Origin of the sequence: Bradyrhizobium sp., from assembly GCF_047605465.1 — a bacterium.
Classification (GTDB): domain Bacteria; phylum Pseudomonadota; class Alphaproteobacteria; order Rhizobiales; family Xanthobacteraceae; genus Bradyrhizobium.
This window is the reverse complement of record NZ_JASGFS010000059.1, coordinates 1-42,629: the sequence shown is the minus strand read 5'-3', so window position 1 is coordinate 42,629 and position 42,629 is coordinate 1. Positions and strand designations below refer to the sequence as shown.

At 61.8% G+C, this 42,629-nt stretch carries 34 protein-coding genes, 1 other RNA gene and 7 pseudogenes; 10 read left to right on the top strand and 32 right to left on the bottom strand.

The annotated features are described in order from the left end of the window. The 10 genes and pseudogenes from QM712_RS29505 to QM712_RS29460 form a co-directional block, all read right to left on the bottom strand. A pseudogene (locus QM712_RS29505) lies at positions 1–607 on the bottom strand (type IV secretory system conjugative DNA transfer family protein); the annotation flags it as partial. Positions 608–671: 64 nt separating this feature from the next. Then, a pseudogene (locus tag QM712_RS29500) lies at positions 672–2,424 on the bottom strand (relaxase/mobilization nuclease domain-containing protein). 250 nt (positions 2,425–2,674) lie between these two features. Further along, complete coding sequence (locus QM712_RS29495) at positions 2,675–3,400, bottom strand: lytic transglycosylase domain-containing protein (protein WP_415026665.1); 726 nt, start codon at positions 3,398–3,400, stop codon at positions 2,675–2,677. 165 nt (positions 3,401–3,565) lie between these two features. Then, entirely contained in the window at positions 3,566–4,078 is a 513-nt protein-coding gene (locus QM712_RS29490) for a S26 family signal peptidase (RefSeq protein WP_415026664.1), read from the bottom strand. Next, the gene (locus tag QM712_RS29485) at positions 4,075–4,539 is read right to left on the bottom strand and encodes a DUF2840 domain-containing protein (RefSeq protein WP_415026663.1); all 465 of its coding nucleotides are present in this window, start codon (positions 4,537–4,539) and stop codon (positions 4,075–4,077) included. Before QM712_RS29485 ends, QM712_RS29490 begins: the two co-directional genes overlap by 4 nt. Positions 4,540–4,840: 301 nt before the next feature. Then, positions 4,841–5,723: pseudogene (locus QM712_RS29480) on the bottom strand (replication initiator protein A). Beyond that, entirely contained in the window at positions 5,686–6,027 is a 342-nt protein-coding gene (locus QM712_RS29475) for a helix-turn-helix transcriptional regulator (RefSeq protein WP_415026662.1), read from the bottom strand. Before QM712_RS29475 ends, QM712_RS29480 begins: the two are co-directional and overlap by 38 nt. 133 nt (positions 6,028–6,160) lie before the next feature. Beyond that, positions 6,161–6,685 carry a DUF2285 domain-containing protein gene (locus QM712_RS29470; RefSeq protein ID WP_415026661.1) on the bottom strand — a complete coding sequence of 175 codons (525 nt, stop codon included), beginning with the start codon at positions 6,683–6,685 and terminating at the stop codon, positions 6,161–6,163. Between the two features lie 52 nt (positions 6,686–6,737). Next, positions 6,738–6,932 carry a transcriptional regulator domain-containing protein gene (locus tag QM712_RS29465; RefSeq protein ID WP_415026660.1) on the bottom strand — a complete coding sequence of 65 codons (195 nt, stop codon included), beginning with the start codon at positions 6,930–6,932 and terminating at the stop codon, positions 6,738–6,740. A gap of 166 nt (positions 6,933–7,098) precedes the next feature. Continuing rightward, complete coding sequence (locus QM712_RS29460; RefSeq protein ID WP_415026668.1) at positions 7,099–7,371, bottom strand: DUF2285 domain-containing protein; 273 nt, start codon at positions 7,369–7,371, stop codon at positions 7,099–7,101. 22 nt (positions 7,372–7,393) lie between these two features. Here QM712_RS29460 and QM712_RS29455 point away from each other — a divergent pair, with 22 nt between their 5' ends. After that, complete coding sequence (locus tag QM712_RS29455; RefSeq protein WP_415026667.1) at positions 7,394–7,576, top strand: helix-turn-helix domain-containing protein; 183 nt, start codon at positions 7,394–7,396, stop codon at positions 7,574–7,576. 154 nt (positions 7,577–7,730) lie between these two features. On the opposite strand, the pseudogene QM712_RS29450 reads toward QM712_RS29455, so the two are convergent. Beyond that, positions 7,731–8,921 (bottom strand): annotated as a pseudogene (locus tag QM712_RS29450) (DUF932 domain-containing protein). Positions 8,922–9,607: 686 nt separating this feature from the next. On the opposite strand from QM712_RS29450, the gene QM712_RS29445 reads away from it, so the two are divergent. Beyond that, a complete protein-coding gene (locus QM712_RS29445) occupies positions 9,608–10,747 on the top strand; it encodes a hypothetical protein (RefSeq protein WP_415026659.1) in 1,140 nt (379 codons plus the stop codon). On the opposite strand, the pseudogene QM712_RS29440 reads toward QM712_RS29445, so the two are convergent. The 8 genes and pseudogenes from QM712_RS29440 to QM712_RS29405 form a co-directional block, all read right to left on the bottom strand. After that, a pseudogene (locus QM712_RS29440) lies at positions 10,737–11,713 on the bottom strand (pyridoxal-phosphate-dependent aminotransferase family protein); the annotation flags it as partial. The gene QM712_RS29445 and the pseudogene QM712_RS29440 sit on opposite strands and share 11 nt — an antisense overlap. A gap of 591 nt (positions 11,714–12,304) precedes the next feature. Continuing rightward, on the bottom strand, positions 12,305–13,348 hold the full coding sequence (locus QM712_RS29435) for a hypothetical protein (RefSeq protein WP_415026658.1): 1,044 nt from the start codon (positions 13,346–13,348) through the stop codon (positions 12,305–12,307). Positions 13,349–14,000: 652 nt separating this feature from the next. Further along, on the bottom strand, positions 14,001–15,524 hold the full coding sequence (locus QM712_RS29430) for a malonate--CoA ligase (RefSeq protein ID WP_415026657.1): 1,524 nt from the start codon (positions 15,522–15,524) through the stop codon (positions 14,001–14,003). Next, positions 15,521–16,912, bottom strand: a complete 1,392-nt coding sequence (locus QM712_RS29425; protein ID WP_415026656.1) for a malonyl-CoA decarboxylase — start codon at positions 16,910–16,912, stop codon at positions 15,521–15,523. The genes QM712_RS29430 and QM712_RS29425 overlap by 4 nt, the downstream gene beginning before the upstream one ends. 25 nt (positions 16,913–16,937) lie before the next feature. After that, positions 16,938–18,410, bottom strand: coding sequence for an amidase (locus QM712_RS29420; protein WP_415026655.1), 1,473 nt, complete (start codon positions 18,408–18,410; stop codon positions 16,938–16,940). A 3-nt stretch (positions 18,411–18,413) separates the two neighbouring features. Next, on the bottom strand, positions 18,414–19,505 hold the full coding sequence (locus QM712_RS29415; RefSeq protein WP_415026654.1) for a ring-opening amidohydrolase: 1,092 nt from the start codon (positions 19,503–19,505) through the stop codon (positions 18,414–18,416). A 103-nt stretch (positions 19,506–19,608) separates the two neighbouring features. Then, positions 19,609–20,898 (bottom strand): amidohydrolase family protein, encoded by a 1,290-nt coding sequence (locus QM712_RS29410; protein WP_415026653.1) that lies wholly within the window; start codon positions 20,896–20,898, stop codon positions 19,609–19,611. 15 nt (positions 20,899–20,913) lie between these two features. Continuing rightward, a complete protein-coding gene (locus QM712_RS29405) occupies positions 20,914–22,263 on the bottom strand; it encodes a solute carrier family 23 protein (protein ID WP_415026652.1) in 1,350 nt (449 codons plus the stop codon). A gap of 336 nt (positions 22,264–22,599) precedes the next feature. Between QM712_RS29405 and QM712_RS29400 the strand changes: the two genes are divergently transcribed. The 4 genes from QM712_RS29400 to QM712_RS29385 all read left to right on the top strand — a co-directional run bounded on the left by QM712_RS29400 (position 22,600) and on the right by QM712_RS29385 (position 26,249). After that, positions 22,600–23,514 carry a LysR family transcriptional regulator gene (locus QM712_RS29400; protein WP_415026651.1) on the top strand — a complete coding sequence of 305 codons (915 nt, stop codon included), beginning with the start codon at positions 22,600–22,602 and terminating at the stop codon, positions 23,512–23,514. Between the two features lie 243 nt (positions 23,515–23,757). Continuing rightward, a complete protein-coding gene (locus QM712_RS29395; protein WP_415026666.1) occupies positions 23,758–24,486 on the top strand; it encodes a helix-turn-helix transcriptional regulator in 729 nt (242 codons plus the stop codon). An 86-nt stretch (positions 24,487–24,572) separates the two neighbouring features. Next, positions 24,573–25,205 (top strand): acyl-homoserine-lactone synthase, encoded by a 633-nt coding sequence (locus QM712_RS29390; RefSeq protein WP_415026650.1) that lies wholly within the window; start codon positions 24,573–24,575, stop codon positions 25,203–25,205. Between the two features lie 84 nt (positions 25,206–25,289). Beyond that, positions 25,290–26,249, top strand: coding sequence for a LysR family transcriptional regulator (locus QM712_RS29385; protein ID WP_415026649.1), 960 nt, complete (start codon positions 25,290–25,292; stop codon positions 26,247–26,249). Here QM712_RS29385 and QM712_RS29380 read toward each other — a convergent pair. After that, on the bottom strand, positions 26,216–26,461 hold the full coding sequence (locus QM712_RS29380) for a DUF2274 domain-containing protein (protein ID WP_415026648.1): 246 nt from the start codon (positions 26,459–26,461) through the stop codon (positions 26,216–26,218). The genes QM712_RS29385 and QM712_RS29380 overlap by 34 nt on opposite strands. A 3-nt stretch (positions 26,462–26,464) precedes the next feature. Next, positions 26,465–26,845 (bottom strand): annotated as a pseudogene (locus tag QM712_RS29375) (TrbI/VirB10 family protein); the annotation flags it as partial. A 2,053-nt stretch (positions 26,846–28,898) separates the two neighbouring features. Between QM712_RS29375 and QM712_RS29370 the strand changes: the two are divergent. Beyond that, positions 28,899–30,680 (top strand): recombinase family protein, encoded by a 1,782-nt coding sequence (locus QM712_RS29370; protein ID WP_415026647.1) that lies wholly within the window; start codon positions 28,899–28,901, stop codon positions 30,678–30,680. Here the strand turns inward: QM712_RS29370 and QM712_RS29365 are convergent. From QM712_RS29365 to QM712_RS29340, 6 genes and pseudogenes are all read right to left on the bottom strand, one after another. Next, positions 30,653–30,742: pseudogene (locus QM712_RS29365) on the bottom strand (acyl-CoA thioester hydrolase); the annotation flags it as partial. The gene QM712_RS29370 and the pseudogene QM712_RS29365 sit on opposite strands and share 28 nt — an antisense overlap. Before the next feature lie 69 nt (positions 30,743–30,811). Further along, on the bottom strand, positions 30,812–31,729 hold the full coding sequence (locus tag QM712_RS29360) for a metallophosphoesterase (protein WP_415026646.1): 918 nt from the start codon (positions 31,727–31,729) through the stop codon (positions 30,812–30,814). A 121-nt stretch (positions 31,730–31,850) separates the two neighbouring features. Further along, positions 31,851–32,909, bottom strand: coding sequence for a Holliday junction branch migration DNA helicase RuvB (gene ruvB, locus QM712_RS29355; protein WP_415026645.1), 1,059 nt, complete (start codon positions 32,907–32,909; stop codon positions 31,851–31,853). After that, positions 32,906–33,523, bottom strand: coding sequence for a Holliday junction branch migration protein RuvA (gene ruvA / locus QM712_RS29350; protein WP_254125428.1), 618 nt, complete (start codon positions 33,521–33,523; stop codon positions 32,906–32,908). Before ruvA ends, ruvB begins: the two co-directional genes overlap by 4 nt. Beyond that, positions 33,520–34,047, bottom strand: coding sequence for a crossover junction endodeoxyribonuclease RuvC (gene ruvC, locus QM712_RS29345; protein ID WP_415026644.1), 528 nt, complete (start codon positions 34,045–34,047; stop codon positions 33,520–33,522). Before ruvC ends, ruvA begins: the two co-directional genes overlap by 4 nt. 239 nt (positions 34,048–34,286) lie before the next feature. Further along, a complete protein-coding gene (locus QM712_RS29340) occupies positions 34,287–35,033 on the bottom strand; it encodes a YebC/PmpR family DNA-binding transcriptional regulator (RefSeq protein ID WP_415026643.1) in 747 nt (248 codons plus the stop codon). Between the two features lie 203 nt (positions 35,034–35,236). Between QM712_RS29340 and QM712_RS29335 the strand changes: the two genes are divergently transcribed. Then, entirely contained in the window at positions 35,237–36,985 is a 1,749-nt protein-coding gene (locus QM712_RS29335) for a methyl-accepting chemotaxis protein (protein ID WP_415026642.1), read from the top strand. 97 nt (positions 36,986–37,082) lie between these two features. On the opposite strand, the gene QM712_RS29330 is transcribed toward QM712_RS29335, so the two are convergent. The 5 genes from QM712_RS29330 to QM712_RS29310 all read right to left on the bottom strand — a co-directional run bounded on the left by QM712_RS29330 (position 37,083) and on the right by QM712_RS29310 (position 39,614). Further along, entirely contained in the window at positions 37,083–37,907 is an 825-nt protein-coding gene (locus QM712_RS29330; RefSeq protein ID WP_415026641.1) for a TIGR00282 family metallophosphoesterase, read from the bottom strand. Continuing rightward, a complete protein-coding gene (locus tag QM712_RS29325; protein ID WP_415026640.1) occupies positions 37,885–38,481 on the bottom strand; it encodes a 5-formyltetrahydrofolate cyclo-ligase in 597 nt (198 codons plus the stop codon). The genes QM712_RS29330 and QM712_RS29325 overlap by 23 nt, the downstream gene beginning before the upstream one ends. Positions 38,482–38,723: 242 nt before the next feature. Next, positions 38,724–38,884, bottom strand: a non-coding RNA gene (gene ssrS / locus QM712_RS29320) — 6S RNA. Positions 38,885–38,943: 59 nt separating this feature from the next. Next, a complete protein-coding gene (locus tag QM712_RS29315; protein ID WP_148738730.1) occupies positions 38,944–39,327 on the bottom strand; it encodes a cell division protein ZapA in 384 nt (127 codons plus the stop codon). After that, positions 39,324–39,614 carry a DUF4164 domain-containing protein gene (locus QM712_RS29310; RefSeq protein WP_008546526.1) on the bottom strand — a complete coding sequence of 97 codons (291 nt, stop codon included), beginning with the start codon at positions 39,612–39,614 and terminating at the stop codon, positions 39,324–39,326. The genes QM712_RS29315 and QM712_RS29310 overlap by 4 nt, the downstream gene beginning before the upstream one ends. Before the next feature lie 315 nt (positions 39,615–39,929). On the opposite strand from QM712_RS29310, the gene tkt reads away from it, so the two are divergent. Both tkt and QM712_RS29300 read left to right on the top strand, forming a co-directional pair. Then, positions 39,930–41,915, top strand: a complete 1,986-nt coding sequence (tkt, locus tag QM712_RS29305) for a transketolase (RefSeq protein WP_415026639.1) — start codon at positions 39,930–39,932, stop codon at positions 41,913–41,915. A gap of 157 nt (positions 41,916–42,072) precedes the next feature. Continuing rightward, the coding region (locus tag QM712_RS29300) for a type I glyceraldehyde-3-phosphate dehydrogenase (protein ID WP_415026638.1) at positions 42,073–42,629 on the top strand (557 nt) is incomplete at its 3' end.

Genomic DNA, 42,629 nt, shown 5'->3' with positions numbered 1-42,629 from the left:
CATTCCCCGCGGCGGACCTCAAGGAGCGGATTGTAAGCTGAGGATTTTGGGTTGGGCCATGCCGCGAACGAAAGCCGGCGGTCAATTGCCAGTTCTCACCCTTGATGTCGTGCACGATGGCCGAGCCCGGCCAGGCCAGTAACGAAGGAATCACGAGCCCCACACCTTTGCCCGACCGGGTGGGTGCAAAACATAATACATGCTCCGGCCCGTCATGGCGGAGGTAGTCGCGATCGAGCTTACCGAGCACCATACCATCCGGGCTGAGAAGTCCAGCCACCCTCACCTCCTCCAGACCAGCCCAGCGCGCCGAACCATAGGTCTCGACATTCTTGGCTTCACGTGCCCGCCAGACCGACATGCCGATCGCCACAGCGATCGAAACGAAACTCCCCGACGCTGCAATTAAGACTCCCTCGACGAAAACCTGAGGTGCATAGGCGTCAAAGACAAACCACCACCAGAAAAAGATCGGCGGGTAATAGATCTTGAAGCCCAATAGTTCGAACCAGGGCCGCCCAAGTTCCGGCTGGTACGCGAGCCGCTACGCCGTCCACTCCGTTGCCCCCCAGATGGCGAGCAGAACGATCAAGCCGACGACGATCACCTGTCCCTACAGAATTTTGGTCCCAGACATCCGAGACCCTTTCCACCACTGCATTGGCAAGTCGCTAGAGGCCGAGGTCGCGTTTCCGACCAAAACCCCATTCGATGCCGCCGCCGTCCTTCATGACGCCGGTGACGTGTTGGCCGAGCCTCTTTTCGAGTTCGCGGGACCAGGGCACGAGCTGAAACCCACGACCGTTGTCGATCATGGCAAAGCGTCCCGAGGCGAGCGTCAGCCGCTGTCGGTACGTGCCCGCCACGTGCTCCCCGGAGGCGGCGTTCATCTGAGGCAGTCCGGTATTGGCCGAGACTTTTGCTGCCACCTCGTCCAGTTCGCGTCGGCGCAACGTGTCGAGGAGGTCGCGCTGCAGGATGACACGCTGGCCCTGCCGCCGTGCCAAGCCTTCCTGAACCAGATGCTCGGCACGGGCTTCTATGGCGTCGCGGGTCTCGCGACCGAACCCGCCCATGGCAAGCGGCATGGGGTCGCGTTCGACCAGCCGGTGGTCGAGCCAGGTCGCTCCTCTTGCGGTGACCTGCCTGCTAAGATCGAGATCTGAGCGGGTCGCGAGCACCAGGGTGGAGCGCGGATCGCCGGCTTCGCCGAAGCGCCGGACTTCGACGATGCCGCCGATTGGCGGCGCCTGTTCGAAGGCCTCGACGCCACGGAAGCGAACGTGGTGCCCGCGTCCATCTGTTCCGTCGATCAGGGCGTAGGCTTCGCCCGTCTGTTCGTCATGCAATCCCCGATCGATCAGTCGTCCGGTGATCTGGGTCGAGGCTGTCCACCTTCGATGACGTAGTCGGCAACGACGCGCGATTCTCACCGCTCGGTAAAGGCGCGGTGCATGGTCTTGATGATGTCGCCGCGCATGCCGAGATTGCGCAAGCTGCGCTCGGCCTCGAGTCCAACCATCCATTCCCCTGGTGCGGCGGACGCCGCAAGGCTTATCTTTTCCAGGTGCTGAAGGCGACCAACCATCAGGCGCCGGATTTCAGGATCAAGAGGTCCGGGATCCTGAGGCCGTAGGTCGATGGCGCCCGTTTCGTCGGCTGCCAGCCGGATCTCCTGATCGAGCCGCGTCCATCGCTCTGCCGTGACTTCCCTCTTCAGCGAACTGCGGATTTCGTGCTCCGGCTTCGGACCGAGTTCGATGGCGACGAGTTCCTCGGCGCGTGAGCGCAGGCCTCGGCTCACGTAGTCGCGGGAGATCACGAGATCGGCCCCATCCTCATCGACGCCCCGAACGAGAAGATGGACGTGAGGGTTGTCCGTGTTCCAGTGATCGACGGCCACCCAATCAAGCCGCGTGCCGAGATCGGTCTCCATCTGCCTGGCCAGGTCGCGGGTGAAAGCCTTGAGGTCGGTCGCATGTCGCCGGCATCCTCAGGCGAGACGATGAACCGGAAACGATGGCGGTCGTCCTTGCAACGTTCCGCGAAAGCCGTGCCGTCAGCACTGTCGCTGCCGGCATCAAACATCTCGGCCCTCTCGCCGCTCCGAGTGACGCCGTCGCGCTTCAGATATGAAAGATGGGCAGTCAGTGGTGCGGATCGGAAGGCTCGGACAACACGCGCCTTCACAACGACGCGGCGTGTCGGGCTAAACAACCGGCTGCGACTGAAGGCTAGACGGCCGCGGCCAAACGTTGAGCGCCCATAAGCCGCAGAACGCCTGCAAGCCGCGGCCTGACCCGAAGTGTGTCCGACTTTCTTCGCGGCGCGTAGCACCTGGTTGATGAAGCTCTTCGCCTTCGGCGCGCGGGTGCCGCGGATGCGCCCGGGCCGAATACGCAGATCGCTATCGCCTACGGTCATGGTCGGCCCTCGAAAACCGTAACGGCGCCTCCAGTGCCGAAAACAAGATTGAATAACCTGAAGAAAATCTTGGGCGCAGCACGCGCCCCGACCGACCGGCACGCCGAAACCCAAGCCATGCCAATGGCTTGCGGTTTGACCGGCGAGCCCCTTTTATCTCGCCGTCCTGCTGTCGTGCCTGCCCTCTCCCCTCGTCCTTCCGCCGACTGTTCGCTGAGATACGCCATTGCCTGCCAACCCGCGCACCTGGTCATCGCGATGCTTCCGAATCTGATCGAGCGACAAAGACGCCAGTGGACTTGGGGACCATGTCCGAAAGATCGCGCGATGAGATTGCAGCCCTTGTGCCTCTCGAAGGCGCGAACGCCGGCAGCCGATCGCCCGTTTTCATCAGGTCACCTCGCTCAGCGAACAGCGTCTCGGCTGGCGATGCCTGCCGGTCGGCAGTCCATGTCGGTGGCAATTCGTCTCCGAGCAGATTTGCAAGCCTTGTCACGTAAACTCGCGTTTCGTCCGGCAAGGGACGGCCGGCGAGATGCTCCTCGTAGCGAGACGGACCAGCGTTGTACGCGGCAAGCATGCCTGGCGAGCCGTAGCGGTCGAGCAATTCGCGCAGGTATGCCGTACCTGCCAGAATGTTGTCGCGCGGATCGAAGGCATCGTTTCCCAGATCGTATCGTTGGCGCTGTTCGGCCCAGGTCGCTGGCATGATTTGCATCAGGCCGATTGCCCCCTTGGGCGATCTGGCGTGTACGTCACCGGCGCTTTCGATGTTGATGACTGAGCCGATCCAGTTCACCGGAACTGCAAAGCGCTTTGAGGCTTCGTCGACGAAAGCTGCAAATGGATTGCTCGCCTGAGAGACCGCTCGAACCGCACCCAATCTACTCTCGGCCAGAGCGGCACCATGCGACGCGGTCAAAATGAGCAGCAGCGATACGACGCCCAAGCACGCACGCCCGACCGAACCAAGCATGCCGTCGTGCTCGCAGCCGTCCAGGGTAAAGCCGCTTCGCGCCGGCCGTTCGGCCGCCCTGGACCGCCGCTGCGCGCGTCGGCCCTGCAAGCGTTGGTCGGGACGGATGGTCCCGCAATAGATCGAACAGAGGAATAGCGAAGAAGAAACGCAAAGCGCGCACGATTACTCCTCCCATGTCCACACCGGGAGCGCACGGCCGATCACGGCCGACGCCGGCAGGAACCCAAAGTACCGACCGTCCAGCGAATCGCTCGACTGCCAGTTCATGAGGAAGAGTTCGCCCTCCCCGACGACGCGGCAGCCCTGCCATTTCGGCAGCGGCCGGCCACGTCCGTCGCGATCCTGCGCCTCGCCCACCGCGATGTTGTCGACCGAGATCGTGAGCCCGCTTCTGCAGACGTTCTCCCCCGGCAGCGCCAGAACGCGCTTAAGCATGGGGACGCCTATGGGCAGATAGCCGTTCAGGTCGAGGAAGGTCGCGAGCGGCTCCGGCGGCCGAACGGCGACCAACTCGGTGACATGGAAGCGTTCCGCCGGTCGCAATCGATAGAGACCGATCGGCACGCTCGGCGATGTATTCCAAATGTAGAGTGGAAGTGGCTCCAGCGCGATTGTCGCAACTAGCGCGGTGACAGCCCCGCACGTCGCGGTCAGTGTCTTAAGACGGCTCGTCATCGCGTTACTCTCTGACGATGGAGCCAAGCCTGGTGGCGCGCCTTCGTGTAGGGACGCGGGCTTTCATTCACGGAAAGACGGTTATGGACGTGATGCCAATGATCCGGTGCGACATCGGCCGGATCGATGCCGAGCGCTTCAACGGCATCGATCATCTGCAGCACCCGTTCGACCTTCGGCCAACCGGACAGCCGTAGCAAAATTTCCCCACCGGGCCTCACATATGGCACGGTCGAGCAGCGCTGTCCTGGCGTGACAGCCCGCAAGATGTCGATCCGCGAAACGACCGTTCCAAAATCGTTGGATGTCCAGCGCACAAACCCAAAGATGCTGCCGGGAGCGAATGAAAGGACACGGCGATGACGATCGACCTTCCTCTCCGCGACGGCGCGACCGAACCGAATGCGGTTTTCGATGCGCTTCTCAAGCCACAGGACTTCGACTTCGGTGAGTTCGCTCATGCCCCCGCTCCCTGAAGTTGGGATTGGGAGCAGTGCGGTTGAAGTTCGGCAAAGAACGCGTGAGATCGCGGAGCGGGATTGTGGAGGCAGGCAGTACCCATGGACCGCCATTGCCGGTCGGCCGCAATGCGCCCTGCGGCGGGCTCCGTTAGAAGAAATCCAAAGGATTTCTGGTTAGTAGAGTTACGGCGGCTGGAAACTGCGGAGAAACAAGGGCTTGAGCCCGATCTCGGTCCCCGATAGCACGAGGATCCGGTCCCTGATGGCACGAGGGTTGCGGTCCCCGATAGCACGAGCTGATTCACAGGTTGTCCTCCGAGCTTTTAATGAGACCGCGCCTGCGAAGTCTGGCAGTGAGCGGGTCGACAGGAGTGGGTGTGAAGTTCAGTCGCTCGACGCCGTTCGGATCGCGGGTAAGCACTAGCTCGTAGCCTGGCAGTGTCTGCCGGCTGACAATTTGGCGTACGTCGTAGGCAAAGTGCTTCAGCGGCGAGAGGCTGCCGGACTTGGCATGGGAGGTGCACAAGGTCAAAGCTCCAGCCGCCATCCTGGCGGCCGCCGTGCTTGCGCATGAGACGGTAAAGCCACCGCTCAAGGCCGCCAGTCAGACCGAAATAGGCGCGATCGATCGTGAGCACGAGCGCGTCCTCGATGACGCCCGCATAGAACCAATCCGGCAGGATCAGCTCGAGCCCGAATGGACGGCCGTTTGCATCGGCCGTCTCTTTCCACTCGTTGATCCAGGAGAAGCGATGCCGTCGCCGCTCTGTCGACTGGCGGATCGACGTCAGCACTGTCGTTGACTGCAGCCTGTCGAGACCAGCCTTGAGCCGGTCATAATCACGCGCGCTGGTGCCACGGCCGACAAACGTGAGAATCTCGTAAGGCGTCGCTGCCATCAGGCGCGACGTCTTCAAACCCGCGTCACGCGCTTGGACGATTTGGGAAGCCGCCCAGATCAGAACGTCCGCATCCCAGATGGTCGCCATGCCGTGTTCCGGCACCGCTTCGACACGAATTGCGATTGCACTCGCACGGAAATCGATCGGCACGATCCGCCTTGTTTTTGCGAGCGAGAAGAACGGATAAGCCATCAGATCCTGCGCGTCGCGGGGTGCGAGATCACCGAATAGCGCCCGAAAGAGCTCAAGCTGGTCGCGCTCGGAATGATGTCTGCGCCGCATGGTCACTGTCCTCGCACCGTGATCGGCGACGTTCCTGGCCCGCATAGGGGCGCAGCGCCGGTTGCTTCCTGGCCGGCAGCACGGTCCCCTTGCCGGGATCAGAAGTTGACGTCTTGGTGCCGAGGTCGGCCCACGCTTTCAGGTCATCTACGGCGTAGACAACACGTCCGCCAATCTTCCGATACGTCGGCCCGGTGCCGTACGTCCGGTGCTTCTCCAGCGTGCGACCGGAGAGGCCAAGGTACCGCGCAGCCTCCGGCGGGCGCAGGAAACGCGGTGGCAGGCCGGCCATCGGATCGGGCATTTGAGAACTCCAGGGTGACAGCGCACTGCGCATGGCGGCGCCGGCGTGTGTGCGGTCATCATGGAGAAGCGCGATGTCGGAGGGGGATGCCGAATATTGAGGGGACGATTTTCGATACCCCTGAGCGGAGGAGCTATTCGCCCCTGCGCTCGGGACGTAGAAGCTTGCGGTAGCCGCCGCGCATCAGCGCAAGGCCGCTTTGCACCAGGCGGATCGTTCGATTGCGCAGATCGTGCGTCTTCCAGGCACGATCGGGGATGCGCCTCTTACCAAACAGCGCTTCGGCGATGATACGATAGCTGCCGCCGGCACTATGCGCGTCGAGCGCGCGGATCGCGGCGCTCAGGCGTTCGCGCCGCTGTTTTGACAATTGATGAAAGGCAGGTCCTGGCGCGCGTCCATTCATCGCGCGCCAGAGCCGTCGGGCTGCATACGCGCGCTCGTCGAAATCGCCGTCGAACGGTAATTCGGCTGCGTATGACGCGCCGAACAATGGCGGCTCTTTGGACCAGATACGGTGATCGACCGCACCGATACGCAGCACGGCATGCCAGCCGTCGGCGGCGCGCCGCACCTGGCCGGCAAAAAGATCGAGCGGTGGCAGAGACGCCGACCTGCGATCCGCGACCGAGGCAACCTTGACCGGAACGACCTCCACCAGGACCTCTGGCGCCCAAAAGATCGTCTGCTCGTCGGAGGAATTCTGCGGGTCATGGGCGAAAGCAGATGCCCCACCTCCTCCTGAATTCGGCGGTCACTTCGCCGTCTGGACTGTTGGCGATCTTCACTTCGTATTCGCGTCGATAGTCCGCGTTGCGGCGAAGACATTCCCAGGCGATGTCGGTGATCTCGGCATCTTGTAGGCTCTTATACGAATCCGGCGACCGCCAGTCGAACTCAGGCATTACTTCCGCCCCTTTTGCACGCAGCTAACAAGGATTGCGGCGCAATAACTATGAACGAGAGGGTTGCAGGAAGCCCCTGGTTTGGCACCACGTGGTGCTCCCGGATGACCACGTGTAGGCTGGAGAAGACGATTCCTCGAGAGACGCTTCGGACGCCGAATTTCTTCTAATTCGACCCAGTGCCACGCAACAGACGGCCTTGTTCGGTCATCCACTTCGCGCGCGCGAGGTGACTCTGGTACGCGTCGCGTGCGCGGTCCGGTTGACGCTCCGGATCAATATGCAGGACAAGTCGAGCGACTTCGCGCCAATCCGCCCCCTCGCCCTCGGCTTGTAGAAGGCGAATGTAGGTTACAACGTGCTCCTCATCGTAAGCTGTCAGCACTGGCCCGGCGGGGGCCTTGTCAGCCACATTAGGATCGAGCGGCGGGGTCTGCATCATCTGACGGTCGCGGAGTTTACTGTCCAACGTTTCATGGGCCACACTTGCTTTGGAGGCTGAGATAAGCCGGAGCTATCTGAGCCAGCTCGAGAAGGGCGTATACCACGTCAGCATAAAGGTCATTGGCCGCCTTGCCGATAAGCTCGACGTCGAGCCTGATGAATTCCTAAAACGGACGGCAAAGAGATGTCGCGCCAAATAGGCGCGGCCCAATCCGCGAGCCGGGTCAACGGGGGCCCGGGTCGCGCCTGACGCGGATACGCGTCGCCGCCGCCGATCCGGCCTGCCGGATCGGCGGCGGCGCATCAGGCATCGAGCGAAGCCGCGCGACCGTTCCGATTGCGCGGCTCACAGTGTCAGATTGCACGCTCCATCAAACGCTTGGCTTTGCCCTCCAGTTCAAGGCGTGTGTCCTGATGGGCTTTGCCACGGGCAAATGCCGTGATGCCCTGCACGAAATCAAAGATGCTTTCCGGCTTGCGATCCTCCTCACCGAGAACGGTCTCGATAATTTTCACGGTCTCGGATTTGGAAAACCCGCCTTTGCGGCGGAAGGTCTCCCGATCCTCGTCAGTGCGGGCAACGATCCGCTCCCGAGCCGCGTTGATGCCGGCGATGAATGGCGCAGGAGAGGAATTGGCGAAGTTCGTCAACGCTGGGGCGGCTTCATGCGCGAACCGCTGAGCAGCAAATTTAGGATGCCGGATCGTGATCTCCTCGAAATTCTCCACGCCCCATAGATTGCGGTTCATGCAGACAGCGCGGAGATAAAAGCTGGCAATTCCCAGCGTCTTGCTCCCGACTTCACTGTTCCAGCGGTAAAATCCCCGGCAATACAAATCCGGCGAGCCATCCGGTAACCTGCCCGCCTCGATCGGGTTGGTGTCGTCGACCAGAAGCAGAAACACGTCGCGGTCACTGGCGTAGAGTGTCGTCGTGTCCCTGGTCACGTACACAAAGGGATTGTGGGTCATGGTTGACCAGTCCATCACGCCCGGCACCTTCCACCGCGTGTCACCCGTACCATTGCCCGCGATCCTCATGACCGCCGCGGCAAGCTCATGGTCCCAGGATGCGGCCATAGTCCGGCCCGGTGACCGCACGGAGCTCAACCCGCCCGTTATCGGCCTCCAGGGTTTTGACGAGTTCGGCGCGGTGCGACAGCAAGCCGTGTTGCAGATTCATGGCCGACAGGGCCGCGGGAAGCTGTCGCAGGTAGGGAGTCGGCGCACCGACCAGCGTGCACAACTGGCCAAAGCTCCAATGGGTTGGCTCCGCCGGCGCGTCGCGTCCCGGCACGGTCAAGGCCAGCCGCTCCGAATTATCGCGGTTCGCCTCCACCCGGATAGCCCGGCTTTCCACCGCCCGCGCCTGCGCGCGTTCGGCACGGCCCCGCACCGCCTCATAGAGGTCAGGCAGGTTCAGGTACGCTCGTCATCGGGCCGCGCAAACCACTCTGACGACACGCGGCCAATTCGCTGGCCACGCGATACATCCACGCGAAAGCCGCCGGACACAGGCTGTTCGTGCCGGGAAAGGGTCATCATGTTCATGGTCATTCTCCTATGGGCTGAGGTTGAAGCGCAGCGCTGCGCTGCAACCCTGCCCGTCGGCGAGACCAGGGGTAGCAAGTGCCTGGGCGACCCGCGCGGTGGGGATCACCCGCCCGGAAGGGCCGCTCGAGGAGCGGGTCTGCACAAGCGCGTGCCAGCGGATTTGAAAGATTGCCCGATCCAACAAAGCGCGGAAGACCGGGGAGACCGGCCGGGTCGGCGCCGGCACGAGCCGGCGCTTCACCCTGGTGCGCGCGAGGGCGGAGCTCTTAGCCTCCGAAACACCCGTTCGTGCAGCGCCAGCGGTTTGCCAGACGATGATAAAGCCAAAAAGAGGCACCCGCAGGAGGGTCAGCATAGCGCCGACGCGCAGCGGCGGGACCCGGGACCGAGTGCAGTCGCGAGACCGGTTAACAAGGCACCCGCGCGATGGGCAGTGATAGCGACGCCGGCATGAAATGACGGCGGGCCCCTCGCGCGAGTGCCTCCGGCGACCGACACCGAATGGCGAGCGGCAGTCACTCCCGTCGGATGGACTCGACGGGAGACCAGATCATCGGCAATGATCGGCCATGAATCGCCTCAGCCTTCCTGTGATCCTGTTGACGAACTTCACCTGCGCATTGAGCGCGGAGAACCTGACTTGCCGGGCCAGCCCCGATTCAGGATGTCTGTGACCCATGTCCGATGACATGAAAACGCGAACGGAAACAGCGAACTCGCTGACTGCGCTTGCCCGCGCCGAGATTGAACGGCAGCTGGATCAGGTCGCCGAGCTCCCTGCCGAGGCCCGGGCGGGGCTTCTTGTTGAGGCGTGTCGCGTGATTGATTTCCACCACGTTATTCACTTCATGTCGAGCAACCCGGAACTGGGTCTGACGGAATTCGAATTTGCGACCATGCTGCGAGGCTGGAATCCTCTCGCCTCCCTGCTGCTGCCTCACGTCGGAAAGCTGCGGGGCATTCCATTCCGTGAAAGCACGCCCGAGTTGAGGAACCAGGTTCTCGGCATTCTGATGAATCTCGGAAGAGCGTCTCTAATGCGAGAAAATGCCGAAATGCTCCGGCACGGAATGAACGAATGCACGCTGGATGGAAATACCATCACTTTTCGTATGACCGACCGCTGCGCGATCGATCACTTTCTCGATCGGCTGGAAGCCGACAAGCTCAAAGACGGGATGCCGACCGAGAGCGTGTTCAAGGAAGCAATCTGGAAAACGGAAATTGAGAATCTTGACGAAAGAATTCGCAAGCTCGTGCATCCGTGGCGGCCGACCAAGAATGTCACGATGGTCAGCTACGACAGCTCACCCGACATTGAGCAGCACTACTTCGCGCTGGTAGCGCAAGATACTCATGAGAGTGTCGACGAAGCCGGAATTCATGATGACACGGTTCTCGGAACCATAACAGGTAAGGATCTCCGCGCCGTCTTTTTCCTGATCACCAGTTTCTATTTGAAGCATATTCGCTCTGTCGATGTCGCGAAGAAGGCATTCCCGGAAGTGAATTCTCCGATGAGTCTGACGGTCTGGACACCGCCAGACCAGCTGATCCAGACGATTGCCTCGTTCACTGGCATCGACGAAAGTACAGTCTCAAGCGCTGTGGACATGATCACCGTGAGATCGAGTCACGCTTCATACTTCGAACAGGAGGTCACCCCTCTCCTGCCCATGCTGATCAAAGTGTCCGACGACTACGTCCTTCAACCAGTCAGCAGCGTCTTCCGAAACCCGTTTCACGGGATCCGGATGCTTCATGAAGCTTTTGACAAGCGCGCCTCGGACAATTTGCGAGAGCACCGTAGCGCTTGAGAATGATCTGGCGAAGGCGATCGGCATCATGTCCGGACGGCAGCAGCACACCGGTGAGAACCGGCGAATACTCGGACGGTTCGGCGCACAGCACTTCGAGGACCCATGCTTGCACGGCGGCGGGGGCCGCCGAGGCAAGACGCTGATGTCTCCGAAAAACGTTGTCGAGGCCCTCCTCGAGAAGCATCTTGATCGCCTCCCGCAACCCCTGAATAAGACTGGTTGCCGGAGTGTACGGGAAGAAACCATTCGCGTTCGGACCCAACATATCTTCCCAGTCCCAGTACGAGCGCGGCATCTTGTTGGTCTTCGAGGCGCGCAACGCCTTGTCCGAGATCGCGGTGAATCCCAACCCCGGTGGCAACATCAAACCCTTCTGGGAGCAGCTCACGGTGACGTCGCCCCCCCCTTCGTCATGTCGATAGTCGACTGATCCAAGCGACGAGATGGTGTCGACCAGCAGCAGCGCCGGGTGACCGGCCCTGTCGATGGCCGCCCGGATATCGGCAATCCGGCTGGTAACACCGGTCGATGTTTCGTTGTGCACGACCATGACCGCCTTGATGGCGCGACGTTTGTCGTCCTTCAGCGCCGCTTCGACCTGCGCGGGATCTGCTCCGCGCCGCCAATCGGTCGCAATGAAATAGGGTTCGATCCCCCAACGCTTCGCCATGCGCTGCCATAGCGTGGCGAAGTGCCCCGTCTCGAACATGACAACACGGTCCCCGGGAGAGAGGGTATTCACGATCGCTGCTTCCCACGCACCCGTTCCTGACGAAGGATAGATCACAACGGGCCCCCTGGTCTGGAACACCGTCCGGCAGCCTCCAGTACATCCTGCCCGAGGCGGCGGAATTCCGGGCCTCGATGGTCAATCACCTGCTGGTCCATTGCGCGCATTACGCGTTCAGGAACGGGACTTGGCCCAGGAATCTGGAGGAAGTGCAACCCTTGGGATTCTATCATTGGCAACCTCAATGTTGGTTTCGGCCGCATGATACCTACAAAACACATGCACTTACGCGTACATTCCCGCGATATGGAAACATTCCCCAGATGGTCTGGAAAGTCGTCCGAACGACGGCCGTCTCCCGGGCAACGGGCACATCGGCTCTGACCCTGGGCCAGCGCCACAATCCCTCCGGATGCATGCCGGCGCAGATCGCTGCCACGAGGCCGCAAAGACCGTTTCTCGAACTGCACGCGGGCGAAGCCTTTCACTGGTTGACCAGAACGATGCCACGCTGCGTACGGAAATATCGCAAGTCGTTGCGCGCTCGTGAGTCCGTGCATTGACGTCGTTTTTCTCCGTCTCGTTTGTGCAGCTCCAGTCGCTCCGCCGAGGTTGCCGTTACGCCCCGACCAAACAAGGCTGCGCACTCCGTTGGAGGCGCCCTCCACCGTCCGTACAAGTCAGTCTTGATTGTTCGGGCACTTCTTCGTGTTCGACTTCCACCATGCGAGCGAACTGGCGACCCACTTGCTTTACGCGGACGAGGACAGCGCCCCGAAGGTCATCGCGGCGCTATCCTCTCAACGAGACGGCGATTGTTCAGATCAGAACTTGACCGACACGCCTGTAGACAGTGACCGCTCGGTGCAGCTGTGATTATTGACACCGGCGGTAAAGCAAGTGCTGTTGGCTGGATTGTTGTCGTCCAGACCGAACTTGTTCTGCCAATAACGATAGGCCACCCAGACATCGACAAAGTGGGTGTACTTCGGTCCCCATATCAATTTGCTGGCATCGAAAGTCAGGCGGATCGGCTCGCTGTTGATTTCGGTTTTTGCATTGTTGGCCGGAGAAACGACTCCGGCGGCCGCTCCCGTCCCTTTCGGGCCATAGAAGCCCGCGCGGCCGCTGAGGGCGAAGTATCGCAGGGTCTCGGGGAGAAAGCCCAGAGCCATGTAGTAATTGATTTCGACCGCCCACGTGCCGTTGAAGCGAGTGTTGCCGTCAACGATGCCGGGATATGGCGCGGTGAACCCTGGCGTCAGGAATGAGTTGTGGTTCCATTCCTGATAATAGAGCGGCGCTACATTGAAATAGCCCTTGTACGGAAGGTCAAAACCAAACTGAAGGCCTGCAACGATGGCACGCTTGGATGGCGCCAGGAAGGTGTTCTCCGTGTTGACGTCGGCGCCAATCTCGAACGACACGTTATGCAGCGGCCCAAACGTGAACGCCCTGGTGTTGAAGACTTCGTTGAACCCGAAGGTGCTGCGAAACAGGCCATAGAACTCTGTCGCGCCCGCGCAGCCCTGGTTCTGGGCAAGGCATGGATTTGCGGGATCACTCTGGCTTGACTTCAGCAGTTCCAGATTGATGAAGTTGGTGCCATAGGCCCAGATGTCGAAGTGAGTGAAGGCGAACACCTGTTTGGCCGTCGTCCCCGGAAAGCCGGGATCGGTTGCCGTGAACTGATATGAGTAGGTCAGCCGATTATCGTTGACCAGGAAGAACGGCGCATCGGCAACCGGCGCTGGTGCTTTGGCGGGCAAGTCGGCCGCGGATGAATGGGCCACTGTCAGTGTCGTCATCACAAGGACGACTCTAAGCGCCCTGGCAGTTGAAGCAATCGAAATTCTGTCTGATTTCATTTCCCCCTCCACATTTGTGAATGCGCAACCTGCGGCCCTCATGGCCGAGGCAGATGCAGCACTGCATCGCGAATGCTTGCAGGCAGTGAGGGGAGTACGACCGTCTTTACTCGAAAACGCAAACTAATGATTCAACGATTACTACGTTTTATGCTCCGTGTTACTACAGTAAGACACTGATACTACTTCTGATGCAAAAGATACTACTTAACGACATTCGTATTCGTCGCCTGCGCTCCCGGCGTTTTAGGACTCCGCGTTCTGGTCGCTGGGCGTTCCAGCGGCTGTTAGTCGAACGCCTGGACCTGGATTGCCGATAAACTCGATACCGGCTCTCTCGAAAGTGCATCTCAAGCGATCGATCGTTTCAAAGTGGGCGCGTATTGAAGTGTCCTTCGATCCCTCCAGTCTGCGAATGGTCGAAATTCCAATTCCCGAGTGACGCGCAAGTTGATGCTGCTCCCATCCGAGCAATGACCGGGCAGCCTTGATCTGGCGCGTCATGACAAGCATTGGCTTTTCTCAGCGAACACCCCGGACATCATTGCATCCGGCCATCCGTTTCACTCCCAGCTTGGACATTCTCAAGCTCCTCTCGGCCTGGCGTGCTGGTGATCCCTTTTGAACACCGAACACCTCGCAGGCCTGGATATCACTCCCCCGAATAGAGTGCTCTCAGCTCATCGCGAAGTGACGCCTTTTGTACTTTGCCCATCGCGTTACGGGGAAGTTGATCGACGATGATGACGCGCTTGGGCTGCTTGTAGCGCGCAAGCCTCGATTTGAGCGCCGCCAGGACATCCTTCTCGGACAGATCCGCGCCGGCCGACCTGGCAACGACGGCGGTGACCCCTTCGCCGAAGTCACGATGAGGCAGGCCGATGACCGCGCTTTCGACCACGCCGTCCATGGCATCGATTTCAGCCTCCACCTCGACCGGATAGACGTTGAAGCCACCGGAGATGATGAGGTCCTTGGCGCGGCCAACAATATGGACGTAGCCGGATCGATCGATCTTTCCGAGATCGCCGGTGATAAAATAACCGTCGGCACGAAAATCCTCGCGCGTCTTGTCCGGCATGCGCCAGTATCCCTGAAATACGCTTGGGCCGCGTACCTCGATCATTCCGGTGGCGCCCTGCTCCAGCGCGGCGCCAGTCTCCGGATCGGTGATCCGCAACTCAACGTCCGGCAATGGAAACCCGACCGTGCCGGGACGGCGCTCGCCCTCAAACGGATTGGACGTGATCATGTTGGTCTCTGTCATACCGTAGCGCTCGAGGATCGCGTGACCGGTCCTGGCCCGCCAGGCCTCGTGGGTCTCTGGCAGAAGCGGGGCCGATCCGGAGACAAACAGCCGCATATGCGCCGTCGAGGCCTGCGTGATGCCGGCATGCGCCAGAAGCCGGACATAGAAGGTCGGAACGCCCATCAGGACCGTAGCTCCCGATAACGCCGCGACGATCGCATCTGCGTCGAAGTTCGCCTGGAAAATCAGCGTTGCATTGCTGAAGAGCGCGACGTTGGTCGCCACGAACAGGCCGTGGGTATGGAACACGGGTAACGCATGGATCAGCACATCGCTCGCGGTAAAGCGCCACGTTTCCGCAAGCGCTGTAGCATTTGACGCAAGATTGGCATGGGTGAGCATCGCCCCCTTCGAACGGCCGGTCGTCCCTGAGGTATAGAGAATGGCGGCAAGATCGGAGCCTGCCCGCGGCACAGGCTCGAAGTCAGCTGGCGCCCGTGCCAGCAGCGTAGCGAAGCTGCCATCGCGGTGAACGCCGAGGCTCTCGACACTCGCAAGACCAAGCCGGCGCCCGAGGTCCCGCGTTGCGTCGAAGGCCGACGGCCGGCAGATGGTGACACGCGGCGTCGCGTCGGACAGGAAGTATTCAAGCTCCGCCAGCGTGTACGCGGTGTTTAGCGGGAGCAGAACGGCACCTGCGCGCCAGCACGCCAGATACAGAACGACCACATCGGGCGACTTGTCGACCTGCACCGCCACGCGATCACCGGGCACCACACCCAGCGCGAGCAGCGCGTTCGCCGCCTGCCCGGCGCGATCGAACAGGGCCCGATAGCTCATCGACAACCCATCGGATGTCTCGATCGCAGGCTTGTCGAAATCGAGCGCTCCGGCGCGGATGAGGTCGAACAGATTGGCTGAGGTCACGACTTCGGGCTCCCCTTTGCTGACGGTTCGCGGGCAAACTGGCGAACTATGCTGCGCGCGTGTCTGCGGACTTCCGCAGAAGTGACGACCTCATCGTAGCCAACGAACGCTTCGTGGTTCGCGGCAACCTGATTGAGGTCATAAAGGTAGTTCACCATCAGACCGTGGGACTGACGCATGCCGGCGGCGGACAGATCCCCGATCGGGTTGATGCGCTCGAGTCGTGCGCCGTTGCCGAGGTGAAAGCGGGCGACCGGATCAATGACCCGTCCCGACGAACTACGGGCATGCAGAAAATAGTGTGCGGCCAGGGGCAACAGGGCGCGCTGCAGGATATCCCGCGCCGCTGCCCTCCGCGGCCAGTTCGCGTGCGCCAACAGCGCAAGCCGGCGCCGCGCCTGCGGCGCTATCACGCGCGACGCAGGATTGGCGCATTCGTCCCGTAGCCACGCCGCGAATCCCGGTACCGGCGACAGAGTCGTGAACTGGGTCAATCGCGGCAGCTCGCGCCGCAGCTCCTCCACCACCTGTTTGATCAGGAGGTTTCCGAACGCGACGCCACTCAAGCCGCGCTGCGCGTTGGAGATCGAGTAGAATACCGCCGTCGTCGCCGCCGCGGCATCTATTGGAGATCGATCAGCAGCAAGGAGGGGCCCGATCGCCGACGGCATTTCCGTTGTCAACGCGACCTCAACGAAGATCAGCGGTTCGTCGCCCAGCGCCGGATGCAGGAAAGCGTAGAGCCGGCGATCGGGAGGGTCGATACGCCGCCGCAACTCGTCCCAGCCGTCGATGGCGTGAACCGCTTCATAGCGAATGATCTTCTCGAGAATCGTCGCCGGAGTGGTCCAGTCGATGCGGCGGAGCTGGAGGAAGCCGCGATTGAACCACGAAGTGAACAGGTGCACGAAATCACCTTCGAATGCGGCGAGGGCCGGATCGCAGGCGACCGCCCCCATGATGTCTTCCCGCATGCGCACCAGGGCGTGAGTTCCGCCTGGAGCATGATTGAAGCGACGCAACAGCTCCTGCCGCCGCGGCTCCGCTACCTTTAAAAGCCGTGTTGCGGCATCCTCATCGGACCGCTGGAGGAAGATCTGTGCCGTCTCTTTCAGTGCAGCAAGATCCGGACCGAAGCGCACGGCAAGCCGGCTCAACCATCCGCGTCGCGCGGGAAGATCGAGCGCATCGTAACCCCGCAGGATCGAGAGTGAGAGTGCTATGCTTGTCGCCTCGCCGCGCTCGCTCAGCAGCTGCTCCGCCAGTTCCAAAAGGTGATCGCCACCCGTCCCTGCCGTTGCGGAATGCCATGCCAACGCTCGCCCGCGATCGGCCACTGCCCGCAATACCTCGGAAATTGTCGGGATGGCGGCTTCAGTCAAGCGCATTGATCTCTCCTGTGACAAACATGTCCTAGAGCTTCTGGCTCACTGGCTCAGCGGTGTCCTTTCGTGTGTCCGACGGCGCAATTACCTGCCGCAGTGGCGGCCAGCCGATTGCACTCGCCTGCTCCACGGCCTTCATGAGAGCGAAAATGTCGGGCTCCGCAAAGCGCCGTCCGATGATCTGAAGGCCGACCGGAAGTCCGTTTGCGGTTTTGCCAGCCGGAACGGAGCCCGCCGGAAGCCCGACCATGGTCACCAGGAAGGCCGGCGCGATCCAGTCGACGTAGTTTTCGAGCCTGCGTCCGCCGATCGTATCCGGGAAATTTTGCTCAACCGGGAACGGCGGGACCGGCGCTGCCGGCGTGATCAGGAAGTCGAAGCGACGGAGCTCCGTGGCGAAGCGTGCCACCAGGCGTCCACGGACGTGTTCAGCACGCGCAATGTCCAGCGAGGAGAGCTTCAGGCCATCGCGCACGTTGCCCGCGAGATTTGCCCCCAGCTTGTCAAGGTGTTCGACCCTCTCGAGTTGCTGACCGACCATCCAGGCGCCGCGCAGTATCTTGTAGGCACCGATACCCTCGGAAGCATCGAATGACAGCTCCTCTACTTCGACACCCGCCGATGAAAGATCGATAACCGCCTTTCGGCAGACCGCGTCGATCTCAACGTCGACGCCGATGCGGGCCATGTCCGAAATGTAGGCGACGCGCAGTCCGCGCAAGCTGGACCTCGCCCGCATGGCGTCACGAGCGCTCGACCACGGCGGCGCCGCCGACATCGGCCACAACGGATCGAGCCCGATCATGGCGTCCAGCAACAGTGCGGCGTCCTCTGCGTCGCGGGCGAGCGGACCATGAACCTGCCCGGCGTCGCCAGGCAGGTGCATCGGCCGGTTCGGGATCAGCCCCGGCGTCGTGCGCATGCCGGCGATCCCGCAGAATGCCGCTGGAATTCGGATAGAGCAGCCGAAATCCGTTCCTTGCGCGAGCGGTGTCATGCCACTGGCGACCGCAACAGCAGAGCCGCCGGACGACCCGGCAGGGCTCAGCGCTGTATTCCAGGGGTTGCGGGTAGCGCCGAACACCTCATTCGTCGTATTGGCGCCGGCGGCAAACTCGGGCGTATTGGTCTTGCCGATCACAATGGCGCCTGCACTGCGCAGCCGCGTCACCACCTCGGCGTCTACCGCAGGCACGTTATCTCTGAACAACGGCGATCCGAATGTCGTCCGCAATCCGGCTGTCAATGTTACATCCTTGATCGCGACCGGCAGGCCGTGCAGCGGACCGAGCGCCTCACCTGCCATCACCGCCGTTTCCGCCAGCCGTGCCGCAGCGCGAGCCTCCTCTGTGGCCAGAGTCACGATCGCATTGAGCGACGGATTAAGCCGCGCGATGACCGCAAGGTGAGCCTCCAGAACCTCGACCGGGCTGACTCGCCGCGAACGAATGTTCGCGGCGAGCTCGCGCGCCGACCATCTGGTGAGATCGTCGCTTGACATGGCTCAAGCCACGTCCACGATGGCGATCACCGGCCCGCCGCCATGCGGCCCCTGATGCATGGCATCGACCGAGACGAACACCGCCGGATCGCCGATCGCGGCTGCTGCAACGCCTCCGACCGCGGCCTTCGCATGGCGGTGATGATGCACGTCAGAGTCGTCCAGCATGATCTGGCGCCGGCCGCGCAACTGTCCGGACCTGTCCGCCTCGCACTTCATGAAGCAGTTGACGACCTTACCCTTCAGGTCGTCCGCCCGCGCGCGCTCGGGCAGTTCGAGACCGGCGTTGCGGATCGCCTGGTAGATGCCGTCGACATCGAGCGCATCCTTCATCACGCTGTGGCCGATGCGGAAGCATCCGCCGGCGCCCGCCCTGTTGCCGAGCAGAACGATCTGCGCCCGATCGAGCTCGACGCCCGATGAGCAGGACGCAACCGACGAATAGAGGCCGAGGTCATGGCAGATCGCATTCGCAGCTGGCATGTCGATCTCGCCAAGCGCCACCGCAATCCCGAGCCCGGTAGTGCCGTTCGACACGCCCATCGATTCGTGCAACTCACATGCGACGTCGTGGCCGCGCGCACGGGCATCGCGGATGCTATCGATCGTTAGTAGCGGCGTCTTGGTCTGGACGTAGTGAACGTCTCTCGGATCGCTGATGCCGGCGTTGCGCATCGCAAGACGAACGCCTTCGGCGACCTTCTCCACCATCGCCGGCCGACCGATGTCCTCAGGCAGGATCTGCGGACTGAGTGCGGTGCCGAGCGTCAACCGCATCTCCTCCGCCGGACCAACGTCGGACGTCCGCACGAAGACGGTTGCGTGCGGTGTAATCACGCCATCGCAACCGCCCGACCAGATCATCGGGATGTCGCGGATTTCAGCTTCCGTGCGGGTGCCGTACTTCATCAAGACACCGCGGAACGCCTGGTCAGACAGGATGCGGGTGAAGTCGTTGACGCCGCCATTACCCTCTGTCTTGCCGATCACGGCCACGACCTCGTCGGCCTTGAATCGTCCGCTCTCGATATGTTGCGCGAGGCCGGAGGCATCCGCCACGCTCTTGATCTGCACTTTCACGACATCGATAGCCATCTGGTAAACTCCCTTGGTTTGGATAGATTCAGAATGCACGTAGCCGTTGCACGCCGCGGCGCGCGCAAGGCGAACAAAATGTTGGTGTGGCTGCTACGCGGGCCTAGCGCCCGCCCGCCTCCGCCCGGCAGCTCGCGCTTGCCGGTATTTCGTCCACGCCGCTTGCCAATGCCTGCATGCGCGAACGATCGACACGTCGCCCCTGGCCAATGACCTCGCGAGGGGGCGCATGAAAGCGCAGTGTTTCGATGATGTCGGGCTGGCCGAGTACAACGAGGTTGGCGTGGTCGCCGACCGAGAGACCAAAGTCGGAAATGTTCATGGCCTTCGCCGGCGAAACCGTCACCATGTCATAGAGCCGTTCGATATCCTCCCGGCCTGTCATCCAGAGCATATGCGAAGCCAGGAACGCGACCTCCAGCATGTTGTTCCGGCCAAAAGGATAATAGGCATCCGAGATGTCATCCTGGCCCAGACAAACATTGATTCCTTCACCGAGCAGGTCCTTCACCCGGGCATGCAGCGGACCGGTATGGGGATCGCTGACAACCGATACCTCGGCCCTGCGCAATGTCCCGGAAAGCCGCTGGAAATACGGCTCCGCATACAGCGCCATGGCGCGGCAATGATGAGCCAGCGCTCGCCCGTTCCAGTCACGACGGATGGTCTCCGTTGCCATCATCTCCAGTGTGCGCAGGCTGGCGTCGCCGGCATCGTCAAGCAGCATTGAGATGTCCGCGTCGTGCGCACGCGCAAGATCGAAGCAGAATTCGATATGCTTCCGGGCGTCGGCATCCGTAAACTCGATCCACGGAATTCCGCCCACCACGTCAGCGCCAAGCGCCATGGCATCTTGCATCAAACGCTCGGTGCCGGGATCCTTGATGATGCCATCCTGGGCGAAGGCGACGACCTGCAGATCGACGATGCCGCGAAATTCCTCGCGCACCGCGATAAGGGCCTTCACGCCTTCAAGGCGCGCCTTGCTGTCGACATCGGCAAAAGCGCGGATATGCAGATTGCCGTGCAACGCAGCCAGCGCCACCGCGCGGCGGGCATTCCGCGCGATCCAGGAGGCATCGTAACTGGCCTTGACCGAACTTGCGAGATCAATCGCAGCCAGCGCCTTCCCCATGTCCGCCCCGTGATAGGCGGCAAGCGCCGACTCGCTCATCATCGGCAGGGTCCACACCTTGCATAGATGCAGATGGGGGTTGGCGAACGATTCGGTGACCAGGCTGCCTTCGGCATAGATCTCATCCTGCGCCAGCACGCCCAGGCTCTTGCCGATGTTGGCGATGCGCCCGTCGGTCACCGCGATATCGAAGAGTTCATCGCCCTTGTGCCGTAGACGGCCGTTTCGAATGCAGAGGTCGACCATATCAAGTACCACTATATTCTTCCTTCTTCAGAAATCGCCGACGCCGATTGACTGCGCCTTGACCTTCATCCCGTCAGCATCCGACACCTGCTCCTTGTGTCCGAGCAGGTAGTAGAGAATGATCGCACCGAACGTCGCGCTGCCTATTCCTCCGAGAGTGAAACCAGCGAATCTCAGGGTCAGGTCGCCCGCCCCCGCGATCAGCACCACCGCCACCGTGATAAGGTTCCTCGCATCCGAGAAGTCGACCTTGCTTTCCACCCAGATCCGTCCAGCGGTCGCGGTGATCATGCCGTAGACGACAATCGACAGGCCACCGATCACCGGCCCCGGAATGGTAAGGATCACCGCACCGAACTTCGGAGACAACCCCAACAGGATTGCGAACACGCCGGCGATGACGAAAACCAGAGTGGAATAGATCCGGTTCACCGCCATCACGCCCATGTTCTCGGCATACGTGGTAACACCGGTGCCACCTCCGCTCGCCGACACCACGGTGGCGACGGCGTCGCCGAGAAAGGCCCGGCCGATATCGGCATCGAGATTGCGCCCGGTCATGATGGCAATCGCCTTGATGTGACCAAGGTTCTCCGCCGCAAGGATCAGCGCTACCGGCGCAATAACGCCTATGGCATGCGTGGAGAACGTCGGCCCCATAAAGTTCGGGAAGCCAAACCACGCAGCATTCTCGATCCCGTCGAACACGATAGGCTTGGTAACGCCCAGGATGTTGGCACCAACAAAGTACACAAGATACCCGGCGATTCCGCCCAGCAGGATCGGCAGACGACGCACCAGCCCCTCGGCATAGACGGCGATCAGACCAACCGTTACGATCGTCACCAGGCCAACGATGGTGTCAAAGCCGGACGCGCTGATGCTCTTTACCGCGAGGCCGGCAAGGTTGAGCCCGATCACAGCGACCACCGCCCCGGTGATTACAGGGGGCATCAGGACGCCAATCCAACGTGAGCCTGCGAAGATCACCAGGATGCCAATCATCGCATAGATGATGCCGGCGACAATAATGCCGCCGAGTGCATCGGAGATGTGGGGATTGGGTCCGGAACCGGAATAGGCGGTCGCGGCGATGACCACGGCGATGAAGGAAAAGCTCGACCCGAGATAACTTGGGACCCGGCCACCAACCGCCAGAAAGAAGATCAGCGTGCCGATCCCCGAAAAGAAGATCGCGACATTGGGATCGAATCCCATAATGATCGGAGCGAGCGCGGTGGCGCCGAACATGGCGCCGACATGCTGAACGCCGACCAGGATTGTCTGTCCCCACGGCAGCCGCTCGTCCGGCGCGATGACGCCGTGGCGTTTCAGTGACCAACTCGGTAGCCACGACCTTTGTCGAACCCGCTCCATCGTCTCCTCCTTTTGCGTCTTGTTAAATCAACCATGAAGGTCCCTGCGCAAACTTCGTCCTTCAGGGAGCGCGCCGGTCTCCGCCAGCTGTCGCGTTACCATGGACAAGAATGAATGCGCCGGACGTCGAGGTCCAATAGATCTTCCCAAAGAATCCATCGGCGTATCCGATAGCTCGCCGCGGAGTGGGGTCACATCGGCCATTTTGAGCTATTTTCGGCGCAAAACTCGCGGGATTCCGCACCCATGATTGCCGGGTATCGAAATCTCGAATAAGATCGAAACCTGATTTCCGATCGGAATTGGCGCGGGCGTAAGGCCCGATGGGGCGCTCGGATGGAGTTTCGGCAGATAAGGTACGCGCTGTCAGTCGCGAGAGAGCGCAGCTTCACAAAAGCGGCGCTGCGCCTGAACGTCTCGCAGTCCTCGGTTTCCGAACAGGTCAGGCAGCTTGAAGAACGGATTGGTTTTAGTCTCTTCCGACGTGTCGGACGAGGAGTTGAGTTAACTGAACGCGGCCGAACATTTTTGCACGAAGCGGAGCGGGTCGCCAATGACCTGATGAGCCTTGATGACGTTGCCCGCCGCCTGAGTGGAGTCGGTGGAGAAACGATCAGCGTTGGGATCGCGTCCGGACTGGCGACTTCGCTTCTGCCATGCTTTCTGCATTCCGAGGTCATCCCGGACAGCTTCCACCTTGAAATCAAAACTGCGCCCCCACGCCTGCTGTTCGAGGAACTCTATTTCGATCGTCTCGACCTGGGCATTGCTGTCGAAGTCGGCGCAGATCGGATACCGGCCGGGCTGTTGCCGGAGCGTCTTTTCGAGACGCAAATGGTCATCATCATGCCCCCATCGCACCGGCTTGCCGATGGGCGCTCGTCAATCGATCTTGCACTCCTCGCCAACGAACCCTTTGTCGTGAATGAGCCTTCGTTGGGTTACGGCCAGATCGTCAGTCAAATGTTCGAGGACTTCGGCATGCGCCCTCGCATTCGGGCGACAGTCGACAACGTCGAAACCATCAAAGTGGTGGTGCTAACGGGTGCGGGGATCGCCGCGATTCCGGCCGGCAGCGCGGAAAACGAGGTGCGCCTTGGTCAGCTCGTTACGATTCCAGTCGCACCATCGCGCGATCTTACAATCAGCGCTTACCGGAGCAAGCGGGCAATGTCTCGTCGAAAGGAAGCCGTTCTGCAAGACATTATTCGCGTGCTTCGCCAATCGCGAGGTCCAGTATCCTCAACATGAAATCCACGCACAGCTATGGCAACATTTGTTCGGACTGCCGCAACTGAATAACGGCCCGAAGCGATCGCAATAACCGATAGTTGTATCGCATTTCCGGCATTTACCGACGAGACGACGGGTGACAGAGTTGTTCATCCTGCGGCGATCAGTACTCTAAGAATTCATCGTGACCACGATTTTCAGTTCGTGAGCCTCACCTCGCGGTCGTCGTGCAGCAGGTTTGTCGAAGCCGCTGGGATGACGATGTATCGTATCTTTCAAACTTTTATTGATCGCCTGGCGAGCGCACAAACACCTCAAGACTTCTCCGACGCAATGGCCACTACCGCCGGGGCCCTCGACCTGTCCTGCTTTGCCTATCTTGCTCTGCCGCACAAATTCGACGAAAGACCCCGACTTATTTCGACTTACCCCTCAACCTGGACCTCGAAATATCTCAGCCGCAAATACGAGCGCGTCGACCCTGTCATCAAAACAGCTCTACAGAAACCCGAGCCGTTTGAGTGGGGCATTGATCTTCTGGCAACAAATTGTTCGCTTAAAGAGCAGCAACTGCTCGAAGAAGCCGCACAATTCGGAATTCGCTTCGGCTTTACTGTTCCGATTCATGACGGGCATGGCCCGGTTGCAGCGGTAACTTTCGCTGCCGATCAACGAAGAGAACCGTTCGATCATTGTATCAAATCAAACGCGCGGGCACTTCAGCTAATGGCGATGTACTTCCATGCCCACGTGCGTCGCAAGCTTGTAACCGAAACGATGGTCGACGGGATAGCTTTGTCCCGCCGCGAACTCGAATGCCTGGAGTGGGCCTCGCAAGGAAAAAGCGCCTGGGAGATTGGATGCATCCTCGGCATCTCGCGTAATACAGTGGCCTACTACCTGGAGAATGCAAAGCAGAAGCTGGGAGTCCGGACGCTTGTGCAGGCGGTGATGCGCGTGGCCGCTGCGAGTAAAGAGAAGCGAAATTAGGGCGCGTCCCCCCCTACAAATACAGGTAATGCAATCGATCAACAATCCCGCTTCAAAGGTGTTGAGAAACGCCATCGGGAGGGACCATGATCCAGTTGATAGCGCCACCTGCATACGGGGATTTTTCCGGCACGCTCGTTGAAATGTATCGGATGAGGCACCGCGTATTTAAACTTCGCATGGCGTGGGACGTTCAAACGAGCGGCGACATGGAGGTGGATCACTTCGACGCCCTGCATCCCGTCTACCTGACGCAAGTCTCTGAAAGCGGCCTGGTGGAAGGCTCCGTTCGTCTCTTGCCCTCTCTCGGGCCGACCATGCTTCGCGACACCTTCTCTGTGCTTCTTGAGGGCCACACCGCACCTTCGACGTCACGTGTCTGGGAGAGCAGCAGGTTCGCGATCGACGTCGCAGCCGACGCTCCCAAAGGAGATTATGGCATAACTCGTGCCGCATACGAGCTGTTCGCCGGGATGGTCGAATTCGGGCTATCACGACAGCTCACTGACATCGTTACTGTCACCGATGCCCGAATGGAAAGGATTCTTCGACGAGCCGGTTGGCCGTTGCGACGCATAGGCAATCCTGCCCCAATTGGCAGCACCGTGGCCGTGGCAGGTTACCTTGAGATTTCAAGCGAGATTCTTGCAAACCTTCGTCGAGCCGGCGGTCTTTCGGCACCCGTTCTTTGGGCGCCGGTAATCTTTGCTGCCGCCTAGGGCCATCCATGCCACCGAACGACACAAGGGTCCCCGTCTGGAGCGGGGACGCCGTGTCGTGCGGTTTGCTATCGAGCTACGAAAATGACAGAAACCGGGGCCAGAAATGATCGGCGGAACGCGGCGTGGGCTATCGACCTGCAGCAGCTTCGATTAGCTGTTGTCGCCTGCGATTGCGGAAGCTTTCGTCGCGCAGCCGACGTGCTTTCAATCAAGCATACGGTCCTCAGCCGCTCGATCAGTCAACTTGAGTATCTTATCGGCACCTCACTGTTTGAGCGCTCAAGCGGAGGTATCAAACCTACGCCGGCTGGCCAAGCCGTTTTGCGCATTGCACAATTGATCCTGGAACAAGTCGACATGCTTGTCGACACCGGGAGGTCCCGCGGCCGCGGCGATACTGGCCGTCTGGTCATTGGCTTCTATACGTCCATGTCCACCGGGAATTTGCGTGCGACGATAGGTGAACTGAAGAAGCTGCTCCCGCGGCTCGAATTGGCAACGATGGAACGCTCTCGCTTTCGTCTGATGACGGCCCTCCGTAACGGGACCGCCGATGTCGTCATTAGCCCTGGACGTCTGCCTTCAAAGGACACCAGATCGCTATTGCTGTGGAGCGAGCGCATCCTGATCTCGCTGCCCGAGGATCACTGCCTGGCAGCACGCCAGATAATCTACTGGACCGATTTGCGTAACGAGAAGATCCTCCTGAGCGAGTATGATCCTGGACGAGAACTCGAGGATCTCCTGATCTCGAAGCTCGTACGATCCGACGACCGCCCCAGGGTGGAGCGCCACGATGTTAGCCAGGGCATTATCAAGAGTCTGACAAGTATGGGCATGGGGCTCAGTCTGGTAATGGAATCGGATATCGGTGCAAGCTTCGCTGGTCTCTTGTACCGGGAGTTGCAGGACGGGTCGGGACCGAGCCGGGTCGATTTTTATGCGCACTGGCGCGAAGAAAATGAAAACCCGGCTCTGAAGCGTTTTCTCGGTTTGCTGGCTGAGCGCTATCCCTCCCCCTCGCCCGCTCTCGGGGAATGACCGGTTCGCCTAGCCTTTGCAAATCCGCGATCCGTAGCCATGAAGCGCGCCAACATCGGCGCGATCAGCTTCGCCGGATCGATCCGCTGCCCGCTTTCGCGCGCCATGGCCTCTGCATAGGCGACAAGATCCCGATGCACTGATGCCGGAAGCTCAGTGGTGACCTTGACCGGCTTGTCGTCGGGCAGCGTTCCTATTCTAAGCTTTGGCATCTCCTACCCTCCGTAAGGCGCAAGTATAAGGTCACGATTGACGACAACGCGCACAGGGAATCCGGGTCGCACAGTGAGAGTGGGCTGGATGTTGAGGCTGCGCCGAACTACCTGCTGTCCGGTTTGGTTCAGTGAATCGGAGGCGCCGTGTCGCAATGCCTGGATAATTGCGCTGTCGTTGCTGTTGGTGTCCGAACCAGCCCCCAGTTCGGTCCCAACCGCCAGAAACGTTGATAGGGCCGCAGCCTTGAACAATTCGCCCCAGTGATTGTCGACCTGGTCCTCAAGGCCCGCGTAGCCTGCGGTGTCCGCGCCAGGCTGGCGCTCGAGCACCACAGAACGTCCATTCGGCATGATCAGCCGCGTCCAGACCAGCAGGAGGCGTACCAGGTTCTACCGTCTGTCGAACGTCTGAAGCGAGTCCAGACCCAAGCTTTGGATCAGATGGGGGCCGAAGGCTGGCCAGCAACCGTCCTCATCGTAGCAGCCAGTTCGATCCTCTGCCACGTAAACCAGCATGAAGCGGTTTGCTGGCGCGGTGCGCACGCCTCATGATTGCACGTCAGACTGCGCATGATCGCTTCAAATTTTGCTTTCGACCAATGGCTGGGGACAGGCGATGTGGAAGCTCAGCTGCATCGTTTTGGTGAACGACAACTGCTCAATATTTCGCCGCCACGCGCCGCCCAGGGGTTAAACTTGTAACTGATGCGCCCCATTATGGCATCCATCTTGGCAAGTCGATCGATCTGATGGTCACCGGCGTGCAGGCCCATGGATAGCAGACATGTTGCGCGGAATCGAACTCTTAGTGCTTGTAGTCAACACCTAAGGTGAGATTATCAAGAATAGCATAGTCGACTCCGCTGCCCGCATACCATCCATTGTGGTTCGCCGCCCCCGGCGCCAGGGAGTTGAACGGCGCGAAATGGCCAAGCATAGCCGACGCGCCCGCCGATATAGCCGACGTCTGGTTATTCGGCCTTGGCACACGCTACTGGCGCGGAACAAAGAGGTGAACCGGCAAAGCCGCCGCCGACAGTCGCCCCCCTAGCCCCGCCTAGGCCGTTCCAGCCTCCATCGAAACCGACGATAACAGCGCCCCACTGTTTCTGTATTCCCGCAAACCCGCCGGCGATCCAGTCTGTTTTGGAATCGCTAGGGAAAAGAAAGCCGGGAATTGCGGAAGAAGCACTTGTCTCACTCGCCTCTCCGCCGGCGGCCTCCGACTTAGAGGCCAGACCAGTCGTAGACAACGGCAGGCGGGGCCATTGGCGCCTTTGTATGGGCGTGATGCAAGGTCGGCTGCGACCGCATGGTCAGCAAGAAGCGTGAACCTTGTTGGCCGAAGCCGGTGCGGCCAAGAACGCCGAAGCAACAAGGCACGCGCTGAGATGGTCAAAGCTCTGCATCTGCAAATCAGCCGATGAACGGGTTTCATCATACTGACGTCGGCAATGGTGTCGCGCGGGCCGATTACGCCGCGATAGGGCAAATCCAGGCGAACCAGAACCTTATTCTGAGATATGACTACAACAACAATTGTTGGGACCTATCGTACCCCAGCAATATTGCAACGTCGCAGGAAGTCTTTACGACCGCTGACGCTAAGCCGACATTATGACATCAGCCGATTCAGGCTGGTTAATGCTTGACGATACGACAATGGGGGCAGCGGTTCAGGAGCGGCATGGACCTCTGCGGCAAACCAAGCTCTTTTCATGAAATTATTCAACAACACTCGGCAGCCTATCCGCTGATTACAGCGACAGGCTCCGCGACGACGCGCGCCGCATCGTGCGTGCGACCACGGCCATCGCCTCTCTTTTGGAGTTATTCGGCCCCGGTGGCGGCTCTGGCGAAATCGGCGACTTGCCGGATCACCTCTTCATCAAAGGGCGCTTGATGCCGCAAGACAACGACGATGGGTCGCACTAAGCCAACCTGCTGTAACCATGCGCATCGGAGCGTGCAGATGCTCGAGCCGAATGACTCAGACATAAGCGCTTCGGACTTTCGTCGCCGCTAGGCGCAAGTTTTTTTACTTCGCATTCTTCGGCAAATTTACTATCGCCTACGACCGCTCTCGCCGTACTGCGCTGGCACCCGATGCGCATCATCGCGGCCGCAGCAAACTTTCATTTTCATTTACGGCTGTAGCGTTCAACATCATTGGACACGACCGATCAGATTGAGACCCGCGAGACTTTTGGAGGTCTCGGCCGACAAGATCAGTGCTCGGAATGACTGAAGCAAGCACAGCGAGTGATCGCGGACCAGCTGTAGTGTAGACGACAAAATGTGTTACTTTTCGCCGGCCGACCGATCATAATGCATACCCGAGTCCGATCGCCTCGAGGGCAGAAGGCGACCATCCGGCCGCTTGATTCTTCTCACCCTCAGAGCTGGGATAATCCCGCCAACGAGGAAATTTGGCTTGAGCTGGCGCGCGCCATTGGAAGGCAGATTGCGTGGGATGAAAACGACGGTTTGGCGCGGCCGAAAGGAGAAGGACATGGTGGCGGACCCAAGTAAAAAGAGAGCCGCGTTGTATGCTCGCTATTCGAGTGACATGCAAAGAGCTACCTCGATTGATGGCCAGCTCTTGCTCTGCCGAAAGATCGCAGCACGCAACAAGCTAGGCGTCATCGGCGAATTCTTTGACGCCGCGAAATCTGGCCTTACCGAAGATGCGAGAGACGGCTATCAGCGGCTGCTCAGCGGCGTAAGAAACCACGAATTTGATGTTATCGTCGTTGAGCATTTCGATCGTTTGTCGCGTGATCCTGCAACCATCCAGCGCCTGAAGCAAGTTTTCGAGTTCAACGGCGTTGAGCTGATGGATCAGAAGGGTGTCTATGCGACGGCCACCGATATTAGCATCGCAAGCCTCTACAACACGATCTATAAGCCGCAGCTCGCCGAAAAGGTTCGCCGTGGCCATGATAATGCTGTCGCCAACGGAAGAATTCCTGGCTCCTACGCTTATGGTTATCGGCTGAGGCCAGGCGCCCCAGGTGAACGCGTGATAGATGAGAGCGAAGCAAAGATTGTGCTTCGCATTTTCACCGAATACGCGTCGGGACGTTCAACTCGAGATATCGCGACCGATCTCACCCGCGAAGGCTTGCCCTCACCTGGTGCCACTCGTCACAAGAACAAGGCTGGTCGTACTAGCTGGAATCATCAGTGCTTGACTGGTGGTCGCCACGGTCGGGGCATTATCGGCAACGAGCTTTATATCGGCGAAATTCATTGGAACGTTCGCTCAACGGTGCTCAACCCGGAAACGCAGAAAAAACAGAAGCGCCGCAATCCGGAAGATCGTCATATTATTGTTATGAAGCCTGAGCTGCGAATTGTCCCGCAGCCGCTTTGGGATAGAGCGCAAAAAGTTCGGAACGCGCGGGCTCTGCACATGTTTGGCCAGACCGGCAAGCCGCGGCGCCGTTCTGTTATCCCCCGCAACAATGAGCATCCGCTTGCCGGCGCCCTCCGATGCGGCGTCTGTAACGGGAGCATGCGCATCGCACAATCGTCCAGAAATGGCGCTCCTCGCGCCGCATGCGCCAACGCGCATCAGCGAGGCACTTGTGAGCATACCCGGAGCTTTGACATGGATGTGCTGCTTGAGGATATCGCAACAAAAATGGAACTGAAGTTGCTTTCGCTCAAAGCGATTGAACAGGCGATGCGTGCTTGGAGGTACGAGCGTAAGAACGATCGGAAGAAAAACAGTGAACACGCTAATTTGGAGCGCCGGTTGCGCGGGTTGACTACCGAGATCGAACGCTTGTCGTATGCCATTGCAAGTAGCCGTCGCAAGCCGGATGAGTTACTCAAGCGGATCGATGAGTGCGACACGGAGCGGGAAACCGTCGAGGAGCGCTTGCGGCTGTTGGGAACCAGCAGCGAGAAGGTGATCTCGTTCGACCAGCCGAAGTTCGCTGACCGATACCGATCGGAAGCCAAGAGACTAATCACTGCGCTGAAGATTAACCCGAAGGCGATCGAAACGCGTGTTGCTTTCCGTAATTTGATCGACAGCATCGTGGTGCATCCAGTCCGCAAACGAATGCCCTACGAATATACTCCGTACCTCAACAGCTCCGCCCTTTTCAGCATGAATCTGTTCCCCAATAATCGCGGCAAGACGAGAGAAGACAGCACTTTTATGTACTATGATAACGTCAAGTCAGAGAAATCCGTGTCCTCGTAATAGACGCGCACCTGCATATGGTGGCGGCCGTCGCGGATCTCGCCGTCGAGATGAGCTGTCACGTCGCGAGCCCCTTCGCTTGTCGGTAACCGGTCCGTTTTGCGCAAAAACGGCCGGTCACGCAAGCACGGCTACGCCACCGCCGGCCGGCTCCCCAGCGTCACCTCGACGATTTCCGGCGGCACGCCGACACGGACCGGAATGATGCTGCAGCCGAGACCGCCGGAGACGATGACATCGCATTTCAGGCGGAAATGACCGTAAGCGAGCCGGATGCCTTGTTGCGGCTGCACGGCGGGCGACCAGCCGAGCAGGCGGACCTGGCCGCCATGGGTGTGACCGGACAATTGCAACGCGACGCGCGACGGCACCCGCGGCGCGATGTTCGGCTCATGCGCCAGCAGGATGATCGGTGCGTCGTCGGTGACTTTGGCGAGCGTTGCCACGAGATCGTCGGCGCCGAAGCGCAGCACGCGGCGATAGCGCTGCGCCGGAAGATAAGCGAGTTGGTCACCGAGGCCGGCGAGCCAGAACGAGCGGCCATCCTTGCTGAGGCGCGCGACGTCGTTCTCGTAGACGGGAATGCCGACCGCCTCCAGCGCACGTTGGGCGACCGTCGGCCCGTGACCGGTGCGCATCACGGTCTTGTCGTCCCAGTAATCGTGATTGCCCATCACGGCATGGACGCCGAGCGGCGCCTTGAGGCCGGCCAGCACCCTGGCCCATTCGCTCGACGGGATGATGCGCGTGACATGGTGAAGACCGGCGACATAATCGCCGAGCAACACGATGAGATCGGCATCGAGTGCGTTGGTGCGATCGACGATCGCCTCGATCCGCTCCAGCGACATCCAGGGATCGCAGGCATGGATGTCGGTGATCACGGCGATCTTCAACGGAAAATCCGAGGGCCATTGCCGCGGCTTCGGATGATAGCGGGTGACGCGGAGCCGCAGCACCGGCTCCACGCCGACGCCGTAGGCAGCGGTCGAAACGCCGAGAGCGGACAGACCGCCGATGGAACGGATGAGATGACGGCGCGTGATCATGGAAGCCCGATGGTGATGTGCTTCCGTGATGGGGGCCGATTGAAGCGGAATTGGGGTCCGTTCGTGCAGACGGCCTGCACAAAGATTACCGGGAGTTCATGACGACCGGAGCCCGCGCAGCTCAATCATCGCTCTCGTCCGTTCCGAACAGGCCGAACTGGGACGCCGCATCGCGCGAGGGCTCGGCGATGCCGAGATGACGGAACGCATGCGAGGTCAGCAGGCGGCCGCGCGGGGTACGCTGCAAATAGCCGCACTGGATCAGATAGGGCTCGATGATGTCCTCGATCGCATCGCGCGGCTCGGACAGCGCGGCAGCCATCGTCTCGACGCCGACCGGGCCACCGCCATAGTTGAGAGCAATGGTCGTGAGATAGCGTCGGTCCATGGCATCGAGGCCGGCGGCGTCGACCTCGAGCGCGCTCAGTGCGTGGTCTGCGATCTTGCGGTCGATCTCGTCGGCGTTGGCCGCGGAGGCGAAATCGCGCACCCGGCGCAGCAGGCGCCCGGCGATGCGCGGGGTGCCGCGGGCGCGGCGCGCGATCTCGTTGGCGCCATCCGCACTCATGCCGACATTGAGCACGCGGGCGCCGCGGCTGACGATGCTTTCGAGCTCGTCGATGGTGTAAAAATTGAGCCGGACGGGAATGCCGAAGCGATCGCGCAACGGATTGGTGAGAAGGCCGGCACGCGTCGTCGCGCCGACGAGCGTGAACTTCGACAGCTCGATCTTGACCGAGCGCGCCGCCGGACCTTCGCCGATGATGAGATCGAGCTGGAAATCCTCCATCGCGGGATAGAGCACCTCCTCCACCGCGGGGCTAAGGCGATGGATTTCATCGATGAAGAGCACGTCGCGCTCTTCGAGATTGGTGAGGAGCGCGGCGAGATCGCCGGCCTTGGCGATCACCGGGCCGGACGTGGCCCGGAAGCCGACGCCCAGTTCCTTGGCCACGATCTGCGCCAGCGTGGTCTTGCCGAGGCCGGGAGGCCCCACGAACAGCACGTGGTCCAGCGCCTCTCCCCGCTTGCGCGCCGCTTCGATGAAGATCGACAGGTTCTTGCGCGCCTGCTGCTGGCCGACGAAGTCGGACAGCGACTGCGGGCGCAGCGCGGTGTCGCCGACATCGTCGCTGCGCCGCTCGGGCGAGACCATGCGATTGGCCTTGGGATCGCTCACTTGGCGAGTTCCTTCAGGCCGAGGCGGATGAGCTGCGCAGTCTCGGCGCCCTCACCGGCGCTGCGGGACGCCGAAGCGATGGCCGCTGCCGCCTGCGGCTGGCCGTAGCCGAGATTGACCAGCGCCGAGATCGCATCCGCGACCGGACGCGGCGCACGCTGGTCGTCGACGGCGCCGGCAAGATGCACGACGGCGGGATCGACATTGGCGAAGGCCGGCGCCTTGTCCTTCAATTCGGTGACGATGCGCTCGGCGACCTTGGGACCGACGCCCGGCGTGCGCGACACCGCCGCCTTGTCGCGCAATGCGATCGCGTTGGCGAGATCGGCCGGGGCCAGCGTACCGAGCACCGCGAGCGCGACCTTGGCGCCCACGCCCTGCACGGTCTGAAGCAGGCGAAACCATTCGCGCTCCTGGTCGGTGCGGAAGCCGAACAGCTTGATCTGGTCCTCGCGGACATAGGTTTCGATCGAGAGCACGGCGGCTTCGCCGGGCGACGGCAGATGCTGCAGCGTGCGCGACGAGCAATGGACCTGATAGCCGACCCCGCCGACGTCGAGGATGACGAAATCCTCGCCGTAGGAATCGATCAGGCCCTTGAGCTTGCCGATCATAACCCCACCACCTTGAGCCTGAGCGCCGCGCTTTGCCGGTGATGGGCGTGGGTGATGGCGATCGCGAGCGCGTCGGCAGCATCCGCCGACGGCGGCTCGGCCTTGGGCAGCAGGATCTTCAGCATCATCCCGATCTGGTGCTTGTCGGCGTGGCCGGCGCCGACCACCGTCTTCTTGACCTGGTTCGGCGCATATTCGGCAACCGTGATACCGAACATTGCGGGCGCCAGCATGGCGACGCCGCGGGCCTGGCCGAGCTTAAGGGTGGCCACCCCGTCCTTGTTGACGAAGGTCTGTTCGACCGCGGCTTCCATCGGCTTGTGGTCGGACAGGACGGCCGCGAGACCCTCATGGATCGCGAGCAGGCGGCTCGACAGCGGCATGTCGTCCCGCGGCTCCACCGAGCCGCAGGCGACATAGATCAGACGGTTGCCCTCAGCCTCGATCACGCCCCAGCCGGTGCGGCGCAGGCCGGGGTCGATGCCGATGATGCGGACGGGGCCACGAATCGGGAGCGCAGTCATGGGCCAGTGATAGCGGCTGGCTGCCGTGGGGGAAACAGAAACAGAACGGAAGTAACAGGGGAAAGCGACGGTGCCGTGGGCCGCGCCTCCGCCGAACACTGATCGTCATCCCACGAAGGCGGGGTATCGGCTTCTCCGTGTTCCAGCGGCGGCGCCGGAATACTGGATCGCCCGGCCCGGCGCGCAATCGCGCACGAGGCGTCCGATAACCATGGAGCGCTGAACGAGCGAGATCTGCCTCAGCCGCCCATTTTCGCGACCAGCGCGTCCGACACCTCGAAATTGGCGTAGACGTTCTGGACGTCGTCGTGCTCGTTCAAGAGGTCCATCAGCTTGAGCAGCTTCTCACCGGTCTCGTCGTCCACCGACACGGTGTTCTGCGGCTTCCAGATCAGCGCGGCCTTGCGCGGCTCGCCGAACTTGGCTTCCAGCGCCTTGGCGACATCGCGATAGCTTTCGGTCGAGGCGTAGATCTCGTGGCCGCCCTCACCGGAGACCACGTCATCGGCACCGGCCTCGATCGCGGCATCCAGCACCGCGTCGTCGGAGGCGACGCTGCGGTCGTATTCGATGACGCCGGTGCGATCGAACATGAAGGCAACCGAACCGGTTTCACCGAGGTTGCCGCCCGACTTGGTGAAGAACGAACGGATGTCGGAGGCGGCGCGGTTGCGGTTGTCGGTCAGCGCCTCGACGATCACGGCGACGCCGCCGGGGCCGTAACCCTCGTAGCGGATCTCGTCATAGTTCTCGCCGTCGCTGCCGAGCGCCTTCTTGATGGCGCGCTCGATATTGTCCTTCGGCATGTTCTCCTGGCGCGCGGCGATCACGGCGGCGCGCAGGCGCGGATTCATGTTGGGATCGGGCGTCCCCAGCTTGGCCGCGACGGTGATTTCCCGCGCCAGCTTGCCGAACAATTTCGACTTCTGCGCATCCTGCCGCCCCTTGCGGTGCATGATGTTCTTGAATTGGGAATGTCCGGCCATGCGTGGTCTCTTGAGGGAATCGTCAGCCAAGTGATTGTGGAAAGCGCGGCGTTATAGGCCGCCAACCCACCGGAATGAAAGGGCCTCTCATACTTTAAGGTAATACCGTAGGGCCGGGTGCCCCGGAGTCAGGCATCGTTAACCCTGATTTCATCCCGGGTTGCGAAAATAGCGACCGCCTGTCTCCCGACAAGAGTGACTTGATGGCCTTCGCAATATTTCGGAAGCGCCTGCAGGATACGGCCGCCCCCGCGGCAGCGGCGCAGCCTGTCCAGCCGGCTGCCGGTTCCGGGCCAGCTCATGCCGGCGAGGGCGATTCGGCCCGGGAAATTCTGGAACTGCTGGAACTCGAGCTCGGGGCGATGATCCGCCAGCTCGAACGGGCCGCCAATGCGGTGGCCGGGGGCGCCGAGGCGACCGCCACAACGCTTGCCGCCATTCGCGACCGCACCGATGCATTGACCGGCCGCAGCAATGCCGCGCAGTCGACCGCTTCCACCTTTGCCCATGCCGCCGACAAATTCACCCAGTCCGCGCAGGGGATCGGCGCGCAGGTCCGCGCCGCCGGCAGGCTTGCCGACGAGGCCAGCGCCGCCGCGCAGGAAGCGCGCGCCAATGTCGACCGCCTGCGCGAATCCTCCGCGGCGATCGGCAACGTCATTAACCTGATCGCGCAGATCGCACGGCAGACGACGCTGCTCGCGCTCAATTCGACCATCGAGGCGGCGCGCGCCGGCGCGGCCGGCAAGGGCTTTGCGGTCGTCGCCACCGAGGTCAAGGCGCTCGCGGTGCAGACCCAGGGCGCGACCGAAGAGATCAGCAGGAAGATCGACGCGCTCCAGCGCGATGCCGCCGGCTCCGCGGATGCCGTGCACCGCATCTCGCAGGCAATCGAGGCGATCCGCCCCGTGTTCGAGACCGTCAACGGCGCGGTCGCCGAGCAGAACGCGACCACCGGCGAAGTCTCGGGCAATGCCGCCAGCGCTTCGCAGTTCATCATCTCGGTCGGCGAGAGCGCGGCCGAGATCGATGCGGCCACCAAGGCCGCCGAGAGCCATGGCGAAAGCGTCGCCAGCGCCGGCAGGGCCGTCACCACCTTCGCACGCAAGCTGAAATCGCGCTGCGCCGTGCTGCTACGGCAGAGCGAGCATGACGATCGCCGCAAGACCGAGCGGCTGCCCTGCCATCTCAGGCTCGAGACCGCGCGCGGCACGATGCCGGTTTACGAGATCGCCATGGACGGCGTGCTGATCGGTGGCGTGGACGCAGCCCGGCTTGCGGTACATACGATCGTCGGCGGCAGTCTGGAAGGCGTCGGCGACTGCCGCCTGCGCGTGACCGAGCAATCCAAGGCCGGCGCACGCGCGCAGTTCGTGAGCCCGGGCGCCGAACTGAGCGAGAAAATCGAAGACCGGTTGTGGGCGATCCACGAGGAGAACACCGAGTTCGTCACCCGCGCGATGGAAGCGGCCAACGCACTGACCAAGATCTTCGAGCAGGGCCTGGCGCGCGGCGAACTCGGCATCGACGATCTCTTCGACACCGACTATGCGGAAATCGCCGGCACCAATCCGCAGCAATACCGCACCCGATATCTTGACTGGGCCGATCGCGCGCTGCCGCCCTTCCAGGAAGCCTTCCTCGCCAGGGAAGCGCGCATGGCGTTCTGCGCCATGGTCGATCGCAACGGATTCCTGCCGGTGCACAACAGGATCTATTCGCATCCGCAGCGGCCCGGCGATGTCGCGTGGAATACGGCCAACTGCCGCAACCGGCGCATGTTCAACGATCCGGCCGGGTTGGCCGCGGCGCAGAACCTGCGCTCGTACCTGATCCAGAGCTATGCGCGCGACATGGGCAACGGCAACACCGTGATGATGCGCGAGATCGACGTCCCGATCCGTGTGCAGGGCCGGCATTGGGGCGGCTTCCGGACCGCCTACAAGCTCTAGCGCAAGGTCGGAAGCCGCTCGCCGGCCGCATCGGTGGGCTCGGGCGACACGCACGAAAGCGGACCAGCGCGCGCGGCGTCGGTGCCGCTCGAAAAATTCAGCTCAGCCAGAACTTCGGCGTCGACGGCTCCAGCCGGCCGCCCACGCGCACCGGCGCAACCTTCAGCGCGAGGCCCGTTGCGTCGTCCGTTTCCACCGCAACGCCGCTGAGCGTCGCGACGCCGGCCGCGGGTTCGAACCTTCCCGAAGGAATTCCCGACGTGAAACGGCGCAGCGGCTCTTCCTTTTGCATGCCGATGATGGAGTCGTAGTCGCCGGTCATGCCCGCGTCGGTCATGTAGGCGGTGCCTCCGGCGAGGATCTGGTGGTCGGCGGTCGGCACATGCGTATGCGTGCCGACGACCAGGCTGGCGCGGCCGTCGCAGAAGAAGCCGACGCCCTGCTTCTCGCTGGTCGCCTCGCAATGGAAGTCGACGACGATGGCATCGGCCGCGACGCCGAGCGGGCACGCGCCGAGCTCGCGCTCGAGGGCCGCGAAGGGATCGTCGAACGGGGTCATGAAGACGCGGCCGAGCGCGTTGACGACGAGCGCATGCTTGCCGTTCTTGGTCTCGACCAGCGCCGCGCCACGGCCGGGCGTGCCGCGCGGGTAGTTCGCCGGCCGCACCAGGCGTTCGGCACGCTCGATGAACACCAGCGCCTCGCGCTGGTCCCAGGAATGATTGCCGAGCGTCACCGCGTCGGCACCGGCATCGAGAAACTCCTGGTAGATCGCTTCCGTGATGCCGAAGCCGCCCGCGGAGTTCTCGCCGTTGACGACGACGAAATCGAGCGACCAGTCCTTGACCATGCCCGGCAGATATTCGGCCACCGCCGTGCGCCCGGCACGGCCGACGACATCACCCACGAAGAGAATGCGCAACTTCAGAACTCCGGAAATCGAAAACGTCGGATTCCGTTAGCACATAATCCAGCGCGACGTCGTGGGATAGTGCCGGAACTGCCTCGATCTCCTGCGCCGCAAAAGCAAGCCCCACGCCCGTGATGTGCTTGGTCTTGCGCAGATGCGCGAAGGTGAAGTCGTAATGTCCAGCACCATAGCCGATGCGATGGCCGAGACGATCGAAGGCGGCGAGCGGCGTCAACATGATGTCCGGGATGACTTCGGCCGCAGCCGGCGACGGCTCGGGAATGCCGAGCGGGCCGAGCATCAGGCGATCGTTCGGATGAAAGATGCGGAAGACCAGCGCCTGACCGCGCGCCGTGACGCAAGGCAGCGCGAGCCTTGCGCCGTCCTCGGCGAGCTTCTTCAGTAGCGGCATCGGATCGATCTCGCTGCGGATCGGCGAATAGCCGGAGACGATGCTGCCGGGCGTCAGCTTGAACGGCAGTCCCCGCTTGGCAAGCTTTGCGGCGGCCGTGGCGCGCTTCTTCTCGCTCAGCGCGTCGCGCGCCGCGAGGGCCTTGGCGCGGAGTTCGGCTTTCGAATTGGACATGCGCGTTTTCCCCCGAGAGCGGAGTCTCGCTCCGCCGTCACCGCCCGCCTCGTGCGGGCGATCCAGTCTTGCAGAGACGCCAGTGCTTGAACCTCGACGCCGCAGTGTATCGGATGCCCGCTGGAAACGGCCATGGGCCCGCCGAAGGCGAGACCCGGTGACGGGACGTGGCACCGTGATCGGTCGGACTGCAAGCGTGTCGGGGACGCAATTTCGACAGGCACAAACCAAGCAGAAAGAAGTGCGAAGCCGCATACGCCGTTGAAGCACTCGATCCCGGAGTTCCCTACGAAAGTAGGTGGGCACCATATGTCCGGGCCCACGGGCCCGGCCAGGGACAGTTCCCTAAAGGATCGATAAGGCCCCGGGGATATATGGCTCCTGACGCGCGTCGCAGCTTCGCGGGTTCAATCTAACAACGATGCTGACGAATCGCCAGCCCGGGCGGCGGCCTGCCCACGGTCAGCCGATCGCGATCCCGTTGCCGACGGTCCGGTTCAGGACCTGGGTCGACTTCTCGATGCGCTCGGCTGCGGCGTTCAGCGCATTCACCACCGCGGTCTGCGTCATCCTGGCGCGCTCGACGGCCGCGTTGCGGAAATCCCTGAGCTCGGTCAGCTCCTGCTCCATGGTGCGGATGCGATTGCCGGCATCGACCAGTTCGTCGCAGACGGTCAACGCCGCCATCACGGTGAGCCGTGCGTCGCCGATCTCGCCGAATTTTCCGCGCAGGGACTGGATGCGAGTCTCCAGGCTTTCGGCGAGCTTCAGCAGCCGCACCTCCTGGCCCTCCTCACAGGCCATGCGGTACTGGCGGCCGTTGATGGTGACGTTGATGTGGCTCATCCGTCCTCTCCGGTATCGAGCACCGAACGTATCGTGACGATCGCGGAATCCAGTCGATCGGAGATCTCGCGATTGGTGCGCTCGAGCTTGCGGGCCTTCACCAATGCGCCGTCGAGTTCGTCGGCAAGCCGCGAGCGATCCGCGCCCAACGCCTGGATTCGCGCCGCGAGCTCGTTCTCGTCGCGATCGGCGTCACGCCGCCGCTCGACAGCGCTTTCGAGCGCATCGAGTGCGGCGGTGAGTCTGCGCGTCGCGATCTCGATCTCGACGGCAGAGGACTCCGTCATGGCGGAACTCTTGGAAACGCGGTCGTTCATAACGTCAGCGGCGGAACCTGTAGCCTTGTCCCCGGGGAGCTTGCCGTCCGGCAAAAGACTCGGTTCGGCAAGCGGTTACAAGCAGAAATTTACGTGGCAAGCTAGCCAAGCGCAACGCCGCCGCGAAACTATGCACTGCTAAGCAACTTTTACGGCCAAACCGGCGTTTGATTGCCTTGGACTCCCGGAACCGAGATGCTATCCCACCCTTGACCGGTGGCCGCCAATCTCTTCCCGCGCGGTCCCACGCACCGCCAAGCGCTTCATTTCAGACGGATTTCAGACATGACGCAAGTCGATCACACCCGTATGGCCAACGCGATCCGCGGCCTTTCGATGGACGCTGTCGAGAAGGCAAAATCGGGCCATCCCGGCTTGCCGATGGGCGCGGCCGACATCGCGACGGTGCTGTTCACGCAGTTCCTGAAATTCGATGCCGCCGCTCCGAACTGGCCCGACCGCGACCGCTTCGTGCTTTCGGCCGGCCACGGCTCGATGCTGCTCTATTCGCTGCTGTTCCTCACCGGCAATTCCGAGATGACGCTGGACCAGCTCAAGAACTTTCGCCAGCTCGGCTCGCTGACGCCGGGCCATCCCGAGAATTTCCACACCAAGGGCATCGAGACCACCACCGGTCCGCTCGGCCAGGGCATCTCCACCGCTGTCGGCATGGCGCTCGCCGAGAAGATGCTCGGCGCCGAGTTCGGCAAGAAGATCGTCGACCACCACACCTTCGTGCTCGCCTCCGACGGCGACCTGATGGAAGGCGTGTCGCAGGAAGCGATCGCGATGGCCGGGCACTGGAAGCTCAACAAGCTGATCGTGCTGTATGACGACAACGGCATCTCGATCGACGGTCCGACCTCGATCGCCGATTCCGTCGACCAGGTGAAACGCTTCAAGTCCGCCGGCTGGGCCTCCGAGAAGATCGACGGCCAGGATCAGGCCGCGATCGCAGCCGCGATCACGCGCGCGAAGAAATCCAACAAGCCGACGATGATCGCCTGCCGCACCACCATCGGCTTCGGCGCCCCGCACAAGGCCGGCACCGCGAAGGCGCATGGCGAGGCGCTCGGCGCCGACGAGCTCAAGGCCGCCAAGGAAAATCTCGGCATCTCGCTGGAGCCGTTCTCGGTGCCGGACGACGTGCTGAAGGCGTGGCGCGAGGCAGGCAGCCGCGGCGCGGCAGCTCGCCAGGAATGGGAAGGCCGGCTCGGCGAGCTCGGCAGCCGCAAGCGCGCCGAGTTCGAGCGCCGGCTGCGCCATGAGCGCCCGGCCTCGCTCGCCAAGGCCGTGCGTGCATACAAGAAGGAGCTGCTGGAAAAGCCGATGACCGCGGCCACCCGCAAGTCCTCGGAAGCGGTGATCGAAGTGATCGCCGGCGCCATGCCGATGGAATTCCTTGCCGGCTCCGCCGACCTCACCGGCTCGAACAACAACAAGGCGAAGTCGGCGACCGCGTTCTCCGCCAAGACGCCGAAGGGCCGCTTCATCCATTACGGCATCCGCGAGCACGGCATGGCCGCGGCCATGAACGGCATCTTCCTGCACGGCGGCTTCGCGCCGAACGGCGCGACCTTCCTGGTGTTCACCGACTATGCGCGGCCCGCGATGCGTCTTGCCGCACTGATGGGTGCGGGCGTCGTCTACGTGATGACCCACGATTCCATCGGCCTCGGCGAGGATGGTCCGACCCATCAGCCGGTCGAGCATCTCGCAGCGCTGCGCGCCATTCCCAACATGCGCGTGTTCCGCCCCTGCGACGCGATCGAGGTCGCCGAGTGCTGGGAGCTCGCGCTCAACCGCATCGACGGCCCGACCGTGCTGGCGCTGACACGGCAGAACCTGCCTCAGCTCCGCACCAACGCGCCGAACGACAATCCTTGCCAGCAGGGCGGCTACGAACTGGTCGCCGCGCAGGGCGAAGCCAAGGCGACGCTGTTCGCCTCCGGCTCGGAGGTCGAGATCGCGGTCGCGGCCCAGAAGCAGCTCGCCGAGCGCGGCATTCCGACACGGGTGGTCTCGGTGCCCTCGGTCGAGCTCCTGTTAGCGCAACCAGAGGCCAAGCGCGCCGCCATCATCGGCAACGCGCCGGTCAAGGTCGCAATCGAGGCGGCCGTGCGCTGGGGCTGGGACGCCGTGATCGGCCAGGATGGTGAATTCATCGGCATGCATTCCTTCGGCGCCAGCGCCCCGGCGAAGGATCTTTACAAGCATTTCGGCATTACCGCCGAGGCTGCGGTTAACGCTGTGCTGAAGCGCGTATCCTGAGAGTTGAGCTTGCCGGGAAAAAGGACTACGTAACTCCTCATATGATCAAGCCCCGCCCGGCCGAACCGGGCGTCCGCCCTAAAAAACCCTCGCAGGCGCGCTATCGCGCGTTGTGCGGGATGACAAACGTCATTGAACGGTCATAAGGAGACGAACCATGGCAGTCCGCGTCGGTATCAACGGGTTTGGCCGCATCGGCCGTAACGTGCTGCGCGCCATCGCAGAGTCCGGCCGCAAGGACATCGAGGTGGTCGGCATCAACGATCTCGGCCCGGTCGAGACCAACGCCCATCTGCTCCGCTTCGACTCCGTCCATGGCCGCTTCCCCGGCACCGTGACCGTCGACGGCGACTCCATCAATCTCGGCGGCGGCAAGATCAAAGTAACCGCCGAGCGCGATCCCTCCAAGCTGCCCTGGAAGGATCTCGGCGTCGACATCGCGCTCGAGTGCACCGGCATCTTCACCTCGAAGGACAAGGCGTCCGCGCATTTGACCGCCGGCGCCAAGCGCGTGCTGGTTTCCGCGCCCGCCGACGGCGCCGATGCCACCATCGTCTACGGCGTCAACCACGACACGCTGACCAAGGATCACCTGGTCGTCTCCAACGGCTCCTGCACCACCAACTGCCTGGCGCCGGTCGCCAAGGTCCTGAACGACCTCGTCGGCATCGAGACCGGCTTCATGACCACGATCCACGCCTACACCGGCGACCA

Bases quoted from the DNA above. Each gene is read 5' to 3' on its own strand.
- QM712_RS29495 (WP_415026665.1), bottom strand. From the start codon at position 3,400: ATGCTTGGTTCGGTCGGGCGTGCGTGCTTGGGCGTCGTATCGCTGCTG.
- QM712_RS29490 (WP_415026664.1), bottom strand. From the start codon at position 4,078: ATGACGAGCCGTCTTAAGACACTGACCGCGACGTGCGGGGCTGTCACC.
- QM712_RS29485 (WP_415026663.1), bottom strand. From the start codon at position 4,539: ATGAGCGAACTCACCGAAGTCGAAGTCCTGTGGCTTGAGAAGCGCATC.
- QM712_RS29475 (WP_415026662.1), bottom strand. From the start codon at position 6,027: ATGCCCGATCCGATGGCCGGCCTGCCACCGCGTTTCCTGCGCCCGCCG.
- QM712_RS29465 (WP_415026660.1), bottom strand. From the start codon at position 6,932: ATGCCTGAGTTCGACTGGCGGTCGCCGGATTCGTATAAGAGCCTACAA.
- QM712_RS29460 (WP_415026668.1), bottom strand. From the start codon at position 7,371: ATGCAGACCCCGCCGCTCGATCCTAATGTGGCTGACAAGGCCCCCGCC.
- QM712_RS29445 (WP_415026659.1), top strand. From the start codon at position 9,608: ATGTCCGATGACATGAAAACGCGAACGGAAACAGCGAACTCGCTGACT.
- QM712_RS29435 (WP_415026658.1), bottom strand. From the start codon at position 13,348: ATGAAATCAGACAGAATTTCGATTGCTTCAACTGCCAGGGCGCTTAGA.
- QM712_RS29425 (WP_415026656.1), bottom strand. From the start codon at position 16,912: ATGCGCTTGACTGAAGCCGCCATCCCGACAATTTCCGAGGTATTGCGG.
- QM712_RS29420 (WP_415026655.1), bottom strand. From the start codon at position 18,410: ATGTCAAGCGACGATCTCACCAGATGGTCGGCGCGCGAGCTCGCCGCG.
- QM712_RS29415 (WP_415026654.1), bottom strand. From the start codon at position 19,505: ATGGCTATCGATGTCGTGAAAGTGCAGATCAAGAGCGTGGCGGATGCC.
- QM712_RS29405 (WP_415026652.1), bottom strand. From the start codon at position 22,263: ATGGAGCGGGTTCGACAAAGGTCGTGGCTACCGAGTTGGTCACTGAAA.
- QM712_RS29400 (WP_415026651.1), top strand. From the start codon at position 22,600: ATGGAGTTTCGGCAGATAAGGTACGCGCTGTCAGTCGCGAGAGAGCGC.
- QM712_RS29395 (WP_415026666.1), top strand. From the start codon at position 23,758: ATGTATCGTATCTTTCAAACTTTTATTGATCGCCTGGCGAGCGCACAA.
- QM712_RS29390 (WP_415026650.1), top strand. From the start codon at position 24,573: ATGATCCAGTTGATAGCGCCACCTGCATACGGGGATTTTTCCGGCACG.
- QM712_RS29385 (WP_415026649.1), top strand. From the start codon at position 25,290: ATGACAGAAACCGGGGCCAGAAATGATCGGCGGAACGCGGCGTGGGCT.
- QM712_RS29380 (WP_415026648.1), bottom strand. From the start codon at position 26,461: ATGCCAAAGCTTAGAATAGGAACGCTGCCCGACGACAAGCCGGTCAAG.
- QM712_RS29360 (WP_415026646.1), bottom strand. From the start codon at position 31,729: ATGATCACGCGCCGTCATCTCATCCGTTCCATCGGCGGTCTGTCCGCT.
- ruvA (WP_254125428.1), bottom strand. From the start codon at position 33,523: ATGATCGGCAAGCTCAAGGGCCTGATCGATTCCTACGGCGAGGATTTC.
- ruvC (WP_415026644.1), bottom strand. From the start codon at position 34,047: ATGACTGCGCTCCCGATTCGTGGCCCCGTCCGCATCATCGGCATCGAC.
- QM712_RS29340 (WP_415026643.1), bottom strand. From the start codon at position 35,033: ATGGCCGGACATTCCCAATTCAAGAACATCATGCACCGCAAGGGGCGG.
- QM712_RS29335 (WP_415026642.1), top strand. From the start codon at position 35,237: ATGGCCTTCGCAATATTTCGGAAGCGCCTGCAGGATACGGCCGCCCCC.
- QM712_RS29325 (WP_415026640.1), bottom strand. From the start codon at position 38,481: ATGTCCAATTCGAAAGCCGAACTCCGCGCCAAGGCCCTCGCGGCGCGC.
- QM712_RS29315 (WP_148738730.1), bottom strand. From the start codon at position 39,327: ATGAGCCACATCAACGTCACCATCAACGGCCGCCAGTACCGCATGGCC.
- QM712_RS29310 (WP_008546526.1), bottom strand. From the start codon at position 39,614: ATGACGGAGTCCTCTGCCGTCGAGATCGAGATCGCGACGCGCAGACTC.
- tkt (WP_415026639.1), top strand. From the start codon at position 39,930: ATGACGCAAGTCGATCACACCCGTATGGCCAACGCGATCCGCGGCCTT.